The organism is Pseudomonas nitroreducens TX1 (assembly GCF_000313755.1).
Taxonomy (GTDB): Bacteria; Pseudomonadota; Gammaproteobacteria; order Pseudomonadales; family Pseudomonadaceae; genus Pseudomonas; species Pseudomonas nitroreducens_A.
In genome coordinates this window covers 1-50,919 of record NZ_AMZB01000114.1, presented here as the reverse complement: position 1 = coordinate 50,919, position 50,919 = coordinate 1, and the positions used below count along the sequence as shown (strand labels likewise).

Annotated in this window: 52 protein-coding genes and 1 pseudogene; 30 read left to right on the top strand and 23 right to left on the bottom strand. The window is 66.5% G+C overall.

All coding sequences use genetic code 11. The features are described 5' to 3' along the window. Positions 1–258: 258 nt before the first annotated feature. A complete protein-coding gene (locus C167_RS0115375; protein ID WP_017519168.1) occupies positions 259–2,196 on the bottom strand; it encodes a tyrosine-protein phosphatase in 1,938 nt (645 codons plus the stop codon). 213 nt (positions 2,197–2,409) lie between these two features. Further along, positions 2,410–2,811, bottom strand: a complete 402-nt coding sequence (locus C167_RS0115370) for a GFA family protein (protein WP_017519167.1) — start codon at positions 2,809–2,811, stop codon at positions 2,410–2,412. Between the two features lie 310 nt (positions 2,812–3,121). Here C167_RS0115370 and C167_RS0115365 point away from each other — a divergent pair, with 310 nt between their 5' ends. Continuing rightward, positions 3,122–4,336, top strand: coding sequence for an MFS transporter (locus C167_RS0115365; RefSeq protein ID WP_017519166.1), 1,215 nt, complete (start codon positions 3,122–3,124; stop codon positions 4,334–4,336). Between the two features lie 28 nt (positions 4,337–4,364). Here the strand turns inward: C167_RS0115365 and C167_RS0115360 are convergent, their stop codons facing one another. Both C167_RS0115360 and C167_RS0115355 read right to left on the bottom strand, forming a co-directional pair. After that, a complete protein-coding gene (locus C167_RS0115360; protein WP_017519165.1) occupies positions 4,365–4,856 on the bottom strand; it encodes a DinB family protein in 492 nt (163 codons plus the stop codon). 106 nt (positions 4,857–4,962) lie between these two features. After that, positions 4,963–5,328 (bottom strand): hypothetical protein, encoded by a 366-nt coding sequence (locus tag C167_RS0115355; protein ID WP_017519164.1) that lies wholly within the window; start codon positions 5,326–5,328, stop codon positions 4,963–4,965. A 98-nt stretch (positions 5,329–5,426) separates the two neighbouring features. Here C167_RS0115355 and C167_RS34515 point away from each other — a divergent pair, with 98 nt between their 5' ends. The 5 genes from C167_RS34515 (at position 5,427) to C167_RS0115335 (ending at position 7,791) form a co-directional block, all read left to right on the top strand. Next, entirely contained in the window at positions 5,427–5,810 is a 384-nt protein-coding gene (locus C167_RS34515) for a hypothetical protein (protein WP_157791846.1), read from the top strand. A gap of 66 nt (positions 5,811–5,876) precedes the next feature. Continuing rightward, on the top strand, positions 5,877–6,464 hold the full coding sequence (locus C167_RS0115350; RefSeq protein ID WP_017519163.1) for a hypothetical protein: 588 nt from the start codon (positions 5,877–5,879) through the stop codon (positions 6,462–6,464). Beyond that, positions 6,461–6,856, top strand: a complete 396-nt coding sequence (locus C167_RS0115345) for a hypothetical protein (RefSeq protein ID WP_017519162.1) — start codon at positions 6,461–6,463, stop codon at positions 6,854–6,856. The genes C167_RS0115350 and C167_RS0115345 overlap by 4 nt, the downstream gene beginning before the upstream one ends. Before the next feature lie 38 nt (positions 6,857–6,894). Continuing rightward, entirely contained in the window at positions 6,895–7,218 is a 324-nt protein-coding gene (locus tag C167_RS0115340; RefSeq protein ID WP_017519161.1) for a hypothetical protein, read from the top strand. A 57-nt stretch (positions 7,219–7,275) separates the two neighbouring features. After that, entirely contained in the window at positions 7,276–7,791 is a 516-nt protein-coding gene (locus C167_RS0115335; RefSeq protein ID WP_017519160.1) for a hypothetical protein, read from the top strand. A 33-nt stretch (positions 7,792–7,824) separates the two neighbouring features. Here the strand turns inward: C167_RS0115335 and C167_RS0115330 are convergent, their stop codons facing one another. Both C167_RS0115330 and C167_RS0115325 read right to left on the bottom strand, forming a co-directional pair. Continuing rightward, complete coding sequence (locus C167_RS0115330) at positions 7,825–8,583, bottom strand: class I SAM-dependent methyltransferase (RefSeq protein WP_017519159.1); 759 nt, start codon at positions 8,581–8,583, stop codon at positions 7,825–7,827. 116 nt (positions 8,584–8,699) lie between these two features. After that, positions 8,700–9,449 (bottom strand): SDR family NAD(P)-dependent oxidoreductase, encoded by a 750-nt coding sequence (locus tag C167_RS0115325; RefSeq protein WP_026079079.1) that lies wholly within the window; start codon positions 9,447–9,449, stop codon positions 8,700–8,702. Between the two features lie 174 nt (positions 9,450–9,623). Between C167_RS0115325 and C167_RS0115320 the strand changes: the two genes are divergently transcribed. After that, positions 9,624–10,529 carry a LysR family transcriptional regulator gene (locus C167_RS0115320; RefSeq protein ID WP_017519157.1) on the top strand — a complete coding sequence of 302 codons (906 nt, stop codon included), beginning with the start codon at positions 9,624–9,626 and terminating at the stop codon, positions 10,527–10,529. Between the two features lie 4 nt (positions 10,530–10,533). Here the strand turns inward: C167_RS0115320 and C167_RS0115315 are convergent, their stop codons facing one another. Next, positions 10,534–11,478, bottom strand: a complete 945-nt coding sequence (locus C167_RS0115315; protein ID WP_026079078.1) for a Dyp-type peroxidase — start codon at positions 11,476–11,478, stop codon at positions 10,534–10,536. 146 nt (positions 11,479–11,624) lie between these two features. Between C167_RS0115315 and C167_RS0115310 the strand changes: the two genes are divergently transcribed. Continuing rightward, positions 11,625–12,314 (top strand): GNAT family N-acetyltransferase, encoded by a 690-nt coding sequence (locus C167_RS0115310; protein WP_017519155.1) that lies wholly within the window; start codon positions 11,625–11,627, stop codon positions 12,312–12,314. A gap of 18 nt (positions 12,315–12,332) precedes the next feature. Here C167_RS0115310 and C167_RS0115305 read toward each other — a convergent pair whose 3' ends face one another. Next, on the bottom strand, positions 12,333–13,226 hold the full coding sequence (locus tag C167_RS0115305; protein ID WP_017519154.1) for a DMT family transporter: 894 nt from the start codon (positions 13,224–13,226) through the stop codon (positions 12,333–12,335). A gap of 188 nt (positions 13,227–13,414) precedes the next feature. Here C167_RS0115305 and C167_RS0115300 point away from each other — a divergent pair, with 188 nt between their 5' ends. The 5 genes from C167_RS0115300 to C167_RS0115280 all read left to right on the top strand — a co-directional run bounded on the left by C167_RS0115300 (position 13,415) and on the right by C167_RS0115280 (position 18,447). Further along, positions 13,415–14,326 (top strand): LysR family transcriptional regulator, encoded by a 912-nt coding sequence (locus tag C167_RS0115300; protein WP_026079076.1) that lies wholly within the window; start codon positions 13,415–13,417, stop codon positions 14,324–14,326. Beyond that, a complete protein-coding gene (locus C167_RS0115295; RefSeq protein ID WP_026079075.1) occupies positions 14,323–15,225 on the top strand; it encodes a LysR family transcriptional regulator in 903 nt (300 codons plus the stop codon). The genes C167_RS0115300 and C167_RS0115295 overlap by 4 nt, the downstream gene beginning before the upstream one ends. 279 nt (positions 15,226–15,504) lie before the next feature. Next, positions 15,505–16,128, top strand: a complete 624-nt coding sequence (locus C167_RS0115290; RefSeq protein ID WP_017519151.1) for a glutathione S-transferase family protein — start codon at positions 15,505–15,507, stop codon at positions 16,126–16,128. 54 nt (positions 16,129–16,182) lie between these two features. Continuing rightward, positions 16,183–18,219: a pyridoxamine 5'-phosphate oxidase family protein gene (locus C167_RS0115285; protein ID WP_017519150.1), complete on the top strand. Its 2,037-nt coding sequence runs from the start codon at positions 16,183–16,185 to the stop codon at positions 18,217–18,219. Between the two features lie 15 nt (positions 18,220–18,234). Continuing rightward, positions 18,235–18,447, top strand: a complete 213-nt coding sequence (locus tag C167_RS0115280; protein WP_017519149.1) for a hypothetical protein — start codon at positions 18,235–18,237, stop codon at positions 18,445–18,447. 33 nt (positions 18,448–18,480) lie between these two features. On the opposite strand, the gene C167_RS0115275 is transcribed toward C167_RS0115280, so the two are convergent. Together C167_RS0115275 and C167_RS32620 are read right to left on the bottom strand one after the other, a co-directional pair. Continuing rightward, entirely contained in the window at positions 18,481–18,735 is a 255-nt protein-coding gene (locus C167_RS0115275; protein ID WP_017519148.1) for a hypothetical protein, read from the bottom strand. Between the two features lie 180 nt (positions 18,736–18,915). Next, a pseudogene (locus tag C167_RS32620) lies at positions 18,916–19,086 on the bottom strand (VOC family protein); the annotation flags it as partial. 129 nt (positions 19,087–19,215) lie between these two features. Here C167_RS32620 and C167_RS0115265 point away from each other — a divergent pair. The 3 genes from C167_RS0115265 (at position 19,216) to C167_RS0115255 (ending at position 21,033) form a co-directional block, all read left to right on the top strand. Continuing rightward, positions 19,216–19,998 (top strand): AraC family transcriptional regulator, encoded by a 783-nt coding sequence (locus C167_RS0115265; RefSeq protein ID WP_017519146.1) that lies wholly within the window; start codon positions 19,216–19,218, stop codon positions 19,996–19,998. A 95-nt stretch (positions 19,999–20,093) separates the two neighbouring features. Further along, complete coding sequence (locus C167_RS0115260; protein WP_017519145.1) at positions 20,094–20,693, top strand: NAD(P)H-binding protein; 600 nt, start codon at positions 20,094–20,096, stop codon at positions 20,691–20,693. 4 nt (positions 20,694–20,697) lie between these two features. Beyond that, positions 20,698–21,033, top strand: coding sequence for a hypothetical protein (locus C167_RS0115255; protein WP_017519144.1), 336 nt, complete (start codon positions 20,698–20,700; stop codon positions 21,031–21,033). Between the two features lie 58 nt (positions 21,034–21,091). Here C167_RS0115255 and fabF read toward each other — a convergent pair whose 3' ends face one another. After that, entirely contained in the window at positions 21,092–22,363 is a 1,272-nt protein-coding gene (gene fabF / locus C167_RS0115250; RefSeq protein ID WP_026079074.1) for a beta-ketoacyl-ACP synthase II, read from the bottom strand. A gap of 111 nt (positions 22,364–22,474) precedes the next feature. On the opposite strand from fabF, the gene C167_RS0115245 reads away from it, so the two are divergent. Next, entirely contained in the window at positions 22,475–22,969 is a 495-nt protein-coding gene (locus tag C167_RS0115245) for a winged helix-turn-helix transcriptional regulator (RefSeq protein ID WP_017519142.1), read from the top strand. A 45-nt stretch (positions 22,970–23,014) separates the two neighbouring features. On the opposite strand, the gene hemN is transcribed toward C167_RS0115245, so the two are convergent. Then, positions 23,015–24,412 carry an oxygen-independent coproporphyrinogen III oxidase gene (hemN, locus tag C167_RS0115240; protein WP_017519141.1) on the bottom strand — a complete coding sequence of 466 codons (1,398 nt, stop codon included), beginning with the start codon at positions 24,410–24,412 and terminating at the stop codon, positions 23,015–23,017. Positions 24,413–24,979: 567 nt separating this feature from the next. Here hemN and C167_RS0115230 point away from each other — a divergent pair. Beyond that, on the top strand, positions 24,980–26,161 hold the full coding sequence (locus C167_RS0115230; RefSeq protein ID WP_026079073.1) for a GGDEF domain-containing protein: 1,182 nt from the start codon (positions 24,980–24,982) through the stop codon (positions 26,159–26,161). Between the two features lie 52 nt (positions 26,162–26,213). On the opposite strand, the gene aguA is transcribed toward C167_RS0115230, so the two are convergent. Further along, entirely contained in the window at positions 26,214–27,329 is a 1,116-nt protein-coding gene (gene aguA / locus C167_RS0115225) for an agmatine deiminase (RefSeq protein WP_017519138.1), read from the bottom strand. A gap of 157 nt (positions 27,330–27,486) precedes the next feature. Continuing rightward, positions 27,487–28,374 (bottom strand): LysR substrate-binding domain-containing protein, encoded by an 888-nt coding sequence (locus tag C167_RS0115220; RefSeq protein WP_017519137.1) that lies wholly within the window; start codon positions 28,372–28,374, stop codon positions 27,487–27,489. A 256-nt stretch (positions 28,375–28,630) separates the two neighbouring features. Between C167_RS0115220 and C167_RS0115215 the strand changes: the two genes are divergently transcribed. The 9 genes from C167_RS0115215 to C167_RS0115175 all read left to right on the top strand — a co-directional run bounded on the left by C167_RS0115215 (position 28,631) and on the right by C167_RS0115175 (position 37,829). Then, a complete protein-coding gene (locus C167_RS0115215) occupies positions 28,631–30,100 on the top strand; it encodes a sensor domain-containing diguanylate cyclase (RefSeq protein WP_017519136.1) in 1,470 nt (489 codons plus the stop codon). 246 nt (positions 30,101–30,346) lie between these two features. Beyond that, positions 30,347–31,267, top strand: a complete 921-nt coding sequence (locus C167_RS0115210; protein WP_017519135.1) for an ABC transporter substrate-binding protein — start codon at positions 30,347–30,349, stop codon at positions 31,265–31,267. Next, entirely contained in the window at positions 31,264–32,409 is a 1,146-nt protein-coding gene (locus tag C167_RS0115205; protein WP_017519134.1) for a phosphotransferase enzyme family protein, read from the top strand. The genes C167_RS0115210 and C167_RS0115205 overlap by 4 nt, the downstream gene beginning before the upstream one ends. A 1-nt stretch (position 32,410) precedes the next feature. Continuing rightward, entirely contained in the window at positions 32,411–33,286 is an 876-nt protein-coding gene (locus C167_RS0115200; RefSeq protein WP_017519133.1) for a sulfurtransferase, read from the top strand. Positions 33,287–33,398: 112 nt separating this feature from the next. Then, positions 33,399–35,570: a TonB-dependent siderophore receptor gene (locus C167_RS0115195; protein ID WP_017519132.1), complete on the top strand. Its 2,172-nt coding sequence runs from the start codon at positions 33,399–33,401 to the stop codon at positions 35,568–35,570. 11 nt (positions 35,571–35,581) lie between these two features. Next, positions 35,582–36,175, top strand: coding sequence for a nicotinamide riboside transporter PnuC (gene pnuC / locus C167_RS0115190; RefSeq protein ID WP_017519131.1), 594 nt, complete (start codon positions 35,582–35,584; stop codon positions 36,173–36,175). An 8-nt stretch (positions 36,176–36,183) separates the two neighbouring features. Next, positions 36,184–36,921 carry a UTRA domain-containing protein gene (locus C167_RS0115185; protein WP_017519130.1) on the top strand — a complete coding sequence of 246 codons (738 nt, stop codon included), beginning with the start codon at positions 36,184–36,186 and terminating at the stop codon, positions 36,919–36,921. 113 nt (positions 36,922–37,034) lie between these two features. Continuing rightward, entirely contained in the window at positions 37,035–37,196 is a 162-nt protein-coding gene (locus C167_RS34865; RefSeq protein WP_017519129.1) for a hypothetical protein, read from the top strand. A gap of 3 nt (positions 37,197–37,199) precedes the next feature. Next, a complete protein-coding gene (locus C167_RS0115175; protein ID WP_017519128.1) occupies positions 37,200–37,829 on the top strand; it encodes a helix-turn-helix domain-containing protein in 630 nt (209 codons plus the stop codon). 80 nt (positions 37,830–37,909) lie between these two features. Here C167_RS0115175 and C167_RS33745 read toward each other — a convergent pair whose 3' ends face one another. Further along, positions 37,910–38,425, bottom strand: a complete 516-nt coding sequence (locus tag C167_RS33745; protein WP_081596678.1) for a hypothetical protein — start codon at positions 38,423–38,425, stop codon at positions 37,910–37,912. A 436-nt stretch (positions 38,426–38,861) separates the two neighbouring features. On the opposite strand from C167_RS33745, the gene C167_RS0115165 reads away from it, so the two are divergent. Continuing rightward, positions 38,862–39,320: a DUF3574 domain-containing protein gene (locus C167_RS0115165; RefSeq protein ID WP_017519126.1), complete on the top strand. Its 459-nt coding sequence runs from the start codon at positions 38,862–38,864 to the stop codon at positions 39,318–39,320. After that, positions 39,320–40,180 carry a polyamine aminopropyltransferase gene (speE, locus tag C167_RS0115160; RefSeq protein ID WP_017519125.1) on the top strand — a complete coding sequence of 287 codons (861 nt, stop codon included), beginning with the start codon at positions 39,320–39,322 and terminating at the stop codon, positions 40,178–40,180. Before C167_RS0115165 ends, speE begins: the two co-directional genes overlap by 1 nt. On the opposite strand, the gene C167_RS0115155 is transcribed toward speE, so the two are convergent. The 7 genes from C167_RS0115155 to C167_RS0115125 all read right to left on the bottom strand — a co-directional run bounded on the left by C167_RS0115155 (position 40,165) and on the right by C167_RS0115125 (position 49,153). Beyond that, on the bottom strand, positions 40,165–40,617 hold the full coding sequence (locus C167_RS0115155; RefSeq protein ID WP_017519124.1) for a DUF3574 domain-containing protein: 453 nt from the start codon (positions 40,615–40,617) through the stop codon (positions 40,165–40,167). The genes speE and C167_RS0115155 overlap by 16 nt on opposite strands. Beyond that, positions 40,617–41,993, bottom strand: a complete 1,377-nt coding sequence (locus tag C167_RS0115150; RefSeq protein WP_017519123.1) for an APC family permease — start codon at positions 41,991–41,993, stop codon at positions 40,617–40,619. The genes C167_RS0115155 and C167_RS0115150 overlap by 1 nt, the downstream gene beginning before the upstream one ends. 63 nt (positions 41,994–42,056) lie before the next feature. Then, complete coding sequence (locus C167_RS0115145; protein ID WP_017519122.1) at positions 42,057–44,438, bottom strand: TonB-dependent receptor plug domain-containing protein; 2,382 nt, start codon at positions 44,436–44,438, stop codon at positions 42,057–42,059. Between the two features lie 373 nt (positions 44,439–44,811). Then, complete coding sequence (locus C167_RS0115140; protein WP_017519121.1) at positions 44,812–45,489, bottom strand: sulfite oxidase-like oxidoreductase; 678 nt, start codon at positions 45,487–45,489, stop codon at positions 44,812–44,814. Positions 45,490–45,500: 11 nt separating this feature from the next. Continuing rightward, positions 45,501–46,556: a substrate-binding domain-containing protein gene (locus tag C167_RS0115135; protein WP_017519120.1), complete on the bottom strand. Its 1,056-nt coding sequence runs from the start codon at positions 46,554–46,556 to the stop codon at positions 45,501–45,503. A gap of 28 nt (positions 46,557–46,584) precedes the next feature. Beyond that, entirely contained in the window at positions 46,585–47,628 is a 1,044-nt protein-coding gene (locus C167_RS0115130; RefSeq protein WP_017519119.1) for an ABC transporter permease subunit, read from the bottom strand. Continuing rightward, the gene (locus C167_RS0115125) at positions 47,621–49,153 is read right to left on the bottom strand and encodes a sugar ABC transporter ATP-binding protein (protein ID WP_017519118.1); all 1,533 of its coding nucleotides are present in this window, start codon (positions 49,151–49,153) and stop codon (positions 47,621–47,623) included. The genes C167_RS0115130 and C167_RS0115125 overlap by 8 nt, the downstream gene beginning before the upstream one ends. A gap of 252 nt (positions 49,154–49,405) precedes the next feature. Between C167_RS0115125 and yghU the strand changes: the two genes are divergently transcribed. Further along, positions 49,406–50,242: a glutathione-dependent disulfide-bond oxidoreductase gene (gene yghU / locus C167_RS0115120; protein ID WP_017519117.1), complete on the top strand. Its 837-nt coding sequence runs from the start codon at positions 49,406–49,408 to the stop codon at positions 50,240–50,242. A gap of 313 nt (positions 50,243–50,555) precedes the next feature. On the opposite strand, the gene C167_RS0115115 is transcribed toward yghU, so the two are convergent. After that, a partial coding sequence (locus C167_RS0115115; protein WP_017519116.1) for an isochorismatase family protein occupies positions 50,556–50,919 on the bottom strand: 364 nt, incomplete at its 5' end.

The window sequence follows — 50,919 nt, the reverse complement described above, 5'->3', positions numbered from 1 at the left end:
TCAGCCGGCACCCAACCAGTCCCCTCTCCCGCAAGCGGGAGAGGGGACCGTACGGCGCAGCCTGAAACCTTGACGTCAGCAGGCACGGGCAGCTCGCGTAGCCAGGGCTGGGGGAGAGGGAGAATCGCAGGCACGACCTCACAAGGAGACCATTGCCCCTACGCAACCCGCTATTTCCGCACCACCACGGCCTGCGCTGTGAAAGCAAACGGCCCGGCGCGCGGAACGCGGCGGGCCGTCTGCCCATGGCGATGCCGATCAGAATTGGTAGCTGGCCTTCAGGCTACCGCTGGCACCATGGCTGCCGCTGCCACCCAGCGCGCCAACCTCGGCACCGACACTGAAGTCGCCCTGGCTGGCGGTCAGGCTGAAGGCGCCGCTGAACTGGTCGCGGTTATCGAAGGCGGCACGCTGGGAGACGTCCAGGCCCAGCAACTGGCCTTCGCTATCGACCTTGTAGTCGCCCAGTGCATGGTCGTAACCGACTTCCAGCGCCGGCACCATCTGCCAGCCACCGCCCAGTTCTGCTGCGGCGAACGAGGCCTTGAGGTTGGCGTAGGCGCTGCGGCGGTTCTCGCTGATGTCGTCGACGTCCAGCGCCAACTCGCTGCCCTTCTCCTGGAAGCCATCCAGGTCCAGGTGGCTGTAGCGCAAGCCGACGCTCGGTTCCAGGGTCACGGTGGATACCGCCGTGCGATAGCCCAGCGCAATGCTGCCGCCACTGAGATTGCCGCTGGTGTCGCCCTTGGCCTTGCCCAGGCCGCCTCCGATGTCGCGCTTGCTGTCGTAGTCGAGCCAGCCGTAGCTGAGGTCGGCGTCGACGAACAGCCCTTGCTCCAGGCTGTCGAAGGCGAAGCGCGCACCGCCCCGAACGAAGGTCAGGTCGGTATCCACGTCACCTCCGGCGCCGCCGACGCTGCCCTTGCTGTAGCCGAAACCGGCATTGCCGCTGAGCTGGTCGGAGAAGCGCTGGGTCACGCCGATCAGCATGCCCTGGGTGTGCTCGTTGCTGCTTTCGGCATTGGAGGTGGCGGCGTTGCCCTGATAGCCAGCCAGCGCGGTGGTCCACAGGCGGGTCTGCCCGGCCTTCAGGTCGACGCCGCTGGCATAAGGCGCGGCGGCCTTGTCAATCAGCGCATCCTGGCGCAGCAGGTAGCTGGCCGCGTCGGCATGCACCTGGCCACCGACGGTGGACTCGACGCCGCCGAGGGTGCCGGCGTCGATGGCCGATTGCAGGTAGTAGTTGTAGGCGGTGTAGTTGCCGGACAGGCTACTGTTCTGCAGCTGGGTCAGCAGCCGGGCACCGGCGGCGGCGTTGCCGGAGAGGCCTTCGACGCCTGGCAGGGCGCTGTAGTAGACCATCTTGCCGCGCAGCACGTAGATGGTTTCCTGGGACAGGCCGAGCCCGTGCTTGAGGTAATTGTCCATCGTGCCGTATTCGGCGGTCACTTCGTCCAGGCCGGCCTGCAGGAAGCTGGCCTGTACACCCAGCAGCGGCTCGTAGATGGCCGCCATGCTCGCCGGCAGCATCGCCAGCGTCGCCTTGATCCGCGCGGCGGTGTAGTCGTTGGTGGCCAGGTAGTTGTCCATGATGGTCTGGCTGTCCACGCCGGCGATGCTCAACAGCACGGCGGCGGTCCAGCCGGTGCGATCCTTGCCAGCGGTGCAGTGGAACAGCGCGGCGCCGTCGGCGGCAGCCAGTTCGTTGAACAGCGTGGCGAACTGGCTGCGCATACCGGCGTCGTTGACGAAGGCGCGGTTGGTCTGCTCCATCATGGCCACGGCTTGCGCGGCGCTGGTGAACGAAATGCTGGTGATGTCGGCACCGGAGGTGGTGCTGCCGATGATGTCGATGTTCTGGTAGGTCGCGCCGGCCGGCAGGGTGTCCGGCGTGGCGGCGATTTCACTCGGGGTGCGCAGGTCGAACACGTCGCCGATGCCGAGGGTGTCAAGCACCGCCAGGTCCGTGCCTCTGGGGGTCAGCGCGTTGGATCGGTAGAACACCCCGGAGCGCATCACGCCGTCGTTGCGGGTCGTGTACGCGGTGGTGGTGCCGGCAATGTCGCGGAAGTTGTCGATGCCGGCCAGGTGCGGCGTGTCCAGGCTGTAGGTCTCGGCCGCGTTGGCGCAGGCGATGGACAGGCTGAGCAGGGACAGGCCGAGGGTGGATGCGGAAAGCAGAGCGCGATGAAACACGATGTAGCCTCTTTGAGCTTGTTGGCGGGGCTACTATCGGTGGCGCACGGGACCCGAATGTGACAGTCACGCGCCCCACGTAAATGGGCGCGCGATCTGTCCATGGCCTGCGCTTTCTGTCCATCAAGACAAGCCGCTCAGGGCGTATGACCCGGAGCGGGTTGCCGGCCACCATTGCGGATAAGGCCTCGGGCGTTATTCGCCCTACGGCGGTCAATCGTCGTGCGGGCTGCTGGATTCGCGGTCGTGCTCATAGCGATGACGCATCGGGAAAGCCGGTAGCCAGGCTTCGCGCCGGCAGATCCACAGCTCGTAGGTGGGCTGGAACTGGTCCACTGCATCCAGCGCGCCGAGGCTCACCTCGATTTCGTCGCCGCTACGGCCGAACACCGAGGAACCGCAACGCGGGCAGAAGCAGCGGCCCTTGTACTCCCGGGACTCACCGTCGATCCGCACGGCGTCCTCGGAGAAGATCGCCGAAGAGTGGAACAGCGCGCCGTGGTGCTTGCGGCAATCCAGGCAATGACAGATGCCGACCCGGTTGGGTTGGCCGCTGATCTCGATACGCAGGTCGCCGCACAGGCAGCCTCCGGTGACCTTGTCCGTGTTGTCCATGTTCATGCCTCCTGATGTATAGGGCGCGGGGATTCCCTCTCCCTGCCCCTCGCTGCGCGCCCCGCTCCGAAGAGAGGGCTGGGGGAGCGTGGCGGGTTGATCTCCGGACTTTCCGGCATCTGCTGCGTTCGACTTGCCAGGCCGGCACGCACTCCGCCGAACCGACACACGGCCGATTTGGCCGTTTCGCGATATTCGTCGTCCGGATCGCGTGAGACAGCCGTCGCTGCCACGCCTAGCATAGGCATCCCCAACATGAAGAGCCCGGCGCGCCCTGCCCGCGCGTCCTACCTTGCTGCCCCGGAGTCCCATGTCTACCACCGCTTCCCCCCTGGCCACGCCGTCGGTGGCCGCCCAGGCCAGCCCGCTGGTCATGCGCGTGATCGGCGCGTGCGCCCTCGCCCACCTGACCAACGACCTGATCCAGGCCGTGCTGCCGTCGATCTACCCGGTGCTCAAGACCAACTACGGCCTGAGCTTCACCCAGGTCGGCCTGATCACCCTGACCTTCCAGCTGACCGCCTCGCTGCTGCAGCCCTGGGTCGGCTACCACACCGACCGCCACCCCAAACCCTGGCTCGCGCCACTGGGCAGCGTCTGCACGCTGATCGGCATCCTCATGCTGGCCTTCGTCGGCAGCTTCCATGCGATCCTCCTGGCCTCGGCGCTGGTGGGCATCGGCTCCTCGACCTTCCACCCGGAAACCTCGCGCATCGCGCGGCTGGCTTCCGGCGGGCGCTACGGGCTGGCGCAGTCCACCTTCCAGGTCGGCGGCAACGCCGGCAGCGCCTTCGGCCCGCTATTGGCGGCAGCCATCATCATTCCGTACGGTCAAGGCAACGTGGCGTACTTCGGCCTGTTCGCGGTGTTCCTCGTCGGCGTGCTCTGGGGCCTGAGCCGCTGGTACAGCCACCACCTCAACCTGTTCAAGCTGAAAGCCGGCGGCGTGGCCACCCACGGATTGTCCAAGGGCCGCGTGACCGCCTCGCTGGTGGTACTGGCGCTGCTGGTGTTCTCCAAGTACTTCTACATGGCCAGCTTCACCAGCTACTACACCTTCTACCTGATCGAGAAGTTCGACCTCTCGGTGGCCAGCTCGCAGCTCTACCTGTTCGGTTTCCTCGGCGCGGTGGCGGCCGGCACCTTCTTCGGCGGCCCGGTGGGCGACCGCATCGGCCGCAAGGCGGTGATCTGGTTCTCCATCCTTGGCGTCACGCCCTTCACCCTGGCGCTGCCCTACGTCGACCTGTTCTGGACCAGCATCCTGAGCCTGGTGATCGGCTTCATCCTGGCCTCGGCCTTCTCCGCCATCGTGGTATACGCCCAGGAACTGGTGCCGGGTAACGTCGGCATGATCGCCGGGGTGTTCTTCGGTCTGATGTTCGGCTTCGGCGGCATCGGCGCGGCCTTCCTCGGCCACCTGGCCGACATCCATGGCATCGAGTACGTCTACAAGCTGTGCTCCTACCTGCCACTGCTGGGCTGCCTGACCATCCTGCTGCCGTCCACCAGGAAAAAGGCCTGACCCTTCCTGCCGCGGGGCCGCAGAGCCCTCAACCCTCGCGGCGCTCCGGCTGGGTGGCGTGCACGAACACCGTGTAGGTGTCGGCCGGGTGCGCCACGCCAGCCTGGTCCAGCGCGCGGGCGATGGAGCCGCGGTGGTAGGTCGCGTGGTTGAGGATGTGGAAGAACATCTCTTCGCGCGTCAGGCTGCCGTTGCGGCCATCGGTGAAGCGGAAGCGGATGACCTCCCGCGCCCGCTCCGCCGTCAGCGCGGCGAGTTGTTCGACGTACCACTGACCGGAAACCAGCAGGCGCTCGCGCAGCTCATCGAGGCCGGGAACTGCCTCGGTATTGGTGGCCGGGTGCGGGTCTGCCGCGCCGCTCAGGCGCGCCCGGAACAGGTCCTCGACTATCGCCATGTGGTTGAGCTGCTGGAGTGCGAAGGCGTACTCCTCCGGGAAGCGCCCGGGGTCAATCTGGGCGACGGCGTCCAGCGTTCGGCGGTCCGACCAGCATTTGTAGGCGAAGGTCTGGGTCAGCATCGCAATTCCTTGTCTGCGGCTGTTGAAGACAAAGGCGGCACTGTAGCGCATCCGGGGCTTGGGTTGTGCCAGCCCAGCGGCCATCAACGCTCCCCGTTGGCAGGGGTCAGGCGATTCCCGAGCCCTGCGACGAAGCCACTCGCTTGCCCAGCGGCGTTCTGCCGAAACCATCGGCGGCAATGGTCTGTTGCGCCGGCGCTTGCAAGTTTGCCCGCATACCCAACGGCGTCCTGCTGAAGCCGTCTTCGGCAAGGGTTTCCTGCTCCGGCGCTGCCGAATCCACGCGCATCCCCAGGGGCGTTCTGCTGAAACCGTCTTGCGCCAGTTGCGGTACGGTGTTCTTGTCGGCCAACGGCGTCAGTTGAAAGCAGACGGCGCCGGAGCATCCTGCTTCGGCAGCAGCATTGGCGTGCACTGCAACGCCAGCCAGCGAGAAGACAACGGCGGTTACGAAGGTTTTCAGGTTTTTCATGGCATCGATCCTCAAGGGGGCTAGGGGAAACAGCGCATCGGAGCGAGACACATCGCACTGCAGAGCCTTGGGGTGCGTGTCGTGCCGAGGAGCTGTTGGTGCTCATTAAGAGCCCTTGGGGTATCTGCAACGTGTCGAAGAACGGCCACCGCCGTCTCGGCGAATGTCTGCACGGCCGCCAGATACACTGGAATACAGAGGCGCCTCGAACGCCTCGGGTCAGGGCCTTGGCCGGCAAGTCCAGCCTCGGTATTGCCATCGCCAACGCCTTTGCCCGCGCTTTGCTGCCCGAATCGGCGCAAGCACTCTGCGGCCAGCACGAAGGAACCTGCACAACCACCCAGACCTGTTCTCCTGCAAGCGGGATGGCAACTGACATCTCGGCGGATCAACAACTGGAAGATTTCCAGCTCCGGAAAGTTCGCTGCCGTCCGTCACAGAAATCCTACCCTCAGGTTGACCATCAAATTTCGCGCCATTAGATTCGTCCCTTCCTCGCCGGGGTGCCCTGTGCCCTGGCGATCACGACGGCAAAGGAATGTCCGGTTATGTTCAAGCCCCTCAGGCCCTGGCTGCCTGCCTTACTGCTTTGCAGCCCGCTCGCCGCGCAAGCGGAAGGTCCCTCTGGCGATTTCTGGCTGATTCACCAGCAGGGCAGCCTCTACAAGAACGAAATCTTCGTGGTCGATGGCGACCCCGCCAATATCTACGACCGCAAGAACGGCGTGCGCTCGCTGGGCGTCTATCAGTTCTACGAGGAAGGCGCCAAGCCGACCTTCACCGCCTATGACGTCGAGGTCGATTGCGCGAAGAACCGCGTGCGTCTCAACGGCGCGCAGAACTACGACAAGTTCTACAACGACATCCGTCAGAAGAAAGTCTCCAAGGAGTGGCAGAAGAAGCCCGAAGCCTGGATCGCCCAGAGCCGTGACTTCCTCTGCAAGCCTGACGCCCACGTCGAGCAGAAGATGTACCCGCTGGGCAAGATGCCCACTGCGCAGTTGGTCTCGGCCGCGCCCGGCCTGTTCCAGCTGCGCAATCGCGAGCACGCCAAGGATCTGATCCTGCAGATGGTCGACAAGGGCTTCGAGCAGATGCCCGTGAAGAACGCACCCGCCAAGGAGGGCGTGCAATGAAAGGTCTACTCGCGCTGGGGATGATCGCCATCCTGCTCGGCGGCTGTTCCGCCATTCCCACCCTGCCCGAGGCACAGGCCCGCAGCTACTGGAAGGGTCGCCCGGCCGGCGACGCCATCGACCACTTCGGCGCGCCCAGCGATATCGCCCTGGCGCCTGAGAACGACTGGGTCGTGCTGATCTATCGCCGCGACACCTCATACACCTCGCGGGAAGCGCTGGGCACCTACACCGGCCCGCAGAACGGCCAGCTGGTGCACACCGAGTACTGGGGCGACGTAGTCCACTCGGCAAGCTGCGAAATCCGCGTCGCCATCAACCGCGCCCGGCAGGTGGATTACCTGCTGACCCGCGGCAATTGCGGCGGTATCCCGCTGCGGCCGCAAGCCTGAGCCCAGACTTCCCCCGCCCTCAAGGACGAGACAAAACCATGCAAAGCATGAGCTACCTGGCGAAAGCCACCCTTGCGCTGCTTGGCCTGCTGGCCATCGGCCCGCAGGCCTTTGCCGAAGAGGTAAAGGTGACGGAGCTGCTGCGCAGCGGCTATGAAGTGAAGGCGGCCTACGTGGCGCCGGGCCGGATCACCCAGATCCACTTCCTGATCCTGCAGAAAGGCACGTCGGTCTATCAGTGCGCCACCTATGAGAACGGCGCGCCGCTGCAGCGCTACTACAACTACTCCAACACCTACTCCTGTTCGGCGGTCGGCGACTGGGTCCTGCAGAACGGGGCGATGCCCAACGCCGGTCAGTGATCGCCAGAAGGTCAGCATCGGCGATGCTGACCGGATACCTCTTTTCCAAGGATGACCATGAAACTGCGTCTGCTACCCGCCGGCCTGCTGCTGGCCTGCACCCTTTCCCACGCCGCCGACCAACCAGCAGTCCCCAAGCCCCTCGAAGAGCAGGTCAGCCGCCTGGTGGAGCTGTACAAGGACAGCTTCGCCACCGGCTATCCCGAAGCCACCCATGTGCAGACCCTGAAGGCAGGTGACCACGAGTTCATCCTGGCGGTGTTCACCATCGAAGGCTTCGACATGGGCAACAACTACAACCAGTACCTCGCGGTGTTTTCCTCGACACCCAACGAGGAAGGCCAGGAGCATTACAGCCTGCTCGACGCGATGCAGATCGGCGGCGGTGGCTGGCGCTCCATCGAGAAGCTGGACGCCCGGCTGGTGGCCGATCCGACGGGCAAGCGCACCCTGATCGACATCCCGGTGATGGAGAACAGCGAGGACGACGGCCCGAACTTCCCCAGCCGCGCCGGCGTGATCCACCTGTCCCTGGAAGGCTCGCAGACGCCCCGTCTGATCGAGCAGAACTGATACGCCGCCCGACGCCGGGAGAGAGTCGGACGATCACACGCAGCCGATCCGCATAGTGATCGGCCAACAGACGCGGTGCCGCACAGCCGGGTCGCCCCAGCGTTCGGCCATGTCGGTAGCAAAGGTCTGCAGCAGGTGCTCCTGCCCAGCCTCGCGCGCGCTGCGCAGCGCCGACCAGGTGGAGACGTAGCCGAGGAACTCCTCCAGGCTCCACTCCAAGCGAATGGCGATCGGTGGCCCCGCAAACTCGGCGAACGGGAAGTCGATGGTGGCGTAGCCGCTGTCCACCAACTTGCGTTCGGCAGGCCAGTAGGGGCCGATTTCCTGCCAGTAGAACTGTTCGAAACGCTCGCCCAGCGTGCCATCCAGATGCAGCACGCCATAGCTGATCAGCGCCAGGATCGCGTTGGGCCCGGCGATCCGCCGCACCTCGGCGTAGAACCTCGGCAGGTCGAACCAGTGCGCGGCCTGCGCGGCGGTGATCAGGCTGGCGCTGCGGGAGGGCAGCGGGAGTTCTTCGGCCGGGGCGCAGGCATAGTTGAGGTTCTCTTGCGGTGCCGCGTGCGCGATCTGGTCGGCGCTGGGGTCGAAGCCGACCACGGCAGTGAAGTGCTCGGCCAGTTGCCGTGTCAGCTGGCCGCTGCCGCAACCGACATCGACCGCGAGCGCCCGGTCGGGCGCCATTGAAGCCAGGTAGGCGGCCAGCTCTGCCGGATACTCGGGACGGAAGCGCGCATAGGCTTGCCCGCCCTGGTCGAACCAGTTGCGCAGGTCGGCAGACGGGGAATTCATGATGGGCGGCTCCTGTCCTGACGGTTTCTGGCATGACTGTACTGGGCAAACCAGCATTCAGGCCAGAGCCACGCCGACCGATGCAGGGCTTGCGCCCTGCCCGGTCCCTTGCGCGGTCAGACCTGTGCCATACCGCCGTCGACGAACAGCTCGATGCCGTTGATGAAGCTGGCCGATTCCGAGGCCAGGAAAGCCACTGCCTTGCCGATCTCACGAGGCTCGCCCAGTCGACCCAGCGGCACCTGGCTGGCCAGCGCATCGAACAGGCCCTGGCGCGCCTCTTCGGGCACCAGGTCGCCGAGACCGGGAGTGCGCACCGGGCCAGGGCTGACCACGTTGACGCGGATGCCGCGGTCCTTCAGGTCCAGCGCCCAGGAGCGGGCGAAGTTACGCACGGCGGCCTTGCTCGCGCTGTAGACGCTGAAGTTGGCGGTGCCCTGGATCGACGTGGTGGACGAGGTGAGGATCACCGACGCGCCATCGGTCAGCAGCGGCAGCGCCTTCTGCACGGTGAACAGCACGCCGCGCACGTTGGTTCCGAAGATGCGATCGAAATGCTCCTCGGTAATCGCGCCCAACGGCAGCATGTCGCCACCGCCGGCGTTGGCGAAGAGGATGTCCAGGCGGCCGGCGGTCCTGGCGATCTGCGCATACACCGCATCGAGGTCGGCGAGCACCGAGGCGTCCGCGCGGATCGCAGTGGCGGCCGGGCCGATGGCTTCCACGGCGGCATCCAGTTCAGCCTGGCGGCGGCCGGTGATGAACACCCGGGCGCCTTGCGCAGCGAGTTCCTGTGCAGCGCCAAGGCCGATGCCGCTGCTGCCGCCGGTGACCAGTGCAACCTTACCAGTGAGGGATTTGTTCATGATGAGCTCCAAAGCTTTCCGAGTTGAGGGTTCTGCCTCCTGTCCGGCGTGTGGCGCGGCTTTGCGGTGAGGCATGGCGCTACTCTAGGGCTCTGCGATTAATTGAAAAAGCGCATACAATGGAATGACTATTCATAGCCATGGATAATCAGGCGATCCCTCAGAGGAGTTCCTATGGATCAGCTCCAGGCCATTCGCGCATTCGCCCGCGTGGTGGAAGCCGGCAACTTCACCCGCGCCGCCGACTCGCTGGACATGCCCAACGCTACCCTCAGCAAGCTGGTCCAGGAGCTGGAGGCGCACCTGGGCGTGCGCCTGTTGCAGCGCACCACGCGGCGCGTCACGGTGACGCCCGAAGGCCAGGACTATTACGCCAAGGCCACGCGCGTGCTGCGTGACCTGGAGGACATCGATTCGACCTTCAACATCGCCCGCAGCAAGCCACGCGGGCACCTGCGCATCGATGTGGGCGGCTCCACCGCGCGGGACGTGCTGGTGCCGCTGTTGGCGGATTTTCTCGCGCGTTATCCGGACATCCGCATCGACCTGGGGGTCTCCGACCGCTCGGTGGACCTGATCGGCGACAACGTCGATTGCGTGATCCGTGGCGGCGCGCTGGACGCCTCATCGCTGGTGGCGCGCGGCATCGGCCAGGCAACCATGGTCACTTGTGCCTCGCCCGAGTACCTGCGCCACAACGGCGTCCCCGCGTACCCCGAAGAGCTGCGCAATGGCCACCGGCTGGTCAGCTACCTGTCGCCACAGAACGGCCGGGCAGTGCCGTTGCGCTTCGAGCGCGACGGCGAACGCAGCGAGCTGAAACTCGAGCACCGCATCGGCGTCAACGAAAGCAACGCACACCTGGCCGCCTGCGTTGCAGGCCTGGGCATCATCCAGACCTTCTCCTACGCTGCCGGCGCCGCCCTGCGCGACGGCACGCTGGTGGAGATTCTGGCGGACTGGCGCCCGTCGCCCTACCCCTTCCATGTCGTCTACCCGCACAACCGCTACGTCACACATCGTCTGCGGGTGTTCATCGACTGGCTGGTGGAGTGTTTCCCGGCCAGGGTTGCCGGCTGAGCCCTCAGGGCTGCCTGTCGGCCAGCGTCTCCAGCAGTTCCGCCGACGGTACGAAGAACAGGCTGCCGGTCACCGCCTTGCTGTAGTCCAGCAGGCGGTCATAGTTGCCGGCCGGGCGACCGATGAACATGTTTTCCAGCATTTCCTCGACCGGCGCTGGCGAGCGCGCATAGCCGATGAAATAGGTGCCGAACTCTCCGGCGCCGGGTCGGCCGAACGGCATGTTGTCGCGCAGGATCTTCACCTCCTGGCCGTCCCTCTCAAGGGTGGTCAGCGAGCTGTGCGAACAACTGGGCTTCACCTCGTCAGCCAGTTCGATGTCGGCCAGTTTGGTGCGCCCGATGATGCGCTCCTGGGCTTCGGTGGAGAGCCGATTCCAGCCGGTCATATCGTGCAGGTACTTCTGCACCAGCACATAACTGCCGCCGGCAAACGCCGAGTCCTCTTCGCCGATTAAAGTGAAGTGAGGAATCTCGCGGCCTTCCGGGTTCTCGGTACCGTCGACGAAGCCGATGATGCTGCGCATGTCGAAGTAACGGAAACCCTGCACCTCATCGACCACCGTGACCGCATCGCCCAGGCGCGCGACCAGTTGCGTTGCCAGCTCGAAGCAGAGGTCCATCTGCTCCGCGCGGATGTGCAGCAGCAGGTCGCCCGGCGTGGATACCGCGACGCGCTCGCCGCTGCCGATCTCGCGGAAGGCATGCAGGGATGCCGGCCGCGGAGCGCCGAACAACGCATCCCAGGCCGCTGAACCGAAACCCACCACACAGGAAAGGTTACCCGTCGGCACGCGCTTGCCGACCGAGCGCACCAGGGCGGCGACGTCCTCGCAGAGCGCGCGCAGCGGGCTCCAGTCCTTGCCCGGCGCCAGGGTCGCGACCAGGAAAATTGCGCTGCGGGTGATGGGGCTGTCGACCGCCTGGGGTTCGGGGAATTCGTTGAGCATATCGTCCATGCGCCGCCTGCGAAGTGAGTATCCGGATATCAAAGCAGATCGCCAGCCAGCGTGACAACGAACCATGCGCACAAGGAAGGTTACAATGCCGCCATCGCCACCCCGACCGAATGGGGCCATCCCGGAGCCAGTTGCAGATGTTCACCCTCGCCAGCCTCGACGCCTCTCCCCCCGAATCCCTGAAGAGCCAGGTGCTGCAGATGGTCGTGGACTATTTCAGCGATATCAGCCCAGTGCCGCTGACGCCGAGCAATCCGCTGTTCCAGTTGTACCAGTATGTGATCGGTTATGAGGTGCACCTGTATCTGCAGGCCATGGACAGCACCCGGGACAGCACGGCGCGCCTGATCCTCGCCCTGGACGATGAAGACCCGTCGCAGGTACTGGGCTTTGCCCTCTACCTGCCGAGCGCGGACGATGCCCTGGCATGTACCCTCGCCTACCTTGCGGTCCGGGCCAGCCATCGCCGGCAAGGGATCGGCCGGGCCCTGCTGCAGCGCATGCTCGACCACCGCCCCCACGCCGAACTGGCTTGCGCGGCTGGCAAGGTGCCGGTCTTTGAGGCACTGGGCTTCAGGGTGTTGGCGGCGCAGGGCCCGCACGTCCTGATGAACACCCGCGACCAGCGCTCGGACGGCATGGTGGCGGTGCAGGACCTGGCGCCGATTTACCAGTCCAAGGAAGTGCGGCAGATCCACACCTACCTGGTGCAGCAGAACGGCAGCAAGGCGATGCGCGAGGCCGAAAAGAAGCGCGACCGCCTGCTCGACCAGATGACCTGGCAGGCTGCAGAGCTGGTCAGGGAGCGCCGACCCACTCTCCACTGAAACCGGGGCACGGCCCCTTCAGGCGCGCCGGCCTGTCGGCCTGATCGAGTAGAGCCCCGCCAGCAGGATCAGCAGCGCTCCTGTGATCGTCCACAGGGTTGGCGCCTCGCCGAAGACGAAAAGGCCGATCAGCGTGGCGAACGCCAGCAGCGAATAGTTGAACGGCTGCAGCGTCGAAGCCTGGGCGTACTTCAGCGCCTGGATCAGCAGCAGTTGGGCGACCACACCCGAGACGGCGACGATCGACATCAGCACTGCCTCAGGGGGCGTCGGTGTGACCCAGGCGGGAATCCCCGCGCTGGTGACCGCCACGGCGCCCACCATCGCCATGTACAGCGTGGTAGTGGCGAAGGAATCGGTCTGGCCGATGCGCCGGGTAAGGATGTTGAAGAAGGCGAACGTCAGCGCCGCCGCCAAAGGGATCAGCGCGGCGGGCTCGAACACACCCCTGCCCGGACGCAGGATCAGCAAGGTACCGCCCAAGCCCACCAGGGCCGCCAACCATTGCCGTCCCACCATTCGTTCGCCAAGGATCAGCCGCGCCAGTCCCAGTGTCATCAACGGGAACACCGCGTAGAGCGCGTGCGTCTCGGCCAGGCCCAGGTGGCGCAGGGCAATGCCGAACAGTGCGATCTCGCCCACGCCGAGCAGTGCGCGGACGATCTGCAAGGCGGGGCTGGCGCTATGCCTGGCTCGCCGCAACCCGCCCTGCAAGTGACAAACGAGCAGCGCGAACAACACGAACACCCAGTAGCGCACCATCACCAGTTCGCTCACCGGCAGGTGGCGCACCAGCACCTTGGTGATGCCGTCCTGGCAGGCGAAGATGAACATCGACAACAGGCAGAGGGCGATGCCGAGACGCGAACTGTTGGCGGCGGCCAGCGCGTTGGCCGTGGTCTTGCTGGTCATGGAAAAGGCTCGTGGCAGTTGCGGCGCCCTGCCGGACACCTCACAGGCTTGTGCAGCAGAGCGCCGTACGCGGTCAAGCCACAGGGCGCTGGCAAGCACGCCGATGTCGTCCGCAAGCCTCGGCACTTCAATCCGACGCCGCTTCCCTCTACAGTCTGGCGACCCGCTCAAGGCGACAACGGTGATCCATGGACAGGTTTCAGGAAATGACAGTGCTGCTGGCGGTGGCCGAGGCCGGTAATTTCGCCGCAGGCGCCAAACAGCTGGGCCTGTCGCCGCCCAGCGTGACCCGTGCCATCGCCGCGCTGGAGCAACGCCTGGGCACCCTGCTGCTGGCCCGCAGCACGCGCAGCGTGCGGCTGACCGAGGCTGGCCAGCGTTATGTCGAGGACTGCCGGCGCATCCTGCAGGAACTGGAGGAAGCCGAGGAACTGGCCTCCGGTAGCGCCCTGCGACCGCGCGGCAACCTGACGGTGACCGCCCCCGTGCTGTTCGGCGAGCTGTACCTGATCCCGCTGATCGCCAGCTACCTGGACGCCCATGCCGAGGTGACCGTCAACGCGCTGCTGGTGGACCGTGTGGTGAACATGCTCGACGAGGGCATCGACGTCGCCGTGCGCATCGGCCGGTTGCCCGAGGGCAGCCTGACCGCGCTGAAGGTCGGCGAGATCCGCCCGGTGGTCTGCGCGTCGCCCGACTTCCTCGACCGTCATGGGCGCCCTCGACATCCCGAGGAACTTCTCGACGCGCCGGTGGTGATGGCCACCACCAGCGTGCTGCTGACCGACTGGCAGTTCCTCACCCCGGAAGGGCCGTTGACACTGCGCCCACCGTCACGCTTCGCGGTCAGCTCGAACAATGCGGCGATCCATGCGGCGCGTCTGGGCTGGGGCTTTACCCGCGTGCTCTCGTACCAGGCCGCCGAGGCCGTGGCGCGCGGCGAGCTGGAAATCGTCCTCGACGCATTCTCCACGGCGCCGCTGCCGATCCACCTGCTCTACCAGGACGCCACGCGGCTGCCGGCCAAGGTGCGCAGCTTCGTCACGCATTGCGCGGAACGCCTGCGCGCCGACCCGGCCCTGCAGCCCGCGAAGCCGTGAACCGCTTCCGCGAAATTCAGGCATTCGATGCCGTCGCACGCTCCGGCAGCCTCGCTGGGGGGGCTCGGCAACTGGGGCTATCCACCGCGACGGTGATGCGCCTGGTGGCCGCGCTGGAGTTCCGCCTGCAATGCGAACTGCTGCTGCGCGGCCCACGCGGAGTCGAGTTGAACGCAAGCGGCGAAGCATTTGCCGCCAGTTGCCAGCGGATTCTCGAGGGCATCGCTGAGGCGGAGCATTCGCTTGGCGGCCTGCAGGCGCATCCGGCCGGGCCGCTCAGCCTTTCCCTTCCGTTGCTGATGGCAGATCGGATCTTCGCGCCCATCGCGCTGGACTACCTGGCCGCTTTCCCCGAGATCCGCCTGGTCAGCCAGCACCGTGAAGACCTGCCGCGTCTGCTGGAAGACGGCATCGACGTGGCCCTGGTGATAGGCGCCCTGCCCGACTCCTCCGGCTTTGCCCTGCCGGTGGGCACGGTGCGGCCGGTGATCTGCGCATCGCCCGACTACCTCGCGCACCATGGCATGCCGCAGGCGCCGGAAGACCTCAAGGCGCACCGCATCATCGTCGCAGGCAGCCAGGGCGTGGTCAGCGAATGGCGCTTCCGCCATCAGGATTCGGCGCGTTCGGTGCGCCTGACACCGCGCCTGTCGTGCAGCACCGCCCACGCGGCGATCCGCGCGGCCAGCCTGGGGCTCGGGCTGACCCGCTGCATGAGCCACGAGGCGCATGCCGAGCTGAGCAGCGGGCGTCTGCAAGTGGTACTGCAGGATTACGCGGCGCCGGGGCTGCCGGTGCAACTGATCTACCGCGAAGGCCGTCGCGCAGCGGCGCGGGTGCGGACCTTCCTGGATTTCGTGGTGCCGCGCTTGCGGGCGCATCCGGCGTTGCGCGGTTAATTCGCGGCGTTCTGCGCGGTTCGCGAGCAAGCTCGCTCCTACAGGCTTGGTCCCCTGTTTCCATGTAGGAGCGAGCTTGCTCGCGAACCGCACGGCACCACTGGCGGCAAATGCCCCGCCCCACTCGCCGCTTCATTCTTCCGCATTCTGAAACGCTGGATTGCCCGTCCTGGCGATTCTGCACAACCCGCATCGGGCGCAGCATTCACCCATCAGCTCGAGCAACCCGCCACGGCCAGACTCGCGTTGCATGCCCACTCAAGCCAAGGAGCCACACTCATGTCGCACACCATCAAGCTCTACCGCCACCCGCTGTCCGGCCACGCCCATCGCATCGAGCTGATGCTCTCGCTGCTGCAATTGCCCAGCGAACTGATCTCGGTGGACCTCGCCAAGGGCGCGCACAAGCACCCGGACTTCCTCGCCCTCAACCCCTTCGGCCAGGTGCCGGTGATCGACGACGAAGGCGTCATCGTCGCCGACTCCAATGCCATCCTGGTCTACCTGGCGAAGAAGTACGGAAACGGCCGCTGGCTGCCGGAAGATCCGGTCGGCGCCGCCCGCGTGCAACGCTGGCTGTCGGTGGCCGCCGGCCAGGTTGCCTTCGGCCCCGCCGCCGCGCGGCTGATCACTGTATTCGGCGCCGCCTTCAACGCCGAAGAAGTCATCACCCGCGCCCACACCCTGTTCCAGGTGATGGAACGCGAGCTGGCCAGGACGCCCTTCCTCGCCGGCAGCGAGGCGACCATCGCCGACGTGTCCAATTACTCCTACATTTCCCATGCGCCGGAAGGCAACGTGTCCCTGCAGGAGTACCCGAACCTGCGCGCCTGGCTGGCCCGGGTGGAGGCGCTGCCGCATTTCGTACCGATGCAGCGCACGGCCATCGGCCTGCAAGCCTGATGCAACCTTCGCTGCCGGGGTGACCCGGCAGCCCCTTAGTCGCGAGGTGCCGCCATGTTCCAGTTGCCCAAACACCGTACCTCCCCCTGGCACGCCGGCGAGAAGGCGATCCAGGAGCGCGTTGGCGTCTCGGAGCGCATGGAGGTCCACGGCCAGAAAGTCATCCGCGACTACATGCCCGACCAGCATCGTGAGTTCTACCACCAGTTGCCGTTCATCATCGCCGGTGCCGTGGATGACCAGGGCCGACCCTGGGCGACCCTGCTCGAAGGCGCGGAGGGCTTCGTCACCTCGCCCGACCCGAAAAGCCTGCTGATCGACAGCGTGCCTGACAGCCAGGACCCCGCCGCCAGTGGTCTGCAAGCCGGCCACGCCATCGGCCTGCTGGGCATCGAACTGCATACCCGCCGGCGCAACCGCATGAATGGCGTCCTCAGCGAAGCGGACGGCGGCCTGCTGACGGTGGCCGTCGAGCACTCCTTCGGCAACTGCCCGCAGTACATCCAGAAACGCGATTGGAGCCGCGACGAACAGCGCTACAGCCAGCGTGCCCCGCGTGAGGACTTCAGCGGGCTGAACGAGGAGCTGGCCGCAATCATCCGCAACGCCGACACGTTCTTCGTCGCCAGCTACGTGCAGCACGAGGATGGCGAGCGGTCGGTGGACGTCTCCCATCGCGGCGGCCGGCCCGGCTTCGTCCGGGTCACCGGCAACCGCCTGACCATTCCCGACTACGCCGGCAACCTGCACTTCAACACCCTGGGTAACCTGCAGGCCAACCCGCAGGCCGGCCTGCTCTTCGTCGATTTCGTGAGCGGCGACGTGCTGCAGGTCCATGGCCGCAGCGAAATCCTCTTCGACAGCCCGCTGCTGACCGCCTTCGAAGGCGCCGAACGCCTGTGGACGCTGGACGTGCAACACGCTGTTCTGCGCCGTAACGCCCTGGCGCTGCGCTGGAGCTTCCGCGAATACTCGCCCACCAGCCTGATGACCGGCACCTGGGCCGAGGCGGACGCCAAACTGCAGGAACGCGAGCAGCGCCAGCAATGGCAGCGCTGGCAGGTGCTGCGTGTAGAGCCGGAAAGCGAAGACATCCGCTCCTTCTACCTGCAACCGCCAGCCGGAACTGTGGTGAACTTCGCGCCGGGCCAGCACCTGCCCGTGCGCCTGGCCACCGGCGACCAGGCGCTGATCCGCACCTACAGTCTTTCCAGCGCGCCGTCGGATGGCGCGCTGCGCATCAGCGTGAAGGCACAGGGCCCGGCATCCCGGCACCTGCATGAACAGATTGCTGTCGGCGATCACCTGCAGGTCCGCGCGCCCATGGGCAGCTTCACCCTGAAGAGCGACAGCGAGCGCCCGGTAGTGCTGATCGGCGCAGGCGTGGGCATCACCCCGCTGCTGTCGATGCTGCGCGAACTGGTGGCGGGCCCTGTGAGGCGCGTTGACCTGTTCCAGTCCGCGCGGACGCTGGGTCAGTTGCCATTCCAGCGGGAGATCGCCGAACTGCGCCAGCGCGCGCCGCAACTGCAGGTCCATCGCGCGCTCAGCCGTCCCGAACCAGAAGCCGAGCTGGGCCGCGACTTCGAACAGGTCGGACGCCTGGATATCGAGGTCATCAAGGCGCGGCTGCCGCTGGACGATTACGACTTCTATGTCTGCGGCCCCGGCGAATTCACCCAGGCGATCTACGACGGCCTGCGCGGGTTGAACATCGTCGATGCCCGCATCCACGCCGAGACCTTCGGTCCCTCGACGCTCAAGCGCCGGGGTGACGGACAGGCGCCGACGCTGGTGCAGCCGCCCGCCGCCACCGAGCCGGTGCCGGTGTACTTCGCAGGCTCCGCCAAGGAGGCGCGCTGGAAGCCCGGGAGCGGCACCCTGCTGGAACTGGCCGAGGCCCGGGGCCTTGCGCCCGACTTCAGCTGCCGCGGTGGCTCCTGTGGCACCTGCCGGACGAAGATCGTCAGCGGCCAGGTGCACTACCCCAACCCGCCGGCGGAACAGCCCGAAGCCGGCAGCGCATTGATCTGCTGCGCCATCCCGGCGCAGGACGACAGCGGCGTGCAACCGCTGGTGCTGGACCTCTAGGGAGGCGTATCGATCATGAACGCACTGACAGCATTCGAGAGCGGGAGCGAACGCTTCCCGCGTTGGGACGAGGAAGTCGTCGAAGCCGCACCCGGGCTCTGCGGGCCGAACGAGGCGGAAGTAGGCTTCCTGCTGCCGCAGCTGCTCTCCACGCCCGGCTGCCCGTCGCGCTCGCGCACCGTGGAGCTCGGCGCGGCAATCATTCGCTGGTTCAGACGCGCCGTGTAGGAGCGTCGTGCCCACGAGCGATGCCAGGAGGAATCAGTCCCCTTCGTCGAGACGCTCGACCCAACGCTCCGCTGCGTCATGAGACGCCTGGAAGGCTTCCTCATGGGACTCCCACGGGCCGATCACCACGTCCAGCGGCGAGACGCCGGCCGGCACCTTGGCCAGTGACAGCAGCACTTCTCCCACCTTGCCGGGAGCGATGTAGCGCGGCGACATCAACACGGCAATGCCCGTGGACGTCAGGTATTCACTGGGCGCCATGAACGGCGGCTCGACTGACTGCAGCATGTGATTCTCCCCCCGGCCCGCGAGTGGGCCTGTTCTGCTCTGGATTGGCAGTGGTGAGCGCGAAGTTCGGCCCCCACTGATTTCCTGACCCAGGGGAGCGCGCGACAGTTCCGGCAGCGAAAGCCCCAGTCGGAGGTAGCGGACAAACGGACGTGGCGGCGGGCAGGTCAAGGTGCGGTCTCAGTCCGCCGACCACTCCGCCAGCTCGTAGCCGTCCGGGTCGACGAAGTGGAAGCGGCGGCCACCGGGGAAGGCACAGGTCGCGCGGCTGATGCTGGCGCCGGCGATTACCAGGGGCGCCTGGGTCTGCACCAGGTCGTCGGCATGGAGGATCACCCGCGGGGCGCCTGGCAAGTCATATCGGCCGGACCCTACGGCAAGTTCCCGATGACCAGCGCGCCACACCTGTCGGCTGCGGGGCGATTGGCCATTTCACGCTGATTGACGAATAATCATCGCAACCCAGCCAGACTCGCCCTCATGCTCAATGTTCCCCTCGCCAGTGTCGACGATGTCGACCGCGCCGTGCTCGCCATTGGCACCGATTACCCGCTCGGCACGCTGCTGCAGCCCCATTCCCATCGCCGTGCGCAGTTCCTCTACGGCATGAGCGGGCTGATGGAGGTGGAGACCGAGGACGGTGCATGGGTGATCCCGCCCTACAGCGGCGTATGGATTCCTGCGGGCAAGCAGCATCGGGTACTGATGCGCGGGGTCAGCACGCGCAGCCTGTACATCGACCCGCGAGTGCCGGTACGCGAGACCACACAATGTCAGGCGCTGACCGTTTCGCCGCTGCTGCACCAGCTGCTGCTGGCAAGCGTGGAAGTGCCGGTGCTGCATGACGAACAGGGCCGTGACGGCGACCTGATCCGCCTTCTGCTCCACGAGCTGCGACAGGCACCGAGCCTGCCGCTGTTCGCTCCGCTGCCAGCGCATCCAGGACTGGCGCAGCTTTGCCGGGACTTCCTGCGCACCCCGGATATCGGCGTAACGGCGGACCTTTGGGCTGCCGAACTGCATTGCAGTACGCGAACCTTCAGCCGCCTGTTCCGCCAGCAGACCGGGCTTTCCTTCGGTGGTTGGCGCCAACAAGCCTGCCTGCTGGCTGCCGTCACCCGCCTCGCGGCGGGAAGTGCGGTCACCCGCGTGGCGCTGGAGCTGGGCTACGACAGCCCGAGCGCCTTCTCCAGCATGTTCCGCCGCAGCCTGGGCGTGGCACCCAGCAGCTATCAGGTTGCAAGAGCCAGCGCCGGGGCCTAGCACCGCTCAGGCAATTTGACGGAACCCCGACCCAGCTTGCTCCTTCGATATGCACATGGCGCATCCGCCGCACCACCACCGTTGCAGGAGTGACCATGCACAACCTGGAAACACCGACCCTGAAGCTGGGCCTGTTCCACCCTTTCGACAGCTTCGGCCAGGCGCTGATCGCTGGCGCCCTGCGCCGCCAGCAGGAAGTTACCGCGCTGCTGGACGACCTCAACCGCTTTCAGGCGCGCCCGGGCTTGCGCTGCAAGTTGGGCACGCTGGAATCCTCGATCTCGGTCAGCGAGGCGGTGGCCGGGCTCGACGTGATCTTCGCCTTCCTCGCCGATCAGCCACCGGAAAAACTGCCGCCGATCTGCGGTGCGCTGATCGATGGCGCGCTGCGCTCGGAAGTGCCGCGCCTGCTGCTGATCGGCCATTGGCGATGGCTGGTGGAGCCGGCCGACGCCGATGAAGAACAGCTCGCCGCCGGTCTTGCCCGCAGCCTGGAAGTGAGCGGGATCGACTGGACACTGGTGGAAGCGCCGCCAATGCCCGAGGGGCTGCGCATCGATGATTTCAGCCGGGCCGGCTCCGCCCCGGAGCCGGACACCACGCTGGCGCTCTCCTATGCCGAGGCGCTGCTCGACGAAATGCAGCTGAGCCTGCACAGCGGTCAATGCATGCGCCTGCGTAGCGGCGAGGAGTAACGTCATGTCCGGGCCCGATGCGCTCAGCCAATCCTTGGGCACCCTGCTTCTGGCACTGGCCTTCAGCGCCTTCATCCTCTTCGTGCGCGGCTACCGCCCGGCAGGCGTCAGTGCTCTCTGGTATGACCTGGTGCTGGTTTTCGTCGGCCTCTGGCTCGCGCTCTGGCCGGAGCTGGGTACCTTCCTCCGTCAGACAAGCCTGGATAGCGCCATGGGGCTGCTGGCGCAGGTACTCGCCACCTTGGTGGGCGGGATTCTCGGCGCGGGCGTCGCCTACGTGCTGCGGCGGACGATGCGCGAGAGCAAGGGCGCGGCGGAGCGTGCAAGACGCCCCCGTTGAGGCCCGCCGCCCGCCGATGGCCCGGCTTGCACCGGGCCGAGCGGCAAGGTGACTGCCGCTATGCGGACCAACGACGGAACAGCACGCTGGCGTTGACTCCGCCGAAGCCGAAACCATTGGACAGGGCAAAGTCCGTATCCAGCGCGCGCGGCTCTCCTGCCGCCATGTTGAGCCCTGCGGCCAAGGGGTCTGCGTGGATCAGGTTGAGCGTCGCCGGCGCCACCTGGTCCCGCAGCGCGAGGACGGTGAAGATCGCCTCGATCCCGCCGGCAGCCCCCAGCAGATGGCCCGTGGAGGATTTGGTGGCGCTGATGACAGGCGACGCCACGCCGGCGAAGACCGCCCTGATGGCCGCCAGCTCCGCCTTGTCGCCCACCGGGGTCGACGTGGCATGGGCGTTCAGGTGCCCCACCTGCTCCGGCGAGACCCCTGCCTGCTGCAAGGCCTGCCTCATCGCGCGCTGGGCGCCTTCGCCGTCTTCCGGGCCCGAGGTGATGTGGTGGGCGTCGGCGCTGGTGCCGTAGCCCACCAGTTCCGCCAGCGGGGTCGCCCCTCGCGCCAGGGCGTGTTCGAGTTCTTCGATGACCAGCAGCCCGGCGCCCTCGCTCATGACGAAACCTTCGCGCGCCTCATCGAAGGGCCTCGAGGCGGATGCGGGGCGGTCGTTGAATTCGCTGGCCAAGGTCCTGGCGGCGGCGAATCCGGCGAGGCTGACACGGTGGATGGCAGCCTCCGCTCCCCCACAGAGCGCCACGTCCACCTCGCCTGCCAGGATCATCCGCGCCGCATCGCCGATCGCCTGGACGCCCGCCGCGCAGGCGGTCACCGGCGCGCCGAGCGGCCCTTTGAGGCGATGGCGAATGGAGACCTGGCCGGCCGCCAGGTTGCACAGGAAGGACGGAATGGTGAAGGGCGACAGTCGGCGCGGGCCCTTGCTATCCGTGGTGCGCACGGCCTCAGCGATGGCCGGGAAGCCGCCGATGCCCGAGGCGATGATGGTGGCGGTGCGTTCCTGCTGGTGGGGCTGCTCAGGATGCCAGCCGGCCTGCGCCAGCGCTTCCTCGGCCGCTGCCAGGGCAAACAGGATGAAACGATCGACCTTGCGCTGCTCCTTAGCGGGCAGCACCCGATCAGGATCGAAACCACCTTGCGGGTCCTCGCCCAGGCCGGGCACCTGGCCGCCGATGCGCACCGGCAGGTCGCCAACCAGCTCCACCGGCAGTTCCCGAATGCCGGACCGGCCCGCCAGCAGACGCTCCCAGACCAGACCCACGCCACAACCCAGCGGCGTGACCGCCCCCATTCCCGTAACGACGATGCGCTTTTTCATGAAGACCTCATTCCTCTCGCGGTTTGGTACGATCTGGATGAAAGACGTTACTATCATAATGAAAGTAACAATCCATCTTCACGTTTTTTCAGACAGGAGCGAGCGACCTCGATGCAGCGCAAGACACTGTTGAATTCGGAATGCCCCGTGGCGCTGAGCCTTGAACATGTCGGCGAATGGTGGAGCCTGCTGATCATGCGCGACGCCCTGCAGGGCCTGCGTCGATTCGATGAGTTTTCCAGAAGCCTGGAAATCGCCCCGAACATGCTGACCCGTCGGCTCAACGCCCTGGTGGAAGCCGGGCTGCTGGAGAAACGCGCCTACAGCGTCCGGCCCTTGCGCCATGAATACGTCCCGACTGGACGAGGACGCGACCTGATCGGGGTGATTTTTGCCTTCATCGCGTGGGGCAACGAGCACTTCGCCCAGCGTGAAGACAGTGTCCGGGTAGTCGAGAAAGCCACGGGCAGGACCGTTAGACCGATGATGGTCGATGTCGAGTCGGGCAAAGTCGTGCCCTGGGAAGACTGCGAGGTGATCGCAGGCCCTGGCGCCAGCGACGAAATGCGCCAGAGGATCGCCGGGATCAGGGCCGGTCAGGAGTAAGCCAGCCCGCTCTCACAGCGGGCTGTTCCGACTGCGCGGACCGCATCAGATGGTGCGCGAGAAGCGCTCCTGCTGCGCGCCACCGAGGTAAGCATCGAAAGCCATCGCCACGCTGCGCATCATCAGCTGGCCCTGGGGCAGCAGCACCAGCGCGTCGTTGTGCAGCTCCACCAGGCCGTCGCCGACCTGCTCGCTCAGTTGCCGCAGCGAGCCCTCGAAGTAGTCGCCGAAACGGATGCCGTGGCGCTCTTCCAGCGGGGCGTAGTCCACGCGGCCATGGCACATCAGCGTGCTGATCACGTCGCGGCGCAGGCGGTCGTCGTCGGTCAGGCCGTAGCCCTTGTGCACCGGCAGCAGGCCTTCGTCGAGCCGCGCGTAATACTGCGACAGCTCCTTCACGTTCTGCCCGTAGGTATCGCCGACCTTGCTGATGGACGACACGCCCAGGGCGATCAGGTCGCAATCGGCATGGGTCGAATAACCCTGGAAGTTGCGCTGCAGGGTACCGTTGCTGCGAGCCACCGTGAGCTCGTCGTCGGGCAACGCGAAGTGGTCCATGCCGATGTAGACATAGCCCGCCTCGGTCAATCGCTGGATGGTCAGTTCCAGCAGTTCCAGCTTGCGCTCCGGCGGTGGCATATCCTCGCGGCGGATCAGCCGCTGCGCGCGCACCCGCTCGGGCAGGTGCGCATAGCTGTAGGCGGCGATGCGGTCGGGGCGCAGGGCGATGATCTTCGCCAGCGTCGTGTCGAAGCTCGCCACGGTCTGCAGCGGCAGCCCGTAGATCAGGTCCACCGACACCGACTTGAACTTCGCCTCGCGGGCAGCCTGCACCAGGTCGAAGACCTGTTGTTCGCTCTGCACACGGTTGACCGCCTGCTGCACCTGCTCGTCGAAATCCTGCACGCCGAAGCTCAGGCGGTTGAAGCCCTGGGCGCGCAGCTCGGCGATGCGCTCGCGGCTGATGGTGCGCGGGTCGACCTCGATGGAGAACTCGTGGGCGTCGCTTTCATCGAGGTTGAAGTGCTGGCGCAGGCTGTCCATCACCTCACCCAACTGCTCGCTGGTCAGGTAGGTTGGAGTGCCGCCGCCCAGGTGCAGCTGGGTGAGTTTGCGGGTGCCGTCGAACAGCTCGGCCTGCATGGCAATCTCGCGCTTGAGGTAGTCCAGGTATTCCACGGCGCGGTGGGTCTTCTGGGTGATGATCTTGTTGCAGGCGCAGTAGTAGCAGAGGCTCCTGCAGAACGGGATATGGATGTACACCGAGAGCGGCTTGGCCGGGCTCCCGTCGGCGGGATGGTTGCTGCGCCGGGCGGCCGCGCGGTAGTCGTCGGCGGCGAACGCGCCATGGAACTGCGGCGCGGTGGGATAGGAGGTATAGCGCGGGCCGGGACGGTCGTACTTCTCCACCAGCGCGCGGTTGAAACTCATCGATTCGGGCATGACACGGGCTCCTGAGGCGCTGGCAGTCTGACGCTGCGAGTCGCGCGGCAACCTTACAGCTGTCCCCGACCCCACGCCCTGCGCAGGATCAAGACTTCCTTCCAGTCAGGCATAGCGCTGCACTCATGCGGTGGCAACCGACAGCCGGCACGGATTCAAGAATCGTTGCGGCGGATGGTGGAGATAAAGCGGGTCGGAATCGACATCGGCAGAATACAGGCCGACACCGCCAGCGCCGCACCGCCGCTGGCCGGCAGCAGCTAGCGGCGCTCATTGACCACTTCATGTCGAGGCCGCCGGAGAAAAGAATCCAGCCCAGCGCTGGCGCGGTGGCTTTTCCATGGTTCCGGGCCCCCCGGCCCCGGAGCGAACACGCGTGAACCCGAACAGCCTGATGGCCACTGGTTGCCCTGGCCATCGGAGCTGAGCTGCAGAGACGCCCGGCAAGCACCGTGGAGGCGACGGGAGTGGTGCAAACCCGACCGAATGAGGCCTGCCGGCGTACCGAAAGGCCAGCAAGGGCGCTTACAATGGCGTTTTGCCGCTCGTGCAGTACGGTTTTCGAAAATGGCGCTCGATCCACCCACCATGTTGACTATCTCGGTCGCCCTTGCGGCGGCCGCAGCGATGTATCTGGCCATCGAGTGGCGCAGCGTGCGCGAACGCTCGCTGCTCTATTGGAGCGCGGGCTTCGCCACCATCACCCTCGGCTCCACCCTCGCCCTGCTGCGCATGAGCGGCTACCTGCTGGTGGGCATCTGGTTCGCCAACGGCCTGCTGGTGCTGGCCCACTGGTTCTTCCTCAGCGGCGTGGCGAAGTTCACCGGGGCGCGGTTGTCACGCGGCTGGCTGCTCGTCCCGCTCACCTGGATAGCCCTGCTGGCGCTGCCCGACGGTGGCCCGCTGTGGTCCAAGCTCATGCTGCTGGCCAACTCCTGGCTGGTCGCCCTGCTCTCCCTGCAGGCCAGCTACCTGCTGCGGCCCCACGGCAAGTCCCTGAGCGTGGGCGCGGTGCAGCTGCGCTACGTGATGCTGGTGCACGGCGCCTTCTACCTGGCCAAGGGCGCGACGGTGATCATCCCCGGCACGCTGATCGACCTGGCGGCGTTCCGGGGCGAGATCATCCAGATCTCCCTGGTCGAGGGTGCGATGGCGATCATGCTGATCGCCCTGTCGATGACCGGCACCGAGCGCTATCGCCGCGAGAAGCGCATCGCCCGACTGGCCGCGCGCGACCCGCTGACCGCCCTGTACAACCGCCGCGCCCTCGAAGTCCGCGCGCCCCGCGTGTTCGAGGACATCTCCCCGGAGCGCCCTGGTGCGCTGCTGCTGATCGACATCGACAATTTCAAGCAGGTCAACGACCTGCACGGGCACAGCGCCGGCGACCGCCTGCTGGTGGCGCTCAGCGAGATGATCCGCGCCGCACTGCCCGAGCGGGCCGTGGCGGCGCGCCTGGGCGGTGATGAGTTCGTCATCCTGCTGAGCCATGTCGGCGGCGAACAGGTGATGGAGCTGGCCGCCAAGCTGCGCGAGCAGTTCCAGACCACCGCCACGCAGAACTTCGCCACGCCTCAGGCGGTGACCCTGAGCATCGGCGCCAACCTGTTCGACCAGCCGCCGAGCAGCCTTGCCGCGCTGATCGAGCAAGGCGACGCCGCGCTCTATGAGTCCAAGCGCGGCGGCCGCGACAGCATCCGCCTGATGGACCGCACGGTGGCCGGTGGCGACCCGCTGCGGCTGGGCTGATTCGAGCGGACAGGAGCAACGCGGCCCGCGCAAGACGGGCCGTGTGGGGACCTCAGGTGTGGCGCGCCGGCGCCGCGTACTGCGGCATGGTGATGCAACCGATGTTGCCGCCGCCCAGGAGGATTTCCCGTGAGTTGTCGATGCCGATCACGCGCTTGTGCGGGAACAGCTCAGCCAGCACGCCCTGGGCGATGCGGTCGTTGGGATCGTTGAAGAACGGCATGACGATGGCCGAGTTGCCGGTGTAGAAGTTGATATAGGAGGCGCATATTTTCGTGCCTTCCTGGCGGTCGAAACTGCCATCGACCTGATCCAGGCCCTCTGCCTCGGCAGCCGTCCATTCCAGCACCCGCGGCTGCGGCAGCTTGTGCACCTGCAAAGAGTTGCCACGGGCGTCGCGCGCACTGCGCAGCACGTCGTAGGCCTCCTGATAGATTTCCCACTGCGGGTCGCTGCGGTCGTCCGTCCACTGCATCACCACCACGCCCGGCCGCACGAAGCAGGCGAGGTCGTCGACGTGGCCATCGGTTTCGTCGAACTTGCAGCCGCGCGGCAGCCAGATCACCTGCTCGGCGCCCAGGTAGTCACAGAGCCGGCGGGTAACTTCTTCCTTGCCCAGATGGGCGTTGCGGTTGCGGTTGAGCAGGCATTGCTCGGTGGTCAGCAACGTGCCTTGGCCGTCGCTGCGAATGCTGCCCATCTCGGCAATGATCGAAGCGCGGTAGCGGTCGAAACCCTCGATTTCGAGGATTTTCTGCGCGATCTGATCGTCCTTGTCCCAGGGATAGTAGAGGCCGCCATCGAGCCCGCCGTAGGCGTTGAACTGGAAGTCCACGCCACGCATCTCGCCGGTGGCGTCATTGACCAGGAAAGCCGGGCCGCTGTCGCGGAACCAGGTGTCGTTACAGGTCATTTCCACCACCCGCACGTGCTCGGGAAGCATGCGGCGGGCGTTGGCATATTGCGCGGCAGAGGCGCAGACGGTCACCGGCTCGCTGCTGGCGATGGCGCTCACCACCTCGACCCAGACCTTCTGTGCCGGCTTGCCGCCATTGCGCCAGACATCCGGCCGCTCGGGCCAGCCGAGCCAGCAGCGGGCCTTGGGTTCGAACTCGCCGGGCAGGCGGAAGCCGTCGGCCTTGGGCATTGTGCTGTGGGTGCGGGACATCGGCGGTACTCCGGAATCAGGGACTGGAATACCTCAAGGTTGCCGCCTCACCGCAGAGAGCACCATTGATGAATTTCGCGGAATAGCTGAATTCAATTCAACTTTTACAACCCGATAGATGAATCCAAAGGCTTCGCAGGAGCGGGCTCCGTCCACATCACATGTCGTTGAGCTGGTCAGTCATCCATTCGACGAAATTCGCCACTGCCGGTTTCTCCAGACGCAGGCGTTCGCACACCAGCGCATATTGCCCCAGCGAGGTGATCTGCGCGGCGAACGGGCGTACCAACCGCCCGCTGGCCAGGTCTTCGGCACTGGTGAGGTTGTCGCCAATGGCTACGCCCTGCCCGCGCACGGCCGCCTCCATGGTCAGTCCGGCGTGGCCGAGATAAACATGGCGGTTGGGGCGGATGTCGCTGGCGTGGGTGGTCAGCCAGGCGGTCCAGGACTTGCCGTCCTGGTCGTCGTGCAGCAGGCAATGGCGCGCCAGGTCGCGCGGGTGCTTGAGCGGCGACTGGTTGAACAGGCCAGGGCTGCATACCGGGAAGAACTGCAGGGTCGGCAACGGCCGCACGAAATAGCTGCTGGCGTCCGCCGGCCCGGTACCGTAGGTGATCGCCAGATCGATATCCGCCGCCGGCCCCGCTGCCTCCAGCGGCTGTTCATGCAGGTGCAGGACGATCTCCGGATAACGCTCGGCGAAGTCGGCCAGCCGGCCCACCATCCACTTCTGCGCCAGCTCCACCGTCACCGCGATATGCAGTTGCGCCTGGGAACCGGGGTCGCGCAACTCATCGCACGCCGAACCGATCAGCTCGAACGCCTGTTGCAGGCTGCGCAGCAATTTCCGCGCCTGGGCAGTAGGCTGCACCTGGCGGCCCTGGCGCTCGAACAGCGTTGCCCCCAGTTGTTCTTCCAACTGGCGTATCTGGTGGCTGACCGCACTGTCGGTCACGCACAGCTCGGCAGCAGCGCGGCCAAAATGCGCATGGCGGGCGGCGGATTCGAAGGTGCGCAAGGCGGTAAGCGAAGGCAGGCGGCGCATGGTCGGCGATTCTTTTCAGCAAAGTGGCGGCCGGCATGCTGACCGAGGCGCCGCGCAGAGCGCAAGGCGATGACGACCGCCGTGCGCCAAACCACCGGTCTGTAGCAGGGCCGTTCATCGACACGTGACGACCACCCCGACCCGTCCCTGGGAGCAGGCCGTGGAATACCGGACAACCCGGCCATTAGCTGCTATATGCCTTGAGGCGCGTACTGATATGCCGCCGCCCCCATTATGGCCTTGCATGGATACCGGCATGCCGATCCGCCATTCGAGCACCGTCCTTCTCGCCAGCCTGGGCCTGACCGCCGCCATCGGCGCGCTGTCATTCTCTGCCATTCTGGAAATGCGCCACGACGCCCTGGAAGTCGCCAGCGCCAACGGCCACAACATCGCCCTGCTGGTGCAGCGCGACATCCAGCGCAACCTCGACCTCTACGACATGACGTTGCAGGCCATAGCCCGCGCTCACACCCAGCCGGAGATACGCGGCCTGTCCACGGACACCCGCAACCTGCTGCTACGGGCCTACACCGCCCCCACCCGCGGGATGGGTTCGGTATTCCTGACCAACGCCGACGGCATCGCCACCTACAGCTTCGGCAAGGAAATCCCCACGCGCCTGGACCTCTCCGGTCGCGAGTACTTCCAGGCGCTGCGCATTTCGCGGACGGATGCTTCCTATCTCAGCCACCCCTACATCCCTTACTCCAGCGACGCCCGCAACAGCATCGCCATCAGCCGCCGGCTGGAGCGCGAGGACGGCAGCTTCTCCGGGATAGTCGGCGCGAACCTGGAACTGGCCTACTTCAACGAGTTGTTCAGCGGCCTCAACCTGGGCGATAAAGGCACCGTCAGCCTGCACATGCGCGACGGCACACTGTTGGCGCACTGGCCCGACTCGGTGCCGGTGGAGACGCTGAACGAATCCTTCGAGCACTACCGCAGCAACGGCGCGGAGAATTTCTTCGACACCAACAGCGACGGCCTTGAACGCTGGCACGACTTCCGCCCGGTCGAGGGCTACCCACTGGTATTCAGCGTCGCCCTGCCCTCCGAGGAGATCTACGAAGACTGGTATTGGCGCGCCGGCCTGATCGGCCTGCTGGGTATGTCCCTGGTCGGCACGGTGATGGGCCTGGCAATGATCGCCCTGCGTCAGATACGCGAGCGCGATCGCCAGGAAGCCGAACTGCGCCTGGCCGCGAGCACCGACCCGCTGACCGGGCTGAACAACCGCCGCGCCTTCGACCTGCGCGCCGACCATGAATGGTCGCGCTACCAGCGCAGCGGCGCGGCGCTGTCGGTCATGCTGATGGATATCGACAAGTTCAAGGCCTACAACGACCACTATGGCCACCCGGCCGGCGACGTTGCGCTGAGGACGGTTGCCGGCGTGATCGCCGAATGGTCGCGGCGGCCGACCGATTGCGCGGCGCGCTTCGGCGGTGAGGAATTCGTCGTGCTGCTGGGCGACAGCGGCGAAGCGGAAGCCCTGGAATTGGCCGAGCAGATACGAGCCAGCCTGCAGGCGCTCGCGGTACCCCACGAGCACGGCCCGCTGGGCGTACTCACCCTGAGCATCGGCGTAGCCAGCACCTCTCGCTGCAAGCCGGCCAGTTGGGCCGAACTGCTGCAATCCGCCGACAGTGCGCTGTACCAGGCCAAGAACGGCGGACGCAACCGGGTGGCCGCCTTCCACTGCGCCGAAGTCGAGGCCTCCTAGTCGCGCAGGCTCCGCCTTCTCGGTTCGCACTCGAAGAGAAACTCGAACGCCTCTACCTGGCGCGACGCCCGCGACAGAGCGACTTGCCGAACCTCTGTCGCTGGCGTTGGGCTGGGAGCGGTCAGCCCTTTTTATTCCTATAAATTATAAAAGCCAGTGAAATTCATATTGGTATATACCAAATAGCCTCCTCTTCAATACGCCCATCGCAGTAGTCGGCCGTTGGCCGTATCGGAGAAAGCTTCCATGTTTGCCTTGCGGGTCATGCTCGAATATTTCCATCCCTGGCCCAATTCGGCCGGTTTCTATCTCGCCCGTGAACGCGGCTGGTACCGCGAGGCGGGACTGGACGTGGAACTGGTGGTACACGACCCCTACCACGGCGACACCCTGGAGCACCTGGCGCGCGGTGCCGCCGCTTTCGGCATATTCCCCAGCAACCGCCTGCTGGTGCGCCGCGAGCTGGGCCAGCCGCTGCTGGGCGTGGCGGCGATCAACCATCGCGGCCTGGAGTCGATCCAGACCCTGACGGACAGCGGCATCCGCCGCCCCCGTGACCTGCAGGGCAAACGCCTGGCGCTGAACCCCACGCCGCGCGGCCTGGCCATGGTGCGCCACCTGGTGTCCCGCGATGGCGGCGACCCGGATGCGGTGGAGTTGGTCGACGCAGGCTTGCGCGAGCTGCGCCCCGAGGAGCTGGCCGCCGGTATCGCCGACGCCAGCTTCGGCGGCTACTGGGCCTGGGAAGCGCTGCTGCCCAGCCCCATTGCCGAGGAGCGCCGCGTGGTGCTGCCGGTGGACGAAATCGGCGCCCCGCCCTACCACAGCTATCTGCTCGGCGCCCGGGAGGACTGGCTCGACGCCAACGCCGAGATCGCACGGCGTTTCCTCGCGGTCACCGCGCGCGGATTCCTCGCGGCAGCGGCCGATCCGGAAGCCGCGCTGCCGGTCTACGAACGCACTATTCCCTACTTTCCCCAGCCGATGCTGGCAGAATCCCTGCGGCGCATCGCGCCCAGCTGGTTGCACCAGGGCCGCTGGGGCGAGCAGCGCGAAGAACTGCTGCAGCCGTACGCCCAGTGGCTGCATGAATACGGTGTGCTGCGCGACCCGGAGGTCTGGCGCGGCGCCACCAGCAATGCCTGGCAAGTGGAGAACCCAGCATGACGAAACGCCTGAGCCACGGCATGGGCCTGGACCCGGTGGAGCCCGACTGGCCGGTGCTGACCGCCGCGGAAGTCCGCGCGCTGCTCGCCGACTTTCCGGCCGCCGGCGACGCGGCACGCCTGACCTGGCACAGCCCCCGGCCCTTCTCCGCCGCCGCGCTGGTGGAGTCCGCCAGCGGCACGCTGTTCGTCAAACGCCACTCGCCCCGCGTGCGCACGGCGGCATGGCTGGCGGAGGAACACGCCTTCCTCGATCACCTCGCCCGGCGCGGTGCGCCAGTGCCGCAGGTACTGCGTGATCGCCAGGGCCGCAGCGCTATCGAACGCGACGGCTGGACCTATGAGGTCCACGAGAAAGCCCAAGGCCTGGACCTGTACCGTGACGCGCTGTCCTGGACGCCGTTCCAGCACAACGGCCACGCCTTCGCAGCCGGCGCCGCGCTGGCGAAACTGCATCGCGCCGCCGAAGGTTTCGACACGCCCTCACGCACTGCCGGCGTGCTGCTGAGCAACCTGAAACTGTTCGGCGCGCCGGACCCGCTGGCCGCCATCGAAGCGACTTTCAAGCAGGCGCCCGCCCTTGCCGAGTACCTGCAGGCACGCCCATGGAAGGAAACCCTCAGCGAGCTGCACCTGCCACTGCAACGCGAACTGCTACCCTACCTGCAGCGCCAGCCATCGCTGTGGACCCACAACGACTGGCACGCCTCGAACCTGCTGTGGAGCGAGGACGGCCCGCACGCGCAGGTGGTCTCGGTGCTGGACTTTGGCCTGAGCGACCGCAGCTTCGCGCTGTTCGACCTGGCCACCGCCATCGAACGCAATCTGGTGCCCTGGCTCGAGCTGGACCAGGGCCGCGCCGCCGTCGCCGACCTGGATGCGCTGGACGCCCTGCTGCAAGGCTATGCCAGCGTGCGCCCGCTGAACCGCGACGACCTGCTCGCCCTGGCGGCGCTGCTGCCGCTGGTGCATGCGGATTTCGCCCTGTCCGAGGTCATCTACTTCCACGGCATCCTCGGCTCGGCCGAAAGCGCCTCGCTGGCCTACGACAACTACCTGATCGGCCACACGCGCTGGTTCCTCGACCGCGAAGGCCAGCGCCTGCTGGACCACATCCGCCAACTGGCCGCGAAGGTGGATTGAAATGAGCGACATTCTGATCAGCGCCAAGGAACTCGCCGCCACGCTGGACGACCCGCGCCTGTGCCTGCTGGACGCCAGCGTCGAACTTGCGGCACCGGCGTTCGACGGCGATTACCGCGTCGAGAGCGGCCACGCCGGCTGGTTCGCCGGGCACATTCGCGGCGCGCGGCATGCCGATCTGCTCAGCGACCTGGCCGACCCGCAAGCGTCCTTCAGTTTCGCCCGGCCTGATCCGCAACGGGCGAAGGACGCCCTGCGCAAACTGGGCCTTCACGACGATTCGCTGATCGTGATCTACGACCGCAGCGACGGCTTCTGGGCGGCGCGCCTGTGGTGGATGTTGCGCAGCCTGGGCATCGACGCGGCGGTGCTGGAGGGTGGCCTGCGCGCCTGGATCGCCGCCGGTTTTGCGCTGCAGCAAGGCGAATCCACCGAGGCGCAAAGCGGCACCTTGTCGACCCCGGCAAACTACCGGGAGCGCTTCTGGATCGACCGCCGCGACGTCGAGCAAGTGGTGGCCGGCAAAGCGGACGGCACGCTGGTCTGCGCCTTGTCCGCCGCCCTGTTCGACGGCAGCGCCGTCAGCCGTTACGCCCGCCGAGGGCACATCCCCGGCAGCCGCAACCTGCCGGCGCGCAGCCTGTTCGACGACGACGGCCGCTACCGGCGCGGCGCGGCGCTGGGGGAAGCTCTTGCCGGGCTGCGCCAGGCCGAGCCGCCGCTGCTGCTGTACTGCGGTGGCGGCATTTCCGCCGCCGCCCTCGCCCTGGCGCTGACACTGGCCGGGGAAACGCGGGTCGCGATCTACGACGGCTCGCTGCAGGAGTGGGCCGCAGATCCCTCGCTGCCATTGACCACCGGAGCAGCTCCGGCCTGACAGCCCCTCCACGGGCCAACCCGTTTCACATCCAAGGCCATCCGTTTCGCGCGGGAGGGGCTCGGCCCCGTGCATTCCCGGCGCACGCCCCGGCGACTTTCAGGAGCGTTCCATGCAGTACCTGCCGCGCCCCGCGCGCACGAGATTTCCCCTCAGCCTGCTGACCCTGGCCGTGCTGCTGGCCAGCGGTCCCGGCCACGCCGAAGACGTCACGACCCTGGATACCATCACGGTAATCGGCCACGACACCGAGAGTTACGCCAGCAATCGCGCCTCGGTCGGCGGCTTCGGCGAAGCCCCGCTGCTGGACACGCCGGCATCCATCTCGGTGTTCAACCAGGCCCTGCTCAAGGACCAGCAGGCGCGCCTGCTCAGCGATGTACTGAAGAACGACGCCTCCACCGGCGAGGCCTACGCGCCGGTGGGCTACTACGAGAACTTCGAGATCCGCGGCTACTCGCTCAACGCCGCCAGCAGCTACAAGATCAACGGCCGCACCCTCACCGGCGAGCAGAACGTGGCGCTGGAGAACAAGGAGCAGGTCGAGGTACTCAAGGGCCTGTCCGGCCTGCAGAGCGGCGTCTCCGAGCCCGGCGGGGTGATCAACTACGTCACCAAGCGGCCGCAGGACGTGCGCTCGGTGACCCTGGGTACCGACGATGAAGGTGGCCGCTATGTTGCCACCGACGTCGGCGCCTGGCTGGGCAGCGAGCAGACCGTCGGCGTGCGGGTGAACCTCGCCCACGAGGACCTGCGCTCCTACATCGACCACACCGACGGCCAGCGCGACTTCGCCTCCCTGGCGCTGGACTGGAACCTCTCGCCCAACGCCCTCTGGCAGTTCGACGCCGAATACCAGAACCGCCGCCAGCCCTCGGCGCCCGGCTACCAGTTGCTCGGTGGCACGCAGTTGCCCCACGGCATCGACCCGCACGACCGCCTCGGCTACCAGAGCTGGGCCGACCCGGTACGCATCGAGTCGCTGAATCTCAACACGCGCTTCGAATACCGCTTCGACGATGCCTGGACCGGCACCCTCAGCGCCTCGCGCAGCAAGGTGGTGATCGACGACTACAGCGCCTTCCCCTGGGGCTGCTACGGCGCCGCCAGTTGCGCCGACTCGGCAGTGCCCAACTATTTCAGCCCGGAAGGCGACTACGACCTCTACGACTTCCGCAGCCCGGACGACACCCGCCGCAACGACGAACTGGAAGCGGCCCTGCACGGCCAGTTCGCCACCGGCTGGCTGCGCCACGAGCTGACGGTCGGCACCTCGGCCTTCCGCCGCGTGCTGGACAGCCGCCCGGAACTCAACGAATGGGTCGGCACTGGCAACATTTACACCGGCATCGGCGCGGTGGAGCCTTTCGATGGCGAGCCCGGCCACAGCTACCGCCACCTCGACAGCCGCCAGTACGGCCTGTTCGCCAGCGATCGCATTTCGCTGAATGACCAATGGCAGGTCGTGCTCGGCGGCCGCCAGGTGCGCCTGGACGAACGCACCTTCGACAGCGACGGCGACACCACCCGCCATACCCGCCGCTCGGAGTTCCTGCCCAATGGCGCGGTGATCTTCAAACCGCGCGCGGATATATCGATCTACGGCAGCTACAGCAAGGGCCTGTCGCTGGGCGGCGAAGCGCCGTGGTTTGCCAGCAACGCCGGCGACACCCTGGCGCCCACCTCCTCGCGCCAGGTCGAGTTCGGCATCAAGCAGGAGTTGCCAGGCTTCGACTGGAGCGCCGCGCTGTTCCAGATCCACCAGGCCTACCAGTTCGCCCGGCCCAATGGCGACGGCACCTTCACCTACGTGCAGCAGGGCCAGCAGAAGAACAGCGGGCTGGAGTTGTCCGCCAGTGGCCGGGTAACCTCCGCGCTGCAATTGAGCGGCAGCGTCGCGGCGATCCGCTCGCGCGTGGTGAACAGCGGTACCGACGACTACGAAGGCCACCAGGCGATCAACGTCCCGCGCCTGCGCGCCAGTCTTCAAGCGGACTATGCGCTGGCCGGCGTGCCGGGGCTTTCCCTGCTCGGCGCGGCGCGCTACAGCGGCGCCAAGTACGCCGACCGCGATGGCGCCGTGGAAGTCGGCGGCTACACCGTCTACGACGCCGGCGCGCGCTTCAGCACACGGATCGGCGACTACCCGACCACGCTGCGGCTGAGCGTCGACAACCTGTTCGACAAGCGCTACTGGCGCGATGTCGGTGAATATTTCGGCGACGGCTACCTGTTCCAGGGTGCGCCGCGCACGGCTCGCCTGACGGCGAGCGTCAACTTCTGAGGTAAGCGCGAATGTCTGCTCTGGAAATCATCGCGGTGATCGTCAACGTGCTCGGCGTCTGGCTCACCGCCCGGCGTATCCGCTGGTGCTGGCCGGTGAACGTGGTAGCAGTGCTGCTCTATGCGTGGATCTTCTTCAGCGTGAAGCTTTACTCCGACATGCTCCTGCAGCTGGTCTTCGTGGTGCTGCAGTTCTACGGCTGGTGGCAGTGGAGCCAGGGCGGCAGCGACCACGGCAAGGTGCGCGTCGAACGCCTGCCGCTGGCCACCGCCGTCACCAGTTGCCTGGCCGGCGCTGTCGGCGCCTTCGCGCTGGGCTGGGCGATGCACACCCACACCGACGCCGCCCTGCCCTGGCTGGACGCCGCGCTGACCGCCTTCAGCCTGGTGGCGAGCTTCTGGGCGGCGCGCAAGTACGTCGCCAGCTGGTGGCTGTGGATCATCCTCGACGTCGTCTACACCGGGGTGTTCCTCTACAAGGCGCTGTACCTCACCGCCGGGCTCTATGCCGGTTTCGTGGTGCTGGCGATCTACGGCCTGCTGGCCTGGCAGCGCGAATTGCGCGACGAACCGCCCCGCGCTCCGGCGCTGGCCGCGGGCAACTGAGGGCCGCCATGCTCTACCAGGCCATTCCACCGCACTACGCGCGCATCCGCGACCAGTTGGCCGCGGACATCGCCCAGGGGCGCTTCCTCGCCGGGCAGAAACTGCCGCCCGAGCGCGACCTTGCCGAGCGCTTCGAGTGCACCCGCGTGACCCTGCGCCAGGCCCTGCAGCAACTGGAAACCGAAGGCCTGATCTACCGCGAGAACCGCCGCGGCTGGTACCTCAGCCCGCCGCGCATCGACTACGACCCAACGCGGCTGGTCAGCTTCATGGACTACGTGCGCCGGCAAGGCCGCGAGCCGCTGACCGAACTGCTGAGCGCCGAACGCCGCCGTGCCGGCGCCTGGCTGGCGGCGCGCATGGGCCTGCCCTCGCCGGACGAACCGGTGTTCCGCCTGCACCGCCGCCGGCTGATCGACGGCCGCCCGGTGCTGGTGGAGACCAACACCCTACTCGCCAGCTGGTGCCCGGACCTGCTCGACGCGCGCCTGGACCGTTCGCTGACCACCGTCCTGCGCGAGCGCTTCGGCAAGGTGCAGACGCGCTGCACACTGAACCTGCGCCTGGGCACCGTCAACGACGACCAGGCCGAGCTGCTGCAACTGGCCTCGGGGGCCAGCAACTTGGTGCTGGAACGCTTGAACTACGCCGAGGACGGCCTGCTGGTGGAGTTCGACCAGGAATTCTGGCGGCCGGACGCCGTGTCCGTGGCGGTCCAGGCGGATTTCCCTTCACGCCCGTTATAGGTTATTAAGTAATTACCAAATGCTAATTCAGTATTTCTGGTTCTAACAGGATCACGGCTAAGGTAGCTCCAACTCACCGCAACCGGCTTGCCTGCAAGCCTTCTGGAGCCGCCATGGACCGCACCGACAACATCATCGACCTCGCCCGCCACCGCACGCGCCGCCAGGCCCGTCGCCAGGCCGAGCTGATGTGGATGCTGTATGCCCAGCGCGCCGGCTACGATGCCTTCCAGATCGTCCAGCAGAGCCGCGACAGCGGCCGCCGCGAGGCCTGATCCATGGGCCTGTCGCTTTCCACGGAGCTGCCCGCCGTGGAGTTCGACGCAACTCCCGGCACTCCCGAAGACCCCATCGGCGAACGGGTCGCCAGCAACCTGCTGCGCCTGCGCGCCAAGCGCAACCTTTCCCTCGATGGGCTCGCCCGCCTCAGCGGTGTGAGCCGCACCATGCTCGCGCAGATCGAATCCGGCCGCAGCGTCCCGTCGATCAAGGTACTGTGCAAGATCGCCCAGGGCCTGAAGGTCTCGGTCGCCGCCTTCCTCGATGACCGCGCCTTCGAAGGCGTGGCGGTGCTGCCCGCGCGCGACAGCAAGCGCCTGGTCAGCGGCGACGGCGCCTTCGTCAGCCGCGCGCTGTTCCCCTTCGACGTCTCGCGCCAGGTGGAATTCTACGAACTGCGCCTGAAAGGCCTCGCCACCGAACACTCCACCGGTCACGCACCGGGCACCCAGGAAAACCTGGTGGTCGCCCAGGGCGTGCTGGAAATCAGCGTCAACGAGGAGCGCTTTCTCCTCGGCACCGGCGACTCCATCCTGTTCTACGCGGACCAGCCGCACAGCTACCGCAACCCGGCGGACAGCGAGGCGGTGGCGTATCTGGTGACGACGTACGCGGAGCGCCTGGACTGAGTCGAACGCCGCAAGAAAACTGACATGAAAAAGGCCCGGTGGGGTAACCCACCGGGCCTTTTGTGTTCAGCGCGCCGCGATCAGCAGGTGCAGCACATCGTCGGCATGCCGTTGCAGCTCATCATCATCGGCATGCCGCACTCCATCATCTTGTTCATCAGCATGCAGCAGTTCTTGAACATCTCCATGTTCATGCCCTGCATCGGCATCATCTTGCACATCATCATGTCGCCCTGCATGGAGCACTCCATCATGCACTTCATGGTCGGCATGCCCATGTTCATGCCCATCATCGGCATCTGCATCATCGGGTTCATCATGCCCATCATCGGCATCATGGCCATGGCGGACTGGGACATGCCCATCATCATCATGTTGCCGCAGTGCATCATCATCGGCATGCCGCAATTCATCATCATCGCCATCATCTCGGCGCTGTTGCGGAACATGGCCATTTCCATGCCCATGGCCGGCTTCATCTTGCACATCATGCCGTCGTCGAGCATCTCGCATTCCATGGTCGCCATCATCATGGGCATGCCCATCATCGGCATCATGGCGTTGGTGTTCATCGGCATCTGCATGGCGTTCATCATGGTGGGGCTCCCTGAATCGATTGGAATGAAGTGCTGCGAATGGGGCCGATTCTAGGTAGGTGCAGCGGCGCGACAAGATGGCGGGGGAACGGCGGGTTTCGCCGTGTCGACCCGCGATTCGGATTCGATGTCGGCGATGTTGTTCGTAGTACTTTCAACAATGGCGCCATAGCGCACACGCCAGAACAAAAAGCCTCTATTTCAGCGATATGGATATCTCATCCAGTACTGAGCAAAGAACCGTAGTGAATATTGAATCTAACCAGCCCGGAAGATATTCCGGTTCGGCGCAGATGCTCGACCTAGAGCGCTCGCGCCGCTCTCGACGAAGCTCTTAAACGAGCATATGAGAATGCGTTTTTAATATTTATAGAAATAACCAGCGGCGACCTATAGTGGCGGTTTGGCTCAACTCTCATTACCGCAAGGAAGTCCCATGCTCCGCCACCTGCTCGCCGCCAGCCTCGCCCTGGCGCTGTTCGGCTGCGCCACCCCGCCCGCTCCTTCCGTCCATACCACCAACCCTTCCACTTCCACCCTGCAGGGTGATCCGACGCGGCCGGCGCAGGCGCAATGGCTGCGTACCGAGCTGTATTTCGCGCTGGGCCAGGAGAACGGCAAGGAGACGATCAGCGAGCAGCGCTGGCGTCAGTTCCTCGACCAGGAAGTGACGCCGCGCTTCCCGGACGGCTTCACCGCCTACGACGCTTACGGCCAGTGGAAGGACCACGGCGCGTCGGCGCCGGAGCGGCTGAGTACCAAGGTGATCGTGATCCTGCATGAAGACTCCGCCGCGCGCGGCAAGGACATCGAGGCGATCCGCCTGGCGTGGAAGCGCATCACCGGCGACCTCTCCGTGCTGCGCCTGTCGCAACCGGCTCAGGTGTCGTTCTGATGTTCCGCGAGACGCTGCACGAGGGTTACGCGCAGGCGCTGACCATCGATGAGCCGATCTACCAGGGCCACACCGGCCAGCAGGCCGTACAGGTATTCCGCAACCGGCGCTTCGGCCGTGTGCTGACGCTGGATGGCGTGGTGCAGACCACCGAGGCGGACGAGTTCGTCTACCACGAGATGCTTGCCCATGTGCCAATCCTCGCCCACGGATCGGTGCGCCGCGTACTGGTGATCGGCGTGGGCGATGGCGGCATCTTGCGGGAGATCGTGCGGCACGCCGGCATCGAGGAAATCGTCGCGGTGGAGATCGACCCGCAGGTGGTCGAACTGTGCCGCGAGCTGTTGCCGAATCATTCGGCCGGCGCGCTGGACGATCCGCGCCTACGGCTGGTCTACGCCGATGGCCTGGAGTACCTCGCGCAGAGCCGCGAGAGCTTCGACCTGATCCTCTGCGATTCGACCGATCCGGGTGGCCCGGCCGCCAGCCTGTTCACCGACGCCTTCTACCGCAATTGCCAGCAGCGCCTGGGCGCCGGCGGCATCCTCGCCACGCAGAACGGCGTGCCCTTCCTCCAGCCGGAGGAACTGGGCGGCACGGCACGGCGGCTGGCGGACAGTTTTGCCGACTGGGGTTTCTTCCATGCGGCGGTGCCAACCTACATCGGCGGCAGCATGGCCTTCGGCTGGGCGTCGAACAGCGAGAAGGTGCGCCGCACGGACCTGGACGCCTTGCGCCAGCGCTTCGCCAGAAGCGGCCTGGTGACCCGTTACTACACCCCCGAGGTGCACCAGGCAGCGTTCGCCCTGCCGCGCTACATGCTCGACCTGATCGAGGCCGGGCTTCAGCGCGACAGCTGAGGGTTGTCCAGGCGCTGCGGCGTCCAGTCCGGATCGCGGGCGCGAACCGGGCTGCTGACCTGCAGCACTGCCGTGCCGAAGCGCTGCTTGAAGTGCGCGCCGATATCCGTGAGTGCCTGGCGCGTGTAGGGGTTGTCGGCGTGGATGAGGATCAGCATCCGCGACGGCAGCTTCTCCGGCCCGCCGCTGGGGCCGCGCCACTGGCCGTGCAGGTCGAGCCAGCTCAGTCCATCGGGGAAGCGCGGCGTCACCTCGCGGCTAAGGAAGTCCTCCCATTGAGACAGCTCTACTGCTTCCAGATACAGCTCGGTGCGCAGCATGCGCCGGCCGCTGGCTTCGCCACTGGCGCTGGCTGACGGCTCGTTGAGCCACAGGCCGACCAGCGCCGCGAGCAATACCGCCACGGCGCCGTTGCGCCACAGTGCGTGTGCGCGCATCACACGCCCTCCTCCGACCAGCCTGGCGCCTGCCCCGTTCGCGGACGCAGGACCCGTTGCAACAGCGCTCCCAACGCCAGCACGCCCACGCCGAGCACCGCGCCCCAGCCGACATAGGCGACGCTGGAGTACAGCATGTACAGGCACACCGCGAGGAAGCCCAGCGGCAGCCACGGATAGAGCGGCACGCGGACCGGCCGCGGCACTTCCGGGTTACGACGGCGCAGAACGATCAGCGCCACGCTGCTCAGGCTGAGGAACAGCCAGTACACCGGGGTCATGTACTCCACCATGGTGTTGAAGCCGTGGCCGCTCCAGCCGCCGACCGCGATCAGCAGCAGCGCCACCACACCCTCGGCCAGCAGCGCGGCACGCGGTACGCCGTGGCGCACGTCCCAGCGACCGAGCACACGCAGTGCCGGTACATCGCTGGCAGCGGCGTAGGTGGTGCGGCTGCCGACGATCAGCGTGGAGTTGATGCTGGCCACCGCGGAGACCACCACCACCGCCATGATCAGCCCGATGCCCGGCGCGCCGAAGGCCAACCCCAGCAGCTCCAGCGCCGGCGCGCCGCTGGCGGCCAGGCCGTCGAATCCCAGGCCGCGAATGAAGGCCCAGTTCAGCGCCAGGTAGATCAGCAGCAAGGCGGCGAGCGCGCCGAGCATGGCGGTGAAGATGCCCCGGCGGTTGTCGCGCAGCTCCGCCGACAGCGTGGCTGCGTCGCTCCAGCCACCGAAGGCGAGGAACACATAGATCAGCGCAGCGGAGAAGCCGGCCACGCCGACCTGCTCCGGTTCGACCGGCGGCGCAACGGGGGGAACGAAGCCGCGCCACGCCAGCCACAGGCCGGCGCCGACGATGCCGAGGAAGCCTGCCGCCACCAGCAGCACCAGGCCGGCCTGAGTGCCGAAGCTGGTCCGCCAGCCGACGAGGTTGAGCGCCACCAGCGCGGCGACCAACCCGCCCGCCAGCAGCACATTGCCCAGTTGGCCGAGGCCGAGCACGGCGCTGAAGTGATCGGCGAAGAGGAAGGCCATCAGCGCGATCCAGCCGGTGTGCAGGATGGCGAAGCGCGACCAGGCGAACAGGAAGCCCACCCGCTGGCCGTAGGCGCGTTCGAGGAAGTGGTAGTCGCCGCCGGGATGGGCGAAAGCCGAGGCCATCTCCACGTAGCACAGCGCACCGACCATCGACAGCACGCCGCCGAGAATCCACACCAGATAGAAGTGTTCCTGGCCGACGTTGAGCGCCACGGTGGGCGCGGTTTTCAGTATATCGCTGGTGATCACCATGCCCAGCGTCAGCAGCAACGCATGGACGGCGCCCAGGTGCCGGCGCGGGCCGGCCGGCTGGTCGGCGGCGAAGTTGTCAGCCATGAGTCGGCTCCGTAAAAGGAGTCGGGGCCGCGCTGCGGCCCCTGGGATTTTCAGAAGAGACGATCAGAACGAATAGCTCGCGCGGGCGTAGTAGTACGCGCCGTTGGAGCCGATCGGCGAGAGCACGTCGTACGGCAGGTTGCCGCCGTAGTTGATCTCGGAGCTTGAGCGTTCCGGGTAGTTGTCGGTGAGGTTGTTGCCGCCCACCGCCAGGCTGAACTGCGGGGTGAACTTGTAGGCCACCTCGGCATCCAGCTGCCACACCGGCCCATAGGTCTGCTCCGGGTGGTAGCCGTCGCCGAAGTCGAACACGCGGGTGGCCTCGCCCTGCCGGGTCAGGCGGCCGAGCAGGTTCCACTGCGCATCGCTCCAGGTGGTGGTGAGGATGAAGCGGTCATTGGGCGCGGCGTCGGTGAGGGTGTTGCGCTCCTCCACGCCGACCAGCGCGTCCTCGCCGATGCCGAGATTGGACAACTGCTGCGGGGTCGCCTTGGTGCTGCGCACCTTGGTGTGGTTGTAGGTGTACGCGGTGGTCACGCCCAACTGGCCGCCAACGAAGGGCTGGTGGTAGTTGAGCACCAGCTCTGCGCCATCGGTGCGGGTGTCGGCGGCGTTGGTGAAGAAGTTCACGTCATGCACGCCGGCCACGCCGAAGTTGTCCTGGATGAACTGCTCCATGGCGTCGCTGCCGATGCGCTGGGACAGGGTGATGCGGTCATCGACGTCGATGCGGAACACATCGAAGGACAGGTCGAAGCGCTCGTTGAGCTGCGCGGTCAGGCCCAGGCTGAAGTTCTTCGAGGTCTCCGGGTCGAGCTTCTCGGCGCCCAGCGCGCGGGCGATCGGATCGTTCACCGACAGCACGCGGATATCGGTCAGCGTGCCGCCGTCGCCGAAGTTGCTGGTGGTGCTCTGGTAGCCGACCTGGGCCAGCGATGGCGCACGGAAGTTGGTCGACGCCGCGCCACGCAGGGCCAGTACCGGAGTCAGCTGGTAGCGCCCGCTGAGCTTGCCGGTGAGCTTGCTGCCGGCATCGTCGTAGCGCTCCCAGCGGGCGGCGGCATCGACGAAGAACTGGTCGGTGAGATCCCCTGACAGGTCGATGTAGGTGCCGAATACATTGCGGTCGATATCCGACTCCTCGCTGGGGCGCAGGCCGTTCGCGCCGTCCGCGCCAACGCCGTAGTAGGAGGCCGCGTCGCCGGCGGTGGTGAGGTAGTTTTCGTAGCGGTATTCACCACCCAGCGCCAACACGAAGGGCCGCCCGGCCAGGCTCAGCTCGCGGCTGAGGTCAAGGTTGGCGACGCTCTGGCGCAGTTCGTAGTCGCCGGTGTCGAAGCGCGTCGGCGTGTCCTCGCCCAGGGAGGCATTGAGCGTGCGTCGGGTGGAGGATTCGAAGCGGTTGCGACCGTGGGTAACGCTGGCGTCGTAGTCCCAGGTATCGGCGATCAGCCCCTTGTAGCCCACCGTCCCGGAGAGGTCGGTGTTGTCGCCCAGGGACTGCGGCAGGTAGCCATTGGGGTAGATCTCCGGATGCTCGTCCGGGTAGCGGTAGAACTCCGCGCCCGTGGTGTGGCGCTCGTTGTACAGGCCGAAGGAATAGAGCTTGCCGCTGCCCAGGGCCGCATCGCCATTGAACCAGGCGTTGACGTCGCGCGCCAGGCCGTCACCCATCACATAGTTGCGTTGACCGGGGGTGTCGGCGAAGCCGTCGTAGCCGGCGCGGTTGGTCGGCTCGCGGTTGATGAACTCGGCGCCGCCACGGATGAAACCGTCTTCGCCCAGGCGGGTGCCGGCCTTGGCCGCGGTGTAGGAATTCTGGCCGTCGGTGGTGGTCTTGCCGATGGCGTCCTGATGGGTGTGATAGGCGCCGTAGCTGGTGGTCACCTCGCCGCCCTCGGGGGCGTCGTCGAGGATGATGTTGATCACCCCGGCGATGGCGTCGGAGCCGTACTGCGCACCCGCGCCGTCACGCAGCACTTCGATGCGCTTGATGGCGCTGATGGGGATCGAGTTGAAATCCACCGGCGCGGTGCCGCGGCCGATCTTCGAGGAGTCGTTGACCAGCGCCGAGGTGTGCTGGCGCTTGCCGTTGATCAGCACCAGCACCTGGTCCGGGCTCATGCCGCGCAGCTGCGCGGCGCGCACGTGGTCGGCGCCACCGGAGTTGGACTGACGCGGGAAGTTGAACGAGGGCAGCAGCGTGGCCAGGGCCTGGCCCAGCTCGCCGCCGACAGCGCCGGTGGACTTGAGGTCGTCGGCGGTGAGCACATCCACCGGCACCGGCGAATCCAGCAGCGTGCGGTTGTTGCCGCGGGTGCCGGTGACCAGCACGGTCTCCAGCTTGGTGGTGGCTTCGGCGCTCGACGAGGTTTCGTCGGCGTGCGCGGCGGACTGGGCGATGACGGAGGCCACCGCAACGGCAATGAGGGAACGGGATAACACGCGAAGTACTCCTGTCTCGCTTAAAGAGCGCCACTCGCCGTTGGCGGCGAGTCCGGAACTCCGCTGGTGTGTGTTTCTGATGGGCTCGAGCGGTTGGTGTCGGAAGTCCGGAAACCGCGAGCGACTGCTCCCCTCAGGCGGGCGAAAACAGTGCTCGGGAAAGCGCTCCAGGTGTCGGGGCCGGTCTCTCTTCGTGATGAGCGAAAAGGCGCGGCTTCTCGGTATCGCCGGTCATCCCTGACCCGATGGGGAAGACGTCATCCTAGCTAGTGGCAGAATGCTTTTAAACGAATAAAAAATGCTTTGGTTATAACCAGTTATCAGTGCTTCCAGCGCAACAGTGGCTACTGTTCCTGCAGCAACAGCGCGACGCTCAATCGAACGCCTTGCGGGTCCACTCGTCCTCGGGAATAGCCAGCGCCTCGCCGGAAAAGCGCTCCTCGCGGAAGGGATCGGCCTCGTTGTGGAAGCCATTGCGTTCCCAGAATCCAGGGCGGTCGCTGTCGCTGAAGTGCAGCTCGCGCAGCCATTTCGCGCTCTTCCAGAAATAGCGCCCGGCGACCACCAGCCGCAGCGGCCAGCCGTGCACCGGGGTCAACGGCTCGCCCGCGTAGTGCGTGGCGAGCAGGCTGTCCGGACGCAGCAGGTCCTCCAGCGGCAGGTTGGTCTCGTAGTCGTGATCGGCGTAGGCCAGGACGAACGGGCCGGGCGGCTCCACGCCGCAGTGGGCAAGCAGGTCAGACAGGTGGACGCCCCGCCACGCGGTGTCGAACTTCGACCAGCGCGTGACGCAATGGATATCGCAGACCAGTTCGCGCTGCGGCAACGCCAGCAGATCGTCCAGGCTCAGCTCCAGCGGTTGCTGCCCGTGCCGAGACAGCGTGTCAGACAGGCGCAGGCGCCAGGTTTCGCGCGCGTACTCCGGCACCTCGCCTTCATGGAGAATCGGGAAGCGCTCGGTCAGCACCTGCCCCGGTGGCAGGCGCTCGCCATAACGCGGATCGCCAGCCGGCGAGCGCGCCTTCTTCAGGCGCCCGGCCTTGTCGTGCATACCCTGCCCCTTCAGTTCGCCAGCGGAATCCACGGCGCCTGCGCCACCTTCTGCGCCTCACCAAAGGCCGGCACCTTGCGCGCCAGGTCGCGGACGTTCTTCACGTCCAGGTCGAGCAATTGCTGGCGGGTGATCAGCGTCGGCGGCACCAGCACCTGCTCGCCCGGATTCTCACCGGCGATGCGCAGCGCCAGGCTGCGTACACTGATGGCGCCGGCCACTTCCGGGTTGACCGCGGCGGTGGCGCTCCAGGCGCTGCCCTGCTCCTTCATGATCTGGATGTCGGCGGTGGAAATGTCGGCGCTGTAGATCTTCACCTGCTTGCCCAGCCCCGCTTCGTCCACGGCGATCTTCACGCCCTTGGCGAACTCGTCGAAGGGCGCGAAGAACACGGTAATGTCCGGGTTGGCGCGCAGCACGGCGCTGGCCTGGTCGGCCACCGAGTTGGCAATGGGGGCATTGAGCGTGCCGAAGCGCGCCTTCTCGACGATGCCGGGGTTTTCGGCCTTCACCTGGCGCCAGATTTCGTCACGGCGCTCCATCGGGGTGAAGCCGTCGATGTACACGTAGCCCGCGTCGAATGTGTTGCCGTTGTCCTGCAGCACCTGCTTGAGCGCCAGCCGCGCCAGCTCACGGTGGTCCTGCTCGACGCGGGTGATGCGCGGGTCGCTCACGTCGACGTCGAAGGTCACCACCTTGATGCCCTTGGCCAACGCCTTGTCGATGGAATCCTTGAGGGTTTCCGCCAGGCCGAGCTGGACGATGATCCCGTCCACGCCCAGGTCGATGGCCTGCTCCAGCATCTCGCGCTGGGTGGCGGCCTGCTGGCGGGCGTCGAACACGCGCAGCTTCACGTCCAGCGCGTTGGCCTGCTTCTCCACGCCACGCAGGTAGGCTTCGGGGAAGTCGCCGGAGAACAGGTAGCCGACCAGGGCGATCTGCACACCGCCCTTGTCGAAGGGTGCGGGGGCTCCGGGCAAGCCAGCCGCGACGGCGCTGGCTGCGCCGGACAACAGCAGCCCGGCGGCGAACAACGCGCGCAGGGATTTGGCGGGGATGAACTTCATGGATTGGATCTCCGAAACAAGGTGACGATCATCGCCCGCGCCGGGCCAGACCGAAGGTGAACATGAGGGCCGAGACCAGCACGGCGCCCTTGACGAAATCCTGTGCGTAGTACGGCGCATTGAGCATGGTCAGGCCGTTCAGCAGGGTCGCCACCAGCACCGCGCCCACCAGGGTTCCGAAGGCGTTGGGCTTCTGTGCGCCGAGCACGGCGAAGCCGATCAACGCGGCACCGAGGGCGTCGAGCACCAGCCCGTTGCCTGAGCTGACGTCGCCACGTCCCAGGCGCGCTGCCAGCAGCAATCCCCCCAGCGAAGCGAGCAGCGCCGAGAGCACGTAGGCCAGCAGCTTGTAGCGCTCCACCGGCGCGCCGGCGAGACGCGCGGCCTGCTCGTTGCCGCCGATGGCGTAGAACAGCCGCCCCGGCCGCGTGCGTTCGAGGAACAGCCAGACCAGCAGCGCGCAACCGAGCATGATCACCACCGGCACCGGCACGCGCTCCCACAGTTGCGCGCGGCCCAGCGCGAGGAACCCGCTGGCGAAGGCACCCGGCGCTTCATCGCCGTTGGGCAGGGTCATGCCGACGGCGATGGAACGGCCACCGGTGGGAATCAGCTGCACGCCAACCACCAGGAACATGCTGCCGAGGGTGGCGAGGATGTCCGGCACGCGCATGCGCACGATCAGCCAGCCGTTGAGCAGGCCGACCAGGGTGCCGAGGCCGAGGCTGATGAGGATCGCCGCCAGCGGGCCCCAGTCCAGGACCACCATCACATAGCTGGCGCTCATCAGGCTCAGCGCGGCGACCGCGCCGATGGACAGGTCGAGCCCGCCCACCGCCATGCTCAGGGTCACGCCCAGGGCGAGCAGCGCGACGATGGACACCGACTGCAGTACCAGGAACAGGTTGCCGACCCGCAGGAAAGCCGGTTCCAGCACGGCGAACACCAGCACCAGCAGGGCCAGCAGCAGGAGCAGCGCATAGTGGATGAGGAAGTCGAGCAAGCGGGCGATGGAAGGCGACGCTGGGCTACCCGCGGCAGTTCTGGACACGCACGGCTCCTTTTCAGACATGCAACGTTTCTTGGCGTGGAGGGTGAGTTGGAGTGAGGTGGGCGATGATTTCGCTGCGTTGCAGGTCGTGCCGTGGCAGTTCGGCAACCACCGCCCTGTCACGCACGACGAGGATGCGGTCGGCGATCTCCAGCGCTTCGTCCGGATCGCTGCAGATCACCAGCGTGGCGCGGCCGCTGGCGCTGGCGCGGATGCGCTGGCCGATATCGCGGCGAGCACGCACGTCAACGCCCTGGAAGGGTTCATCGAGAATCAGTACGCGGCCCTGCCCGAGCAGCCAGCGAGCGAGAATGACCTTCTGCTGGTTGCCGCCGGAGAGCAACTCCAGAGGATGTTCTGCGCCGGGCCCCTTGATGCCGAGCGCGTCGATCTGCGCCGCGACTTCGGCGCGCTCGGCGTGGCGGTCGATGAAGCCGAAGCGGGTGAAGCGGTGCAGGAACGGCAGGGTCATGCTCGCGCGCACCGAGAAGCCCGGTACCCGCGAATTTCGCGCACGGTCCTCGGCGGCGAAGAACACGCCGGCGGAGATGGCTTCACATGGTGTGCGCGGCAGCCAGTCGTGCCCGTCGAGACGCACCGAGCCGGCGTGATGTTTGCGCAGGCCGAACAGCACGTCGGCGATCTCGCTCTTGCCGGCGCCGAGCAGGCCGGTCAGGGCAACGACCTCGCCTTCATGCAGGTCCAGGTCGAAGGCCACGCTGTCGGGCTCGAGCTGCCAGTCGCGCAGGGACAGCACGGATTCGCCGCGCACCGGCGGCTGCAACTGCACGTCACCGAGCGCGGTACCGAGCATGGCTTCCACCGCCGCACCCAGGTCCAGCGGCGCCGCGAACTCGCCGGCCAGGCGACCATCGCGCAGCACCAGTGCGCGGTCGGCCACGCGCTGCAGGTCAGACAGCCGATGGGAGATATAGAGGATCGCCACACCGTGTTCGCGCAGGCGGTCGATCAGTTGGAACAGACGCTCGGCTTCGTGGGTCGACAGCGATGCTGTGGGTTCATCGAGGATCAGCAGGCGCGGGTTCAGCGCCAGCGCGCGGGACAGGATCACCAACTGCCGCTCGGCGGTGCCGAGGGTTTCGATGGGCGCTTGCAACGGCAGGTGCAGTTCCAGGCCGGCAGCGATTTCAGCGGCGCGCTTGCGGGCTTCACGCGGACGGAAGATCAGGGAGCCGGAGGCGCCGCAAAGTTCGTCCAGCAGGAGGTTTTCGGCGACGCTCAGGCCGGGCACCACGCCCTGCTCCACCTGCTGGTGAACGGCGACTATGCCGTGGCGCCGGGCGTCGTGGGGTGAGGCGAAACGGACCGCTACGTCATCGATCAGCAACTGCCCGGCGTCGTGGCCGTGGGAACCGGCGATGATCTTCACCAGCGTCGACTTGCCCGCGCCGTTGGCGCCGAGCAGGGCAAGGACCTCGCCGGCGCGAATCTCCAGGTCCAGGTCGACCAGCACGCGGTTTTCGGCAAAGGACTTGCCGACGCCTTCGAGGCGAAGAAATGGAGTGGCAACGGACTGGGCGGACATGGGGCTCTCGAAAAATCGGCAGAGCGAAAGCGCCGTTTCAGAGCTTCGCCATTGGACTGAGCGGCGATTCTTTTATAATCTCAAACCACGCATCAACTAATTTTTAATATCGTTTACGCATAAGCTAACAACCGCTTGAGCGCGACGACGCGCACTGTTCGCCCAGCAACAGCAGGCCGGAAAAACGACTGACGCGAAGCGGATCCGGCGGTTAGCATCCACAGCATTCAACCCACACGGTGAGCACTCGAGATGGCGAACGAAACCTACATTCCCCCCCGCGTCTGGACCTGGGACAAGAGCAACGGCGGCGCCTTCGCCAGCATCAACCGGCCCATCGCCGGCCCGACCCATGACAAGGCGCTGCCGCGCGGCAAGCACCCGCTCCAGCTGTATTCGCTGGCCACGCCCAACGGCGTGAAGGTCACCATCCTGCTCGAGGAACTGCTGGAACTGGGCGTGACCGGCGCCGAGTACGACGCCTGGCCGATCAGGATCAGCGATGGCGACCAGTTCGGCAGCGGCTTCGTCGGGATCAACCCGAACTCGAAGATCCCCGCCCTGCTGGACACCAGCGTCGAGCCGGAGCTGCGCATCTTCGAATCGGGCTCGATCCTGGTGTACCTCGCGGAAAAGTTCGGCCACTTCCTGCCCAGGGACCTGGCCAAGCGCACCGAGACACTGAACTGGCTGTTCTGGCAGATGGGCAGCGCGCCCTTCCTCGGCGGCGGCTTCGGCCACTTCTACGCCTACGCGCCGGAGAAGTACGAGTACCCGATCAACCGCTACGCGATGGAGGTCAAGCGCCAACTCGACGTGCTCGACCGCCAGCTGGCCGAGAACCGCTACATTGCCGGCGACGAATACAGCATCGCCGACATGGCAATCTGGCCCTGGTATGGCGCGCTGCTGAACAACCAGGTGTACGAGGCGGCCGAGTTCCTCGACGTGGAGAGCTACACCCACGTGCGCCGCTGGACTGACGAAATTGCCGCGCGCCCGGCCGTGCAGCGAGGCCGTCGGGTCAACCGCACCTGGGGCGATGATGCGTTGCCGGAGCGGCACAGCGCGGAAGATTTCACGCGCTGAGTCATCCGGCCTGACGCCGTTCCTGCCAGCGGATCGCGGGCAGGGCCCGCTCCTACGTAGTTGGGTATTCCTCAGCGGAGGCTTGCCCTCTCCCTAACCCTGGCTGCGCGCCCCGCTCCGAAGGGAGAGGGGACCGTTCGGAGTAGGATGAAACCGTGGCATCCGCCAGCACGGACGGCTCCCTCTCCCTTCAGGGAGAGGGCTGGGGAGAGGGAAGAACCCCGAGCACGGACTCGCAGAAGAAGACAGTTGCTCCTACAAAAAGCAAAACCGGAGCCTCGCGGGAGGCTCCGGTTTTCATTTCAGCGGGCTGTTATTTGCCAGCAGTCAGGGTGCTGTATGCAGTGATCAGGTTGCGGTAGTCCGGAATGTGGTTGGAGCACAGCGCCGCCAGCCCTTCGATATCGTTGCGCCAGTCGCGGTGCAGCTCACAGGCCACGCCGAACCAGGTCATCAGCTGCGCACCGGCCGCTTCCATCCGGCGCCAGGCGGCGTCGCGGGTCATCTCGTTGAAGGTGCCGGACGCATCCGCCACCACGAACACATCGAAGCCTTCGGCCAGGGCCGACAGCGCCGGGAACGCCACGCACACCTCGGTCACCACACCGGCGATGATCAGTTGCTTCTTGCCAGTGGCCTTCACCGCCTTCACGAAATCTTCGTTGTCCCAGGCGTTG

What these genes read in the sequence shown, in the direction of transcription:
- C167_RS0115185 (WP_017519130.1), top strand. Translation starts at nt 36,184, where the DNA reads ATGCTCTACCAGGCCATTCCACCGCACTACGCGCGCATCCGCGACCAG.
- C167_RS0115200 (WP_017519133.1), top strand. Translation starts at nt 32,411, where the DNA reads ATGAGCGACATTCTGATCAGCGCCAAGGAACTCGCCGCCACGCTGGAC.
- C167_RS0115305 (WP_017519154.1), bottom strand. Translation starts at nt 13,226, where the DNA reads ATGACCAGCAAGACCACGGCCAACGCGCTGGCCGCCGCCAACAGTTCG.
- C167_RS0115315 (WP_026079078.1), bottom strand. Translation starts at nt 11,478, where the DNA reads ATGCTCAACGAATTCCCCGAACCCCAGGCGGTCGACAGCCCCATCACC.
- C167_RS0115215 (WP_017519136.1), top strand. Translation starts at nt 28,631, where the DNA reads ATGCCGATCCGCCATTCGAGCACCGTCCTTCTCGCCAGCCTGGGCCTG.
- C167_RS0115365 (WP_017519166.1), top strand. Translation starts at nt 3,122, where the DNA reads ATGTCTACCACCGCTTCCCCCCTGGCCACGCCGTCGGTGGCCGCCCAG.
- C167_RS0115205 (WP_017519134.1), top strand. Translation starts at nt 31,264, where the DNA reads ATGACGAAACGCCTGAGCCACGGCATGGGCCTGGACCCGGTGGAGCCC.
- C167_RS0115265 (WP_017519146.1), top strand. Translation starts at nt 19,216, where the DNA reads ATGCTCAATGTTCCCCTCGCCAGTGTCGACGATGTCGACCGCGCCGTG.
- C167_RS0115320 (WP_017519157.1), top strand. Translation starts at nt 9,624, where the DNA reads ATGGATCAGCTCCAGGCCATTCGCGCATTCGCCCGCGTGGTGGAAGCC.
- C167_RS0115310 (WP_017519155.1), top strand. Translation starts at nt 11,625, where the DNA reads ATGTTCACCCTCGCCAGCCTCGACGCCTCTCCCCCCGAATCCCTGAAG.
- C167_RS0115330 (WP_017519159.1), bottom strand. Translation starts at nt 8,583, where the DNA reads ATGAATTCCCCGTCTGCCGACCTGCGCAACTGGTTCGACCAGGGCGGG.
- C167_RS33745 (WP_081596678.1), bottom strand. Translation starts at nt 38,425, where the DNA reads ATGATGAACGCCATGCAGATGCCGATGAACACCAACGCCATGATGCCG.
- C167_RS0115230 (WP_026079073.1), top strand. Translation starts at nt 24,980, where the DNA reads ATGGCGCTCGATCCACCCACCATGTTGACTATCTCGGTCGCCCTTGCG.
- C167_RS0115155 (WP_017519124.1), bottom strand. Translation starts at nt 40,617, where the DNA reads ATGCGCGCACACGCACTGTGGCGCAACGGCGCCGTGGCGGTATTGCTC.
- C167_RS0115255 (WP_017519144.1), top strand. Translation starts at nt 20,698, where the DNA reads ATGTCCGGGCCCGATGCGCTCAGCCAATCCTTGGGCACCCTGCTTCTG.
- C167_RS0115210 (WP_017519135.1), top strand. Translation starts at nt 30,347, where the DNA reads ATGTTTGCCTTGCGGGTCATGCTCGAATATTTCCATCCCTGGCCCAAT.
- C167_RS0115175 (WP_017519128.1), top strand. Translation starts at nt 37,200, where the DNA reads ATGGGCCTGTCGCTTTCCACGGAGCTGCCCGCCGTGGAGTTCGACGCA.
- C167_RS0115130 (WP_017519119.1), bottom strand. Translation starts at nt 47,628, where the DNA reads ATGTCTGAAAAGGAGCCGTGCGTGTCCAGAACTGCCGCGGGTAGCCCA.
- fabF (WP_026079074.1), bottom strand. Translation starts at nt 22,363, where the DNA reads ATGAAAAAGCGCATCGTCGTTACGGGAATGGGGGCGGTCACGCCGCTG.
- aguA (WP_017519138.1), bottom strand. Translation starts at nt 27,329, where the DNA reads ATGTCCCGCACCCACAGCACAATGCCCAAGGCCGACGGCTTCCGCCTG.
- pnuC (WP_017519131.1), top strand. Translation starts at nt 35,582, where the DNA reads ATGTCTGCTCTGGAAATCATCGCGGTGATCGTCAACGTGCTCGGCGTC.
- C167_RS0115360 (WP_017519165.1), bottom strand. Translation starts at nt 4,856, where the DNA reads ATGCTGACCCAGACCTTCGCCTACAAATGCTGGTCGGACCGCCGAACG.
- C167_RS0115370 (WP_017519167.1), bottom strand. Translation starts at nt 2,811, where the DNA reads ATGGACAACACGGACAAGGTCACCGGAGGCTGCCTGTGCGGCGACCTG.
- C167_RS0115195 (WP_017519132.1), top strand. Translation starts at nt 33,399, where the DNA reads ATGCAGTACCTGCCGCGCCCCGCGCGCACGAGATTTCCCCTCAGCCTG.
- yghU (WP_017519117.1), top strand. Translation starts at nt 49,406, where the DNA reads ATGGCGAACGAAACCTACATTCCCCCCCGCGTCTGGACCTGGGACAAG.
- C167_RS0115245 (WP_017519142.1), top strand. Translation starts at nt 22,475, where the DNA reads ATGCAGCGCAAGACACTGTTGAATTCGGAATGCCCCGTGGCGCTGAGC.
- hemN (WP_017519141.1), bottom strand. Translation starts at nt 24,412, where the DNA reads ATGCCCGAATCGATGAGTTTCAACCGCGCGCTGGTGGAGAAGTACGAC.
- C167_RS0115220 (WP_017519137.1), bottom strand. Translation starts at nt 28,374, where the DNA reads ATGCGCCGCCTGCCTTCGCTTACCGCCTTGCGCACCTTCGAATCCGCC.
- C167_RS0115355 (WP_017519164.1), bottom strand. Translation starts at nt 5,328, where the DNA reads ATGAAAAACCTGAAAACCTTCGTAACCGCCGTTGTCTTCTCGCTGGCT.
- C167_RS0115345 (WP_017519162.1), top strand. Translation starts at nt 6,461, where the DNA reads ATGAAAGGTCTACTCGCGCTGGGGATGATCGCCATCCTGCTCGGCGGC.
- C167_RS0115150 (WP_017519123.1), bottom strand. Translation starts at nt 41,993, where the DNA reads ATGGCTGACAACTTCGCCGCCGACCAGCCGGCCGGCCCGCGCCGGCAC.
- speE (WP_017519125.1), top strand. Translation starts at nt 39,320, where the DNA reads ATGTTCCGCGAGACGCTGCACGAGGGTTACGCGCAGGCGCTGACCATC.
- C167_RS0115125 (WP_017519118.1), bottom strand. Translation starts at nt 49,153, where the DNA reads ATGTCCGCCCAGTCCGTTGCCACTCCATTTCTTCGCCTCGAAGGCGTC.
- C167_RS0115260 (WP_017519145.1), top strand. Translation starts at nt 20,094, where the DNA reads ATGCACAACCTGGAAACACCGACCCTGAAGCTGGGCCTGTTCCACCCT.
- C167_RS0115290 (WP_017519151.1), top strand. Translation starts at nt 15,505, where the DNA reads ATGTCGCACACCATCAAGCTCTACCGCCACCCGCTGTCCGGCCACGCC.
- C167_RS34865 (WP_017519129.1), top strand. Translation starts at nt 37,035, where the DNA reads ATGGACCGCACCGACAACATCATCGACCTCGCCCGCCACCGCACGCGC.
- C167_RS0115300 (WP_026079076.1), top strand. Translation starts at nt 13,415, where the DNA reads ATGGACAGGTTTCAGGAAATGACAGTGCTGCTGGCGGTGGCCGAGGCC.
- C167_RS0115340 (WP_017519161.1), top strand. Translation starts at nt 6,895, where the DNA reads ATGCAAAGCATGAGCTACCTGGCGAAAGCCACCCTTGCGCTGCTTGGC.
- C167_RS0115140 (WP_017519121.1), bottom strand. Translation starts at nt 45,489, where the DNA reads ATGCACGACAAGGCCGGGCGCCTGAAGAAGGCGCGCTCGCCGGCTGGC.
- C167_RS0115135 (WP_017519120.1), bottom strand. Translation starts at nt 46,556, where the DNA reads ATGAAGTTCATCCCCGCCAAATCCCTGCGCGCGTTGTTCGCCGCCGGG.
- C167_RS0115335 (WP_017519160.1), top strand. Translation starts at nt 7,276, where the DNA reads ATGAAACTGCGTCTGCTACCCGCCGGCCTGCTGCTGGCCTGCACCCTT.
- C167_RS0115350 (WP_017519163.1), top strand. Translation starts at nt 5,877, where the DNA reads ATGTTCAAGCCCCTCAGGCCCTGGCTGCCTGCCTTACTGCTTTGCAGC.
- C167_RS0115280 (WP_017519149.1), top strand. Translation starts at nt 18,235, where the DNA reads ATGAACGCACTGACAGCATTCGAGAGCGGGAGCGAACGCTTCCCGCGT.
- C167_RS0115325 (WP_026079079.1), bottom strand. Translation starts at nt 9,449, where the DNA reads ATGAACAAATCCCTCACTGGTAAGGTTGCACTGGTCACCGGCGGCAGC.
- C167_RS0115285 (WP_017519150.1), top strand. Translation starts at nt 16,183, where the DNA reads ATGTTCCAGTTGCCCAAACACCGTACCTCCCCCTGGCACGCCGGCGAG.
- C167_RS0115165 (WP_017519126.1), top strand. Translation starts at nt 38,862, where the DNA reads ATGCTCCGCCACCTGCTCGCCGCCAGCCTCGCCCTGGCGCTGTTCGGC.
- C167_RS0115275 (WP_017519148.1), bottom strand. Translation starts at nt 18,735, where the DNA reads ATGCTGCAGTCAGTCGAGCCGCCGTTCATGGCGCCCAGTGAATACCTG.